50 protein-coding genes and 6 pseudogenes (1 of these 56 only partly in view) are annotated in these 55943 nt (G+C 70.1%); 31 read left to right on the plus strand and 25 right to left on the minus strand.

Annotation, left to right across the window (positions count from 1 at the left end; genetic code table 11):
- On the plus strand, positions 1-306 hold the 3' end of the coding sequence (locus KV205_RS15585; RefSeq protein WP_265864953.1) for a DUF3159 domain-containing protein. The gene continues 444 nt to the left of window position 1, outside the view; the window shows 306 of its 750 coding nt (coding positions 445-750); its start codon lies off the left edge, out of view; it ends in the stop codon at positions 304-306.
- Positions 307-399: 93 nt separating this feature from the next.
- Here KV205_RS15585 and KV205_RS15590 read toward each other — a convergent pair whose 3' ends face one another.
- Both KV205_RS15590 and KV205_RS15595 read right to left on the minus strand, forming a co-directional pair.
- Positions 400-1074 (minus strand): TrkA family potassium uptake protein, encoded by a 675-nt coding sequence (locus tag KV205_RS15590; protein ID WP_265864954.1) that lies wholly within the window; start codon positions 1072-1074, stop codon positions 400-402.
- Positions 1074-1742, minus strand: coding sequence for a TrkA family potassium uptake protein (locus tag KV205_RS15595; RefSeq protein ID WP_265864955.1), 669 nt, complete (start codon positions 1740-1742; stop codon positions 1074-1076). Before KV205_RS15595 ends, KV205_RS15590 begins: the two co-directional genes overlap by 1 nt.
- 317 nt (positions 1743-2059) lie before the next feature.
- On the opposite strand from KV205_RS15595, the gene KV205_RS15600 reads away from it, so the two are divergent.
- The 5 genes from KV205_RS15600 (at position 2060) to KV205_RS15625 (ending at position 9004) form a co-directional block, all read left to right on the plus strand.
- A complete protein-coding gene (locus tag KV205_RS15600; protein WP_265864956.1) occupies positions 2060-4111 on the plus strand; it encodes an APC family permease in 2052 nt (683 codons plus the stop codon).
- A 91-nt stretch (positions 4112-4202) separates the two neighbouring features.
- A complete protein-coding gene (locus tag KV205_RS15605) occupies positions 4203-5531 on the plus strand; it encodes a class I SAM-dependent RNA methyltransferase (protein ID WP_265864957.1) in 1329 nt (442 codons plus the stop codon).
- Between the two features lie 1040 nt (positions 5532-6571).
- Complete coding sequence (locus KV205_RS15610; protein ID WP_265864958.1) at positions 6572-7516, plus strand: YhjD/YihY/BrkB family envelope integrity protein; 945 nt, start codon at positions 6572-6574, stop codon at positions 7514-7516.
- 317 nt (positions 7517-7833) lie between these two features.
- Positions 7834-8475: a hypothetical protein gene (locus KV205_RS15620; RefSeq protein ID WP_265864959.1), complete on the plus strand. Its 642-nt coding sequence runs from the start codon at positions 7834-7836 to the stop codon at positions 8473-8475.
- Positions 8476-8500: 25 nt separating this feature from the next.
- Entirely contained in the window at positions 8501-9004 is a 504-nt protein-coding gene (locus tag KV205_RS15625) for a DUF1269 domain-containing protein (protein WP_265864960.1), read from the plus strand.
- Between the two features lie 314 nt (positions 9005-9318).
- Here the strand turns inward: KV205_RS15625 and KV205_RS15630 are convergent, their stop codons facing one another.
- From KV205_RS15630 to KV205_RS15640, 3 genes are all read right to left on the minus strand, one after another.
- Entirely contained in the window at positions 9319-10317 is a 999-nt protein-coding gene (locus KV205_RS15630; protein WP_265864961.1) for a helix-turn-helix domain-containing protein, read from the minus strand.
- Positions 10318-10352: 35 nt separating this feature from the next.
- Positions 10353-11321, minus strand: a complete 969-nt coding sequence (locus KV205_RS15635; protein WP_265864962.1) for an alpha/beta hydrolase — start codon at positions 11319-11321, stop codon at positions 10353-10355.
- 118 nt (positions 11322-11439) lie between these two features.
- The gene (locus KV205_RS15640) at positions 11440-12006 is read right to left on the minus strand and encodes a TetR/AcrR family transcriptional regulator (RefSeq protein WP_265864963.1); all 567 of its coding nucleotides are present in this window, start codon (positions 12004-12006) and stop codon (positions 11440-11442) included.
- A gap of 138 nt (positions 12007-12144) precedes the next feature.
- Between KV205_RS15640 and KV205_RS15645 the strand changes: the two genes are divergently transcribed.
- The 4 genes from KV205_RS15645 to KV205_RS15660 all read left to right on the plus strand — a co-directional run bounded on the left by KV205_RS15645 (position 12145) and on the right by KV205_RS15660 (position 17574).
- Positions 12145-13626 (plus strand): amidase, encoded by a 1482-nt coding sequence (locus KV205_RS15645; RefSeq protein ID WP_265864964.1) that lies wholly within the window; start codon positions 12145-12147, stop codon positions 13624-13626.
- A gap of 48 nt (positions 13627-13674) precedes the next feature.
- Entirely contained in the window at positions 13675-15210 is a 1536-nt protein-coding gene (locus KV205_RS15650) for a long-chain fatty acid--CoA ligase (RefSeq protein ID WP_265864965.1), read from the plus strand.
- Positions 15211-15307: 97 nt separating this feature from the next.
- On the plus strand, positions 15308-16336 hold the full coding sequence (locus tag KV205_RS15655; RefSeq protein WP_265864966.1) for a phosphotransferase family protein: 1029 nt from the start codon (positions 15308-15310) through the stop codon (positions 16334-16336).
- 2 nt (positions 16337-16338) lie between these two features.
- On the plus strand, positions 16339-17574 hold the full coding sequence (locus tag KV205_RS15660) for an acyl-CoA dehydrogenase family protein (RefSeq protein ID WP_265864967.1): 1236 nt from the start codon (positions 16339-16341) through the stop codon (positions 17572-17574).
- A 137-nt stretch (positions 17575-17711) separates the two neighbouring features.
- Here the strand turns inward: KV205_RS15660 and KV205_RS15665 are convergent, their stop codons facing one another.
- The 6 genes and pseudogenes from KV205_RS15665 to KV205_RS15690 form a co-directional block, all read right to left on the minus strand.
- Positions 17712-18110, minus strand: coding sequence for a PIN domain-containing protein (locus KV205_RS15665; protein ID WP_265864968.1), 399 nt, complete (start codon positions 18108-18110; stop codon positions 17712-17714).
- The gene (locus tag KV205_RS15670; protein WP_265864969.1) at positions 18107-18391 is read right to left on the minus strand and encodes a hypothetical protein; all 285 of its coding nucleotides are present in this window, start codon (positions 18389-18391) and stop codon (positions 18107-18109) included. The genes KV205_RS15665 and KV205_RS15670 overlap by 4 nt, the downstream gene beginning before the upstream one ends.
- Before the next feature lie 828 nt (positions 18392-19219).
- Positions 19220-19810, minus strand: coding sequence for a TetR/AcrR family transcriptional regulator (locus KV205_RS15675; RefSeq protein WP_265864970.1), 591 nt, complete (start codon positions 19808-19810; stop codon positions 19220-19222).
- 537 nt (positions 19811-20347) lie between these two features.
- A complete protein-coding gene (locus KV205_RS15680) occupies positions 20348-20959 on the minus strand; it encodes an MFS transporter (RefSeq protein WP_306806319.1) in 612 nt (203 codons plus the stop codon).
- Positions 20960-21182: 223 nt separating this feature from the next.
- Positions 21183-21740, minus strand: a pseudogene (locus tag KV205_RS36540) (MFS transporter); the annotation flags it as partial.
- A 279-nt stretch (positions 21741-22019) separates the two neighbouring features.
- Positions 22020-22565 carry an SRPBCC family protein gene (locus KV205_RS15690; RefSeq protein ID WP_265864972.1) on the minus strand — a complete coding sequence of 182 codons (546 nt, stop codon included), beginning with the start codon at positions 22563-22565 and terminating at the stop codon, positions 22020-22022.
- Between the two features lie 260 nt (positions 22566-22825).
- Between KV205_RS15690 and KV205_RS15695 the strand changes: the two are divergent.
- Positions 22826-23559: pseudogene (locus KV205_RS15695) on the plus strand (IS5 family transposase); the annotation flags it as partial.
- A 286-nt stretch (positions 23560-23845) separates the two neighbouring features.
- Here KV205_RS15695 and KV205_RS15700 read toward each other — a convergent pair.
- Positions 23846-24433 (minus strand): XRE family transcriptional regulator, encoded by a 588-nt coding sequence (locus tag KV205_RS15700; protein ID WP_265864973.1) that lies wholly within the window; start codon positions 24431-24433, stop codon positions 23846-23848.
- 140 nt (positions 24434-24573) lie between these two features.
- Here KV205_RS15700 and KV205_RS15705 point away from each other — a divergent pair, with 140 nt between their 5' ends.
- A complete protein-coding gene (locus KV205_RS15705) occupies positions 24574-26703 on the plus strand; it encodes an MFS transporter (RefSeq protein WP_265864974.1) in 2130 nt (709 codons plus the stop codon).
- 551 nt (positions 26704-27254) lie between these two features.
- Here the strand turns inward: KV205_RS15705 and KV205_RS15710 are convergent.
- Positions 27255-28220, minus strand: a complete 966-nt coding sequence (locus KV205_RS15710) for an alpha/beta hydrolase (protein ID WP_265864975.1) — start codon at positions 28218-28220, stop codon at positions 27255-27257.
- Between the two features lie 161 nt (positions 28221-28381).
- Here KV205_RS15710 and KV205_RS15715 point away from each other — a divergent pair, with 161 nt between their 5' ends.
- Complete coding sequence (locus KV205_RS15715) at positions 28382-28840, plus strand: MarR family winged helix-turn-helix transcriptional regulator (RefSeq protein ID WP_265864976.1); 459 nt, start codon at positions 28382-28384, stop codon at positions 28838-28840.
- A 261-nt stretch (positions 28841-29101) separates the two neighbouring features.
- Here KV205_RS15715 and KV205_RS15720 read toward each other — a convergent pair whose 3' ends face one another.
- The 3 genes from KV205_RS15720 to KV205_RS15730 all read right to left on the minus strand — a co-directional run bounded on the left by KV205_RS15720 (position 29102) and on the right by KV205_RS15730 (position 32202).
- Complete coding sequence (locus tag KV205_RS15720; RefSeq protein WP_265864977.1) at positions 29102-29887, minus strand: SDR family NAD(P)-dependent oxidoreductase; 786 nt, start codon at positions 29885-29887, stop codon at positions 29102-29104.
- Positions 29888-29968: 81 nt separating this feature from the next.
- The gene (locus KV205_RS15725; protein WP_374214675.1) at positions 29969-31342 is read right to left on the minus strand and encodes an MFS transporter; all 1374 of its coding nucleotides are present in this window, start codon (positions 31340-31342) and stop codon (positions 29969-29971) included.
- Between the two features lie 164 nt (positions 31343-31506).
- The gene (locus KV205_RS15730; RefSeq protein WP_265864978.1) at positions 31507-32202 is read right to left on the minus strand and encodes a type 1 glutamine amidotransferase domain-containing protein; all 696 of its coding nucleotides are present in this window, start codon (positions 32200-32202) and stop codon (positions 31507-31509) included.
- A 123-nt stretch (positions 32203-32325) separates the two neighbouring features.
- Here KV205_RS15730 and KV205_RS15735 point away from each other — a divergent pair, with 123 nt between their 5' ends.
- Entirely contained in the window at positions 32326-33282 is a 957-nt protein-coding gene (locus KV205_RS15735) for a LysR family transcriptional regulator (RefSeq protein ID WP_265864979.1), read from the plus strand.
- Between the two features lie 115 nt (positions 33283-33397).
- Here the strand turns inward: KV205_RS15735 and KV205_RS15740 are convergent, their stop codons facing one another.
- The 3 genes from KV205_RS15740 to KV205_RS15750 all read right to left on the minus strand — a co-directional run bounded on the left by KV205_RS15740 (position 33398) and on the right by KV205_RS15750 (position 35682).
- Entirely contained in the window at positions 33398-34147 is a 750-nt protein-coding gene (locus KV205_RS15740; RefSeq protein WP_265864980.1) for a glucose 1-dehydrogenase, read from the minus strand.
- Between the two features lie 93 nt (positions 34148-34240).
- A complete protein-coding gene (locus KV205_RS15745) occupies positions 34241-34633 on the minus strand; it encodes a nuclear transport factor 2 family protein (RefSeq protein WP_265864981.1) in 393 nt (130 codons plus the stop codon).
- Between the two features lie 38 nt (positions 34634-34671).
- Positions 34672-35682 (minus strand): NAD(P)-dependent alcohol dehydrogenase, encoded by a 1011-nt coding sequence (locus KV205_RS15750; RefSeq protein WP_265864982.1) that lies wholly within the window; start codon positions 35680-35682, stop codon positions 34672-34674.
- A 96-nt stretch (positions 35683-35778) separates the two neighbouring features.
- Between KV205_RS15750 and KV205_RS15755 the strand changes: the two genes are divergently transcribed.
- The 3 genes and pseudogenes from KV205_RS15755 to KV205_RS15765 all read left to right on the plus strand — a co-directional run.
- Positions 35779-36369 carry a TetR/AcrR family transcriptional regulator gene (locus tag KV205_RS15755; protein WP_265864983.1) on the plus strand — a complete coding sequence of 197 codons (591 nt, stop codon included), beginning with the start codon at positions 35779-35781 and terminating at the stop codon, positions 36367-36369.
- 10 nt (positions 36370-36379) lie between these two features.
- Complete coding sequence (locus KV205_RS15760; RefSeq protein WP_265864984.1) at positions 36380-37252, plus strand: LLM class F420-dependent oxidoreductase; 873 nt, start codon at positions 36380-36382, stop codon at positions 37250-37252.
- Positions 37253-37291: 39 nt separating this feature from the next.
- Positions 37292-37432 (plus strand): annotated as a pseudogene (locus tag KV205_RS15765) (MarR family transcriptional regulator); the annotation flags it as partial.
- Positions 37433-37482: 50 nt separating this feature from the next.
- Here the strand turns inward: KV205_RS15765 and KV205_RS15770 are convergent.
- Positions 37483-39018 carry an MFS transporter gene (locus KV205_RS15770; protein WP_265864985.1) on the minus strand — a complete coding sequence of 512 codons (1536 nt, stop codon included), beginning with the start codon at positions 39016-39018 and terminating at the stop codon, positions 37483-37485.
- Positions 39019-39145: 127 nt separating this feature from the next.
- On the opposite strand from KV205_RS15770, the pseudogene KV205_RS36545 reads away from it, so the two are divergent.
- Positions 39146-39349, plus strand: a pseudogene (locus tag KV205_RS36545) (AsnC family protein); the annotation flags it as partial.
- A 66-nt stretch (positions 39350-39415) separates the two neighbouring features.
- The gene (locus KV205_RS15775; RefSeq protein WP_265865098.1) at positions 39416-39718 is read left to right on the plus strand and encodes an Lrp/AsnC family transcriptional regulator; all 303 of its coding nucleotides are present in this window, start codon (positions 39416-39418) and stop codon (positions 39716-39718) included.
- Positions 39719-39740: 22 nt separating this feature from the next.
- Here the strand turns inward: KV205_RS15775 and KV205_RS15780 are convergent, their stop codons facing one another.
- The gene (locus KV205_RS15780; RefSeq protein WP_265864986.1) at positions 39741-41189 is read right to left on the minus strand and encodes an FAD-dependent monooxygenase; all 1449 of its coding nucleotides are present in this window, start codon (positions 41187-41189) and stop codon (positions 39741-39743) included.
- A gap of 101 nt (positions 41190-41290) precedes the next feature.
- Between KV205_RS15780 and KV205_RS15785 the strand changes: the two genes are divergently transcribed.
- From KV205_RS15785 to KV205_RS15820, 8 genes and pseudogenes are all read left to right on the plus strand, one after another.
- Positions 41291-41914, plus strand: coding sequence for a TetR family transcriptional regulator (locus KV205_RS15785; RefSeq protein WP_265864987.1), 624 nt, complete (start codon positions 41291-41293; stop codon positions 41912-41914).
- A 63-nt stretch (positions 41915-41977) separates the two neighbouring features.
- Entirely contained in the window at positions 41978-42280 is a 303-nt protein-coding gene (locus KV205_RS15790; protein ID WP_265864988.1) for a hypothetical protein, read from the plus strand.
- A 685-nt stretch (positions 42281-42965) separates the two neighbouring features.
- Positions 42966-43529 carry a TetR/AcrR family transcriptional regulator gene (locus KV205_RS15795; protein ID WP_265864989.1) on the plus strand — a complete coding sequence of 188 codons (564 nt, stop codon included), beginning with the start codon at positions 42966-42968 and terminating at the stop codon, positions 43527-43529.
- A 117-nt stretch (positions 43530-43646) separates the two neighbouring features.
- Complete coding sequence (locus tag KV205_RS15800; RefSeq protein ID WP_265864990.1) at positions 43647-45002, plus strand: carotenoid oxygenase family protein; 1356 nt, start codon at positions 43647-43649, stop codon at positions 45000-45002.
- Positions 45003-45070: 68 nt separating this feature from the next.
- Entirely contained in the window at positions 45071-46138 is a 1068-nt protein-coding gene (locus KV205_RS15805; RefSeq protein WP_265864991.1) for a medium chain dehydrogenase/reductase family protein, read from the plus strand.
- Positions 46139-46175: 37 nt separating this feature from the next.
- Positions 46176-46397 (plus strand): annotated as a pseudogene (locus KV205_RS15810) (hypothetical protein); the annotation flags it as partial.
- 121 nt (positions 46398-46518) lie between these two features.
- Positions 46519-47160, plus strand: a complete 642-nt coding sequence (locus tag KV205_RS15815) for an RNA polymerase sigma factor (protein ID WP_265864992.1) — start codon at positions 46519-46521, stop codon at positions 47158-47160.
- A 2-nt stretch (positions 47161-47162) separates the two neighbouring features.
- On the plus strand, positions 47163-48269 hold the full coding sequence (locus KV205_RS15820; RefSeq protein WP_265864993.1) for a CU044_5270 family protein: 1107 nt from the start codon (positions 47163-47165) through the stop codon (positions 48267-48269).
- A 233-nt stretch (positions 48270-48502) separates the two neighbouring features.
- On the opposite strand, the gene KV205_RS15825 is transcribed toward KV205_RS15820, so the two are convergent.
- From KV205_RS15825 to KV205_RS15840, 4 genes and pseudogenes are all read right to left on the minus strand, one after another.
- Positions 48503-48991: a VOC family protein gene (locus tag KV205_RS15825; RefSeq protein ID WP_265864994.1), complete on the minus strand. Its 489-nt coding sequence runs from the start codon at positions 48989-48991 to the stop codon at positions 48503-48505.
- 100 nt (positions 48992-49091) lie between these two features.
- Positions 49092-49796: a type 1 glutamine amidotransferase domain-containing protein gene (locus tag KV205_RS15830; RefSeq protein WP_265864995.1), complete on the minus strand. Its 705-nt coding sequence runs from the start codon at positions 49794-49796 to the stop codon at positions 49092-49094.
- 130 nt (positions 49797-49926) lie between these two features.
- Complete coding sequence (locus KV205_RS15835; RefSeq protein ID WP_265864996.1) at positions 49927-50721, minus strand: SDR family NAD(P)-dependent oxidoreductase; 795 nt, start codon at positions 50719-50721, stop codon at positions 49927-49929.
- A 264-nt stretch (positions 50722-50985) separates the two neighbouring features.
- Positions 50986-51387 (minus strand): annotated as a pseudogene (locus tag KV205_RS15840) (glucose-6-phosphate dehydrogenase); the annotation flags it as partial.
- A 522-nt stretch (positions 51388-51909) separates the two neighbouring features.
- Between KV205_RS15840 and KV205_RS15845 the strand changes: the two are divergent.
- From KV205_RS15845 to KV205_RS15860, 4 genes are all read left to right on the plus strand, one after another.
- Positions 51910-52518 (plus strand): hypothetical protein, encoded by a 609-nt coding sequence (locus KV205_RS15845; protein WP_265864997.1) that lies wholly within the window; start codon positions 51910-51912, stop codon positions 52516-52518.
- Between the two features lie 13 nt (positions 52519-52531).
- Positions 52532-53872 (plus strand): Dyp-type peroxidase, encoded by a 1341-nt coding sequence (locus KV205_RS15850; protein ID WP_265864998.1) that lies wholly within the window; start codon positions 52532-52534, stop codon positions 53870-53872.
- A 24-nt stretch (positions 53873-53896) separates the two neighbouring features.
- Complete coding sequence (locus tag KV205_RS15855) at positions 53897-54985, plus strand: catalase family protein (protein WP_265864999.1); 1089 nt, start codon at positions 53897-53899, stop codon at positions 54983-54985.
- A gap of 101 nt (positions 54986-55086) precedes the next feature.
- Complete coding sequence (locus tag KV205_RS15860; protein WP_265865000.1) at positions 55087-55734, plus strand: TetR family transcriptional regulator; 648 nt, start codon at positions 55087-55089, stop codon at positions 55732-55734.
- Positions 55735-55943: the final 209 nt, after the last annotated feature.

Below are 55943 nucleotides of genomic sequence, written 5' to 3' on the forward strand. Positions count from 1 at the left end.
CGCACCCGCAACCCGGGCCGCAAGAAGGCGTACGCGAAGGCCAGCTGGGCCTGGGGCCTGATCCTGCTCGCCAAGTGCGCGATCCTCTTCCCGCTCTACTGGTGGGCCGACACCACCCAGCTCGGCTGGGTCCTGGTCGCCCTGAAGATCCCGCCGTTCCTGCTCGCGGTCTATCTGACCTGGGTCTTCCTCGCCAAGGCACCGCCGCCGATCGACGTGTTCGCGGAGATGGAGGCCGAGGAGCAGGCCGAGAAGGAGGCCGAGAAGGCCCGCAAGGCCGCGGCTCAGGGCCGTACGGACGGCTAGCCCGCTGACGTGGACGTACGGGAAGGGGCCCGGGACCTGTCACAGGTCCCGGGCCCCTTCCCGTACGTCCACGCCAGCGCCGAGGCGGCTCGGCTACTCGGCGTCCTCGCGGCGGACCGAGAGCAGCTCCTCCAGCTGCTCCTCGCGGGCCTGGGTGGCCACGAACAGCAGCTCGTCGCCCGCCTCCAGGGTCTCCTCCGGGCTCGGGGTGAGCACCCGGGAGCCGCGGATGATGGTGACCAGGGAGGTGTCCTGCGGCCAGGCCACCTCGCCGACCTGGGTCCCCGCGATCGCCGACTCCGGCGGCAGGGTCAGCTCGACCAGGTTGGCGTCGCCGTGGCTGAAGCGCAGCAGCCGGACCAGGTCGCCGACGCTCACCGCCTCCTCGACCAGGGCCGACATCAGACGCGGCGTCGAGACGGCGACGTCCACGCCCCACGCCTCGTTGAACAGCCACTCGTTCTTCGGGTTGTTGACCCGGGCGACCACCCGCGGCACGCCGTACTCGGTCTTGGCGAGCAGCGAGACGACCAGGTTCACCTTGTCGTCGCCGGTCGCCGCGATCACGACGTTGCAGCGCTGCAGCGCCGCCTCGTCCAGCGAGGTGATCTCGCAGGCGTCGGCGAGCAGCCACTCCGCCTGCGGCACCCGCTCCACCGAGATGGCGGTCGGTGCCTTGTCGATGAGGAGGACCTCGTGGCCGTTCTCCAGGAGCTCGCCCGCGATGGAACGGCCCACCGCGCCGGCGCCGGCAATAGCGACACGCATCAGTGACCGCCCTCCTCGGGACCCTCGGCGAAGGCCGCCTCGACCTTGGCGATCTCGTCCGTCCGCATCATCACGTGCACGAGGTCGCCCTCCTGCAGCACCGTCTGCGAGGACGGGATGATCGCTTCGCCCAGCCGGGTGAGGAAGGCCACGCGCACGCCGGTCTCGTCCTGCAGCCGGCTGATCTTGTGCCCGATCCACGACGGCGAGGTGTGCACCTCGGCGAGCTGCACGCCGCCGCTCGGGTCACGCCACAGCGGCTCCGCGCCCGAGGGCAGCAGCCGGCGCAGCATCTGGTCGGCGGTCCAGCGGACCGTCGCGACCGTCGGGATGCCGAGGCGCTGGTAGACCTCGGCGCGCCGCGGGTCGTAGATCCGCGCGGCCACGTTCTCGATGCCGAACATCTCGCGGGCGACCCGCGCGGCGATGATGTTCGAGTTGTCGCCGCTGCTGACGGCGGCGAAGGCCCCGGCCTCCTCGATGCCCGCCTCGCGCAGCGTGTCCTGGTCGAAGCCCACGCCGGTCACCCGGCGGCCGCCGAACCCCGAGCCCAGGCGGCGGAACGCCGTCGGGTCCTGGTCCACGACCGCGACGGTGTGCCCCTGCTGTTCGAGGGTCTGCGCGAGAGCGGCTCCCACTCGCCCGCAGCCCATGATGACGATGTGCACGTCCCCTTACCCCGCACTCCTGATCGTCTTGCTGACCTGCGAAAACACCCTGCTCACAACTTTCCCGGCCGCGTCTGCGGCCACCTACCCGGCTTCACTCCGGTCCATGCTGTCCGTCCGAGCTTATGCGGCACCATCCACGGCGACCCATCCGAGGTCGCGCTGCGGCCGTTCGAGGTCACCACGCGGCCGTTCGACGTCACCACGCGGCCATCCAGGATCACCATGCGGCCATCCGAGGTGGCGACACAGGAGATTCCGTGCGGATCGGGGTGATGGTCGGCGTGGCCGGTTTCGAACGCTTACGATCCTCTGTTGTGTCCAAACTGACCGACGTGCCCAAACGGATCCTCATCGGACGGGCCCTGCGCAGCGACAAGCTCGGCGAGACCCTTCTTCCCAAGCGGATCGCCCTTCCCGTGTTCGCCTCCGACCCGCTGTCCTCGGTGGCGTACGCACCGGGTGAGGTGCTGCTCGTCCTCTCCGTCGCGGGCCTGTCGGCCTACCACTTCAGCCCGTGGATCGCGCTCGCGGTCGTGGTGCTGATGTTCACGGTCGTCGCCTCGTACCGGCAGAACGTGCACGCGTACCCCAGCGGCGGCGGCGACTACGAGGTCGCCACCACCAACCTCGGACCGAAGGCCGGACTGACCGTCGCGAGCGCCCTGCTCGTCGACTACGTCCTCACCGTCGCCGTCTCGATCTCCTCCGGCATCGAGAACCTCGGCTCCGCCGTCCCCTTCGTCGTCGAGCACAAGGTGGCCTCGGCCGTCGCGGTGATCATCCTGCTCACCCTGATGAACCTGCGCGGCGTGAAGGAGTCCGGCGGCCTCTTCGCCATCCCCACGTACATCTTCGTCTTCGGCGTCTTCGTCATGATCATCTGGGGTGCCTGGCGCGGCCTGGTCCTCGGCGACGACATGCAGGCCCCCACCGCCGGCTTCGAGATCAAGGCCGAGCACGGCGGACTCGCCGGCTTCGCGCTGGTCTTCCTGCTGCTGCGCGCCTTCTCCTCCGGCTGCGCCGCCCTCACCGGCGTCGAGGCCATCTCCAACGGCGTGCCCGCCTTCCGCAAGCCCAAGTCGAAGAACGCCGCCACCACCCTGGCCCTCATGGGCGGCCTCGCCGTCACCATGTTCTGCGGCATCATCTTCCTGGCCATGGCCACCGACGTCCGGATGGCCGAGAACCCGGGAGAGGACCTGCTGAACAACGGCGTCCCGCTCGGGGCGGGCTACGTCCAGGACCCGGTCATCTCGCAGGTCGCCGCCGCCGTGTTCGGCGACGGAACGTTCTTCTTCGTCCTGCTCGCCGCCGCCACCGCGCTCGTCCTCTTCCTGGCCGCCAACACCGCGTACAACGGCTTCCCGCTCCTCGGCTCGATCCTCGCCCAGGACCGCTACCTGCCGCGCCAGCTGCACACCCGCGGCGACCGCCTCGCCTTCTCCAACGGCATCGTGCTGCTCGCCGGCGCCGCCGCCCTCCTCGTCTGGATCTACGGCGCCGACTCGACGCGCCTGATCCAGCTGTACATCGTCGGCGTCTTCGTCTCCTTCACGCTCAGCCAGATCGGCATGGTCCGGCACTGGAACCGGCACCTGAAGACCGAGCGCGACACGGCCAAGCGCCGCCACATGATCCGCTCCCGCGCGATCAACGCCTTCGGCGCCTTCTTCACCGGCCTCGTCCTGGTCGTCGTCCTCGCCACCAAGTTCACCCACGGCGCCTGGGTCGCCCTGCTCGGCATGGTGATCTTCTACGTGACGATGACCGCGATCCGCCGCCACTACGACTCCGTGGCCGCCGAGATCGCCGCCGCCGAGGAGCGCCCCGACGAGTACGTGCGGCCCTCCCGGGTCCGCTCCGTCGTCCTCGTCTCCAAGCTGCACAAGCCCACCCTGCGCGCCCTCGCCTACGCCAAGCTCATGCACGCCGGCGAGCTGGAGGCGGTGAGCGTCAACGTCGACCCGGTGGAGACCAAGGCGCTGAAGGAGGAGTGGGAGCGGCGCGGCATCAACGTGCCGCTGAAGATCCTCGACTCGCCGTACCGCGAGATCACCCGGCCGGTCATCGAGTACGTGAAGACCCTGCGCCAGGAGAGCCCGCGCGACGCCGTCTCCGTCTACATCCCGGAGTACGTGGTCGGCCACTGGTACGAGCACCTGCTGCACAACCAGAGCGCGCTGCGCCTCAAGGGCCGGCTGCTGTTCACGCCAGGCGTGATGGTGACCTCGGTGCCGTACCAGCTCCAGTCCTCCGAGGCCGCGAAGAAGCGGGCCCGCAAGCGCTCGGAGTGGAACGCGCCGGGTTCGGTGCGCCGCGGCCCGGTGGAGAAGGTCCGCAAGGAACCGGCGGGAAAGAACAACTAGAAAAGAAGAACTAGACTGGTGGGCTGCTGTCGAGAACAGCAGCCCACTCTTCATCTCATTTCCTTTCCTTGCGCCCTGGGAGCCCCCGATCATGCAGAACACCCCTGTGAAGTCCCTGATCGGGGAGGAGTACGAGGTCGAGGTCGGCCCGGTCGCCCACGGCGGCCACTGCATCGCCCGCACCGAGGGCGGCCGCGTCCTCTTCGTGCGCCACGCGCTGCCCGGCGAGCGGGTCGTCGCCCGGGTCACCGAGGGCGAGGAGACCTCCCGCTTCCTGCGCGCCGACGCGGTCGAGATCCTGGACGCCTCCAAGGACCGCATCGAGGCGCCGTGCCCCTTCGCGGGCCCGGGCAAGTGCGGCGGCTGCGACTGGCAGCACGCCAAGCCGGGCGCGCAGCGCCGGCTCAAGGGCGAGGTGGTCGCCGAGCAGCTCAAGCGGCTCGCCGGGCTCACCCCGGAGGAGGCCGGCTGGGACGGCACGGTCGTGCCCGCCGAGGGCGACAAGCTCCCCGCCGGCCAGGTCCCGCAGTGGCGCACCCGCGTGCAGTACGCGATCGACGCCGACGGCCGGGTGGGCCTGCGCAAGCACCGCTCGCACGACGTTGAGGTGATCGACCACTGCATGATCGCCGCCGAGGGCGTCTCCGAGCTCGGCATCGAGAGCCGCACCTGGGAGGGCATGGCCTCGATCGAGGCCATCGCGGCGACCGGCTCCCAGGACCGCCAGGTCATCCTGACCCCGCGCCCGGGCGCCCGGCTCCCCATCGTCGAGCTCGACAAGCCCGTCTCCGTGATGCGCGTCGGCGAGAAGGACGGCGGCGTCCACCGCGTCCACGGCCGCCCCTTCGTCCGCGAACGCGCCGACGACCGCACCTACCGCGTGGGCAGCGGCGGCTTCTGGCAGGTCCACCCGAAGGCCGCGCAGACCCTGATGCTCGCCGTCATGCAGGGCCTGACCCCCCGCAAGGGCGAGACCGCCCTCGACCTCTACTGCGGCGTCGGCCTCTTCGCGGGCGCCCTCGCCGACCGCGTCGGCGACCAGGGCGCGGTCCTCGGCATCGAGTCCGGCAAGCGCGCGGTCGAGGACGCCCGCCACAACCTCGCCGACTTCCCCCGCGTCCGCATCGAACAGGGCAAGGTCGAGTCCGTCCTCCCGCGCACCGGCATCACCGACGTCGACCTCATCGTCCTCGACCCCCCGCGCGCCGGCGCCGGCAAGCAGACCGTCCACCACCTCGCCGCCCTCGGCGCCCGCCGCATCGCCTACGTCGCCTGCGACCCGGCCGCCCTCGCCCGCGACCTCGCCTACTTCCGCGAGGGCGGCTACCGAGTGCGGACGCTGCGGGTGTTCGACCTGTTCCCGATGACCCACCATGTCGAGTGCGTCGCGATCCTTGAGCCTGCCGATAAGGGTCGCTGACCTGCGGCTTTGCCGAGTGTGCGTCACGTGCGTTACGGGCGATATCTTGACGCATATCTGACGCACGTGACGCACGTTTGACGCATGAACGGCGCAGTCTCTGACGGGTCGTCACGTGCAATGGGTGACCGCCAGGCGCGCAGCGCTCACCCGTGTGCGGTGTGCTCCGCGAAGGGCAGGGAGAAAGGCAGCCGCGCCGTTAGCAGACTCCGCGCGTTCGCCTCTGGGTAGTGACTTTCCGTGACGCCGTGTGCCACTCGGAGTCCGTCATCCAGACGGCCACCACCCGCGCCACCAGGCTCGGCAAGCCCGTCACCCACTACCTGCAGACTCGCCGACCACGCTTCTCGGCTCGGCCGCAAGCCTGGCGCACCGGGACGAGCTGGCCGAGGAGATGCTCTGTGCCTTGGTGGCTTCGCCACAGTGGCGACGGTTCTCAGCGAGGTGGAGCAGCGGGACGTATGAGCCTGACTCGTCGCCTGCATCACACGAGAATCGCTGACGGGCCATCTCCGACGGTCTGTCCGTCGGCTTCAGTGTGCTGCCAGGTAGACCCGCCGGCGATCTCCTGGGATTCCACCGAGGCGGATCTCGATTGCTGGTATGTGGCGCCGCCTTGCCTGAACACGCCTCCGGTAGTGAGGCGCAGACTCGGAGTCTCGACCGGGTTGACTCCTTCGGCCCAGGGCCGCGTGGCGCGGCGGGCGCCCGGATGCGGTTGACGGCTTACTAGGGAAGGCCGCCGGGTCCGCCGTGACACGGCCGTGAATTCTGTCGGAGGCGTGAGCCGTGACGCAGAGCGAGACGACGTTCGATCCCATCCCCTCATGGACCCAGCTGGCGCGGGTGGAGGTCGCGGGCGCCCGATCTGGCGACGCTGCCGCACGGGACCGATGGCTTGTGGGCCCCGGCCTGGCGCCACCGCCTATCGGCGTGCTGACCACCGATCAGGTCATCGGCAGGTTCGGCGAGCCCGTAGTCGCCTTCTGCGTCGCCTTGCTGGTGGTCAGCAGTGCAATCGGAGACACCGGGGCTACGAGTTGACCACCACGCGGACCCGCCGCGAGCGCGCGGTGAGGACTCTGACCTTCTGGTTACGTCCGGCCTTCGTCCTGCGCGTCGTCAGCCGCTTCCAAAGGGTTGTGGGATTCGACCGCGCGATGTCCCTGGCGTCCAGCGCTCTGACCGCCTTGGTTCCGCTTGCCATCGTCTCCGGTTCGATCCTGTCCCACTTCCGGCACGCTGACACGGCGGAGCGGATCATCACACGCTACTCCCTCACCGGCGGTGGCGCAGACGCGGTCACGGCCATCTTCTCCGCGTCCGGGGAGACCGGCGTGGGAATCGTCGGAACCGTCTTCCTCACCGTCTCCTTGCTGAGCTTCACCCGCGCGGTGCAGCGGTTCTTCGAACAGACCTGGGAGCTCAAGCCACTCAGCGTGCGCAACACACTCAACGGCCTGCTGTGGATCCTGGTGCTGGCCGTGTACATGGCTGCCGCCGGCTGGGTCCGCGCCTCCACCGGACGCCCTCCACTGGAAGTCGGGGCCTCCCTTCTCACCGCCCCGCTCACAGCCGTGTTTCTGCTTGCCACCGGTCGGCTCCTGAGTGCTCGGCGACTCACCTGGAGAGACCTGCTTCCGTTCGCGGCCGCGGCCGCTGCCGCAGAAGCCGGCTTCGCCGTTGGCGCGACCGCCTACCTGCCCAGCTTCTTCAGTTCCTCCGCAACCCGGTACGGGCCGGTCGGGGCTGTCTTCGCGATGATCTCCACGCTCTTCGTCATCATGCTGATCATCGTCGCGTGCGGCGCCCTCGGCCGCGAAGTCGGAGTCGAACTCGACCGCATCCGCCGCGGCGAGCGACCTCCCGACAACGAGGTCCGCCAGGAGTGGGACATCGTTCTCGACCAGGTCCGGCTGCACTGGAACAGCAGGCGCACACGGCTGGGCAGACGTCAGGAGGATGAAACACCCGGTTCTTCCTGAGACCCGACCCGGTTCGGGGCACCCGCATGACTGGCGCACGCGAGCAGGACCGGCGAGGACGGTCGGATCCGGCTCCTGGCGGTCGAGGAACATCGCCGCGTCGTTGTACCCGTCTACGGCGATCACCCTGGAACCCGCGGACCTCCGATCTCGACTCGCGTGACGACTTCGTGGACGAGATCATCGAACAGGCCCTGGAGACCGGCGCCGAGGTCCGGTTCGTACCCGACGACACGCTGACCGGCCAGGAGCGGATCGCCGGAGTGCTGCGGTACTGAACACGGCCACGGCTACGGCCGCACCACAGGAAGGACACCGTGAACCCCACACCGGCACGCACACACCGGTCGGTCCGCGCGCGAGCGGCGACCGCGGCCGCCGCAGCCGTCGTCACCGCGCTCTCCATCACGACACTCGTGGCGTGCGGGTCCGACGGCGACGACACGGGCGGCCCAACCTTCAGCGAGCGCCCCACGGCACCGGACACCGGCTCCTTCTCCGGCGTCCCGCCCTCCTCGCTGGCCTCGTCCGCCGCCGAGGCCGTCGAATCCGCCCGCGCGTCCGCCTCGTCCGCCGCCGCCTCGGCGTCCGCGCGGGAAGCCTCGCGCAAGGCGTCGATCGGGGCCGAGATCGAGCGATCGCGCCAAGCGGCCGAGGCCGCCTTGAAGAACGTGGACGGCCGGGGGAACGCCCTGGCCGAGGTCGCGCTGACCGGCAAGCCCCGCGCCCAGACGGGCGGTCTGCTGACCGCCGTCGTGACCATCACCAACAAGACCGATGCCACGGCCTCCTACGCCGTCCAGGTCGACTTCTCGGACTCCGCCGGGAAGGTCGTCGAGACCCAGTTCGTCGGTGAGGAAGACCTTGCCCCCGGGGAGCGCCGGCAACCCCTGGTCATCAGCCGGCAACCGGCCGAGCCCGTACTCACGGCGCAACTCGCCAAGGCACAGCGGTACTGACCGCCACCCCTCAAGGAGAACCCGAATGTCCGAACTCATCGTCATCGGATACGAGGACCGCGCCGTCGCCGACAAGGCGTTCGCGGCGGTGCAGCGGCTCCGGGACGACCACGTCGTCGAACTGAACGGACTCGCCGTCGTCTCGGTGGACGAAGACGGCAAGACCCACGTGGACACGCCCGCCAAGAAGGAGGGGGAGGTAGCCCTCTCGGCCACGGCCGGCGCCCTGTGGGGCATGGTCTTCGGCATCATCATCCTCACCCCGGGGATCGGCGTGGTGGGCGCCGCCGTCGGGGGACTCATCGGCAAACTCAACCAGATGGGCGTCGACGGCAAGTTCCGCGGGAAGGTCCAAGAACTCCTCCGGCCTGGCTCGTCGGCGGTCGTGATCATGGCATCCAAGGTTACCGAGGACAGGTTCGCCGCGGTGATGGGCCCCTTTGGCGGAACCGTCCTCAAGACCTCTCTCCCGGAGGAGAGCGAGCGGGAGCTCGCGGAGCAGCTCGCCGGCCCCACTGCGGCCGGGTGACCTGGGGATCCGGCCGTCTCGTCGGGCGGTGTCGTCTCCTACGACGCGTCAGGATTGCCCGCTGTGGCCGCGGCGGCGTGCTCCCACCAGCGGCGACTCGGCTGACGGTGGCACCGGCCATCGTCACACAGGACGACATCGGCCAGTTCGAACAACACGTCCGGGGAATCCACCCAGCGTTCCCAGAATGGGGCGGTGAGTTCAGGGCCGATTCCATGAGTAGAGGCTGACGTGCGGCGAGGGGTCTTCTCCAAGCCCCGAATGGGACGAAGCGGGCTGGAAGGTACTGTCCGAGGCGCTGACGAGGCGGCGGATCAGTCCACGCGACGCAGCCGGTGCAGCGCGAGGGCGAGCTGGAGGCGCAGCCGGCCCTGCGGGGTGGTCAGCGGCCATCCCAGGAGGGACTGGGCGCGGTCGAGTCGGTCGCGCAGCGTCGAGTGGTGGACACGTAGTTTTCCGGCCGCGTCTCGCAGTCCGTGAGCGCAGGCCCAGGCGGCGAGCGTGGGCAGCAGGAGGGGTACGGAGGCCGCGGCCCGGTCGAGGGCGTTCAGGTCCGTCGGAGGGGCGTCGTCCGGGTACGCGCGGTCGGCGAGCAGTGCGAGAGCGCCGAGTTCATCTGCGTGGACGACGCGCGGGCCCGGGTCCTGTGGAGTGTCCTCGGACGTGAAGCGCAGCGCGGTGCGGGCCGCGGCGGCCGAGAGCGGCAGCCGTTCCACAGGGCCGTCGGGTCCCACGCCGATGCGCCCGGCAGGCAGTTCGGGAAAGGGGTGCTGTTGGAGGTGGAGGCGGCTCCCGGGCAGGGCCAGGGCGCGGACGGTGCCGGCCGGGTCGAGGCCGAGACGGCGTGCGGCGTACAGCCGGACCGCCTCAGGTGCGGAGGGGTCTGTAACCGTCTCGACCAGCGCGGGGTCATCGGGATCGGGGGCAGCGGGGGCGCGTCCGCGACTGCGGTCGAGGACGATCCCGATGGCGGCCGCGGCCCGCTCCAGAATCACGGCCTCCAGTACGGTTCCGGATCTCTCGCGCTCCAGCCAGACGGCCGGGCCGCTGCCGCGGGGCAGGGGGAGTGACGGCCAGTCGGCGCTCACCGGCCCGTCCTCGTCCCGCCGCCGTCCGTCGGGTTCCACGCGGATGCGGACCCGGCGGGGCGCGTCGACCAGGCGGGCGGGGCTGCCGGACAGCACCGCTGCTCCGCGTACGAGTGTTTCCAGTCCTGCCCGGCCTTCCACCAGTCGGTCGTAGTAGGCGATCACGCGTACTGCGGCCTCGGCGTCGGGGTCCAGGGCGCGCAGTCGTCCGGCCAGCTCTTCCATGCGTTCCTCGCTTCTTCCGCTCCGGTGACGGCCGGTCAGTCCCCGAGAAGTCGGCGGAGCCAGCGCAGCCGTGAGGTTCGGGCCTCCTGGGACAGGCCCGCATGGGGTGCGAAGGCGTCGAAGGCGTGGAAGCCTCCTGGCCACACGTGCAGTTCGGCTTCGCCGCCCGCCAGCCAGATTCCGGTGGCGTAGGCGATGTCCTCATCACGGAAAGTCTCCGCCGATCCGACGTCGATGAAGGCCGGCGGCAGTCCCGAAAGGTCGACCGACCGGGCAGGTGCGGCGTAGGGAGACACCTCGACGTCGGGGGCGAGTTCGCCGAGGAGTGCCCGCCATCCGGTCGCGTTGGAGGCGCGGTCCCACAGGCCGAGGCCGGCCATCTGGTGGGCAGAAGGGGTGTCATTGCGGTCGTCGAGCATCGGGCACATCAGGACCTGCCCGACCACGGCGGGGCCCTTGCGGTCGCGGGCGAGCAGCGCCACGGCGGCGGCGAGCCCGCCGCCGGCGCTCGTACCCGCGAGGACGACACGGCCGGGGTCCCCGCCGATCTCCGCGGCGTGTGCGGTCGTCCAGAGGAGGCCCGTGTAACAGTCCTCGACCGGGGCCGGGTGCGGGTGCTCGGGGGCGAGACGGTACTCCACCGACACCAGGACCGCGTCCAGTTCGAGGGCCCACTCCAGGGCGACGTCGAGCCCGTGCCGGTTGCTGCCCATGACCATCCCGCCGCCGTGCATGTAGTACACGACTGGCCTTGGACCGACCAGGCCGGGCGGCCTGCAGACCAGGAGCGGAATCTCCGGCACGCTGTCCGTGCCGGGAACGGTGAGCTCCTCGGTGTCGACCAGTCCGTGGGCCCGCAGTTCGTCGAGCGTCGAGGGCAGTGCGTCGGTGGCCGCGCGCTGCGCGGCGAGGGATTCGAGGGTGAGTCCGGTCGGGGCCGCGTCCGCGACGAGGGCCAGGGCCGCGGCGAGTTCGGGGTCGAACGGCGGGGGAGTGGGGGTCACGGTTCCTCCTTGTACCTGCCCGTTTGTCCGCGGGCAGGTCGATCCTTCCCGCCCCTCCTCCCGGCCGGACCCCGCCAGGAGACGGGAGTCTTCCGCTGTCCGGCGGGTGGTGAACGGTTCAGGAGGGAGCGGGGCCTTGGTCGTGCGGGTTCGGCCCACTCGTTCGCCGGTGGCCCTCCGCGTGCTCGGTCAGTCGCTCCTTCAGGCCCTTGATGAGGGAGGCAAGGCCGATCTCGAAGGCCAGCTCGGCCTGTTCGGGGTCGCGCGTCATGAGGTCGAGAGCCGAGCCGATCACGAAGTACTCGATGGACCGGACGACGGCCGGGATCTCGGCCTCCGGCCAGTGGGCTTCGCGCAACACCGCGTAGGCCCGCTCGTACGACTCCAGCGTCGCGGCCGACCCGACCGGCTGAGCGGTCAGCAGCGGCACCACACGGGGGTGCGCGGCGAAGACGGTGCGATAGGCCCGCGCCCAGCGTTCGGCCGCGACCGTCCACGGGCGCAGCTCGGCGTGCCCCGTGTCGATCTGGGCGACGAGCAGCTCACGGAGGCCCTCGACGAGCTCGTCCCGCCCCGAGATGTGGTTGTACATCGAGGGGCCTTTGACGCCGATTTCCGCCGCGATACGGCTGACGGACAGCGCCTCGGGGCCGTGCTCGTCGACGAGTCGCAGGGCCGTGCTCATGATGCGCTCGCGAGTGATCAGTCTCGTGCTGGGGCGTGCCATCGGATGCCTGTTCTTGTCCTGCTCTTGTTCTGGCCGTCGTGTCATGGCTAGCCTACCGTAAAACTACGCAGTCTAGTTTTAGGGTGGTGGATGCCCATGCGGTACTCGGAGTACCGGCGCTATGACGCGGTGGGGCTTGCCGATCTGGTCGCCCGGCGGGAGGTCTCGCCGGGGGAGCTGCTCGACGTCGCCGTGGAGCGGGCGGAGGCAGTGAACGGGCGTCTCAACGCCATCGTCACGCCCATGTACGACCTCGCGCGGGAGCGCGTCACCGGGGAGCTCGCCGGACCTCTCGCCGGTGTGCCGTTCCTGATCAAGGACCTGTTCCAGGACTACGCCGGCCTGCCGACCGGCAGCGGCTCGCGCGCCGCGAGGCGTTCTGTGCCGTCCCGGCACAGTGAGGTCGTCCGGCGGTGGCTGGACGCGGGGCTGGTCGTCCTCGGCAAGACCAACACGCCGGAGTTCGGCTGCAAGTCGATCACGGAACCCGAGGTCAACGGACCCACGCGCAACCCCTGGAACCTCGACCACACTCCTGGGGGTTCGTCGGGTGGCTCGGCCGCGGCTGTCGCGGCCGGGATCGTCCCCGTGGCGGGCGCCAACGACGGGGGCGGCTCGATCCGTATTCCCGCCGCCTGCTGCGGGCTGTTCGGCCTCAAGCCCGGACGGGGTGTCCTTCCGGCCGGGCCGTCCCACGCGGAACACCAGCAGGGGCTGGCCACCGAGGGTGTGGTCTCGCGCACCGTCCGCGACACAGCCGCGATGCTGGACGTCCTCACCTCGGGGGTCGACCTCGGGGGTCCCTACCTGCCGGGCCGCGCCGGCATCCCGTACGCACAGGCCGTGCGGCGACCACCCGGCAGACTGCGTATCGGCTTCACGACCCGCTCGCCCATCGGCACCCCTGTCGCCGCCGAAGCCATGGCGGCGGTTGAGGAGACCGTCGCGCTCCTGCAGCGGCTGGGCCACGACGTCGAACCGGCCGAGCCGACCATCGACGGACAACGCCTGGCGCTCGACTTCCTCACCGCCTGGTACACCAGCACCGCGGCCACCGTGGCCGAGCTGCGCCGCACGACCGGCGCGCGGTCCCGGGACTTCGAAGCGGACACCCTGCTGCTCGCGGCCGTCGGCCGGTCGATCGCGGCCCCCGAGTACTACGCCGCCCATGACCGACGGAACGCACACGCCCGTGCCCTGACCGACTTCCACGAGCGCTACGACCTGCTGCTCACCCCGACACTCGGCGGCCCGCCCGTCAGGATCGGCGAACTCGACACCCCGGCCTGGATGAAGGCCGCCGGCCGGCTGCTGACGCGCCTCGGACTCATGGGGCGGCTCGCCAGGACGGACCTGTGGAAGCAAGTCGTCCTCGCCAACCTCACCACGGCCCCCTTCACCCAACTCGCCAACATCACGGGCCGCCCCGCCATGTCGGTCCCGGGCCACCGCACGCCGCACGGCCTGCCCCTGGGCGTCCAGTTCGTCGGCCCGCTCGGCGGCGAAGGGCTGCTGTTCTCCCTCGCCGCCCAGCTGGAGGCCGAACGCCCCTGGGCCCAGGAGGAACCGCCGCTCTAGGCATCACCGGCACCCGCACCGCCGTCCATTCCCACCGTAGGAGCACCCATGACCTTCAACGCCGTGACCTCGCTACGCGAGTCCCGCCGTTCGCACCCCGACAAGCCCCTGCTCCACTTCGCCGATCACACCCTGACCTACGCCGACGTGGACACGATGTCCGGGCGCGTGGCCGGCGCCCTGCGTGGCCTCGGCTTGCCGCTCGGGGCCAAGGTGGCCGTCCAACTGCCCAACGTGCCGGAGTTTTTGTTCACGTACTACGGCATCCTCAAGGCCGGCCTGGTCATGGTCCCGCTGAACCCGCTTCTGAGCGAGGCGGAGACGGCGTTCCAGCTGACGGACTCCGGCGCCGGCCTGCTCGTCACCTTCGAGGGTTGCGCGACCCGGGCGATGGCCGGTGCGGCCCGTGCGGGTGTGGACGCCGTCTACGTGGTCAGCTTCCCGGACGCGGGGGTGGGTGAGCCGTGGCGCGCGGCGGGCGGCCGGGACTACGTGGAGCTGTGTGCCGCAGAGGACTCCGGAGAGATCGCGGCCACGAGCCCCGAGGACACGGCCGTCCTGCTCTACACCAGCGGGACCACCGGCCGACCCAAGGGAGCGGAGCTCACTCACTTCCAGCTCCACATGAACTGCACCGTGGCGGGCGAGGTGTTCGGCTTCCGGGCGGACGACGTGAGTCTCGCCGTACTGCCGCTCTTCCATGTCTTCGGCCTTTCGAGCGTGCTCAATATCGCGGTGCGCTTCGGCGGCACCGTCGTGCTGGTGCCGCGGTTCGAGACCACGGCGGTCCTCGATGCCGTCGAGCGTCACCGGTGCACCGTGTTCTCCGGTGTGCCGACGATGTACGTCGACTTGTCGCGCGCCGATGTAGCGGGCCGGGATCTGTCCTCGCTCCGGGTCGGCATCTCGGCCGGAGCGGCCATACCGGGCGAGGTGATCCAGGCCTTCGAGAAGAGAATCCCGACCGCGGTGGTGCTGGAGGGCTACGGTCTGTCCGAGACCGCCGGCACCGCGACCTTCAACGTCAGCGCCGAGCAGCGCAAGGTGCTCTCGATCGGCAAGCCGCTGTGGGGCGTGGAGACCCGGATCGTCGACCCGGCGGGCGTCGTGCTGCCGCCCGGTCCCGACCACATCGGCGAGATCACCATTCGCGGCCACAACGTCATGAAGGGCTACTACAAGCGGCCGGCGGAGACCGCCGAGACGCTGCGGGACGGCTGGCTCTACACCGGCGACCTGGGGTACCGCGACGACGACGGCTATCTGCATCTGGTCGACCGCAAGAAGGACCTCGTCATCCGGGGCGGGTACAACGTCTACCCGCGCGAGGTCGAAGAGGTCCTCTACGGCCATCCCGCCGTCGCCGAGGCCGCCGTCCTGGGACGGTCCGACGACCGGCTCGGAGAGGAAGTCGTCGCCTTCGTCAGTCTGGTTGCCGGAGCTGCCGCGGCCCCGGACGAGATCGTCGCCTACTGCCGGGACCGACTCGCCGCCTACAAGTACCCGCGCGAGGTCCGCGTCCTGGACGCCCTTCCGAAGGGGCCCACAGGAAAGATCCTCAAGAACGAGCTGCACATGCGTTGAGCGGCCGGGCGGCTCCGTCGCCGCTCGAATCACCCGCCTGATGATCACGATCGCCTCGTACTCACATACCCATGTACCGATGCACGGAAGGACCCTCATGACCACCACGTCCCAGAACCCGCCCGGGGTGGACCTCGCACAGCTGCGCGCCAGGCTCGACGCGGACCTGCCCGGCACCGTGAACGGCGCGTTGCGTGCCCGTCTCCTGGATGGGGGTAAGTCCAACCTCACCTACCTGGTCGACGACGGCAGCTCCCGGTGGGTGCTCCGTCGGCCTCCGCTCGGCCATGTCCTGGCCACGGCCCACGACATGAACCGCGAGTACCGTGTGATGGCGGCCCTGCGGCCGACCTGCGTCCCTGTGCCCGGGACGGTGACGCTCGTCGAGGACGACAGCGTCATCGGCGCACCCTTCTACCTGATGGAGTACGTGGAGGGCACCGTCCACCGAGACGCCGGCGTGCTTGCCGCACTGGGTACCGGACGGGTGCACGCGCTCGGCCTGCGTCTCGTGGACACCTTGGTCGACCTGCACGACGTCGCCCCGGACGCGGTCGGCCTCGGTGACTTCGGCCGTCCCGACGGCTTCCTCGAACGGCAGTTGCGTCGGTGGTCCGGGCAGTTGACGGCCTCCCACAGCCGGGACATTCCCGGCGTCGACGCCCTGCGTACCCAGTTGGAGCGAACTCTCCCGGAATCCCCGGCCCCCACCCTCGTCCACGGCGACTACCGCCTGGACAACGTGCTCGTCGACACCGACGACCGGATCGCGGCCGTCCTCGACTGGGAGCTGTCCACCCTCGGCGACCCCCTCACCGACCTCGGCCTCCTGGTGATGTACACCTCGTTGGCCCGCCGCCCCGACGTGGCCCTGCCGGGAACGGTGCTGGCCGAGGGGTTCCCGGAGGCGGACGAACTGGCCGCACGCTACGCCCAGGGATCCGGCCGCGACCTTTCACGCCTGAGCTGGTACGTCGGCCTGGCCGCCTTCAAGCTCGCCGTCGTCCTGGAGAGCATCCACTACCGCCACCAGCGTGGCGGCACCGTCGGCGACGGCTTCGACCGCGTCGGCGAACTCGTCGAGCCCTTCGTCCGGTTCGGCCTCGACGCGCTCAAGGAGGACTGATCGTGGACTTCTCGCATGACGCCCGCACCGAAGAGCTCCGGGAACAACTTCTGCTGTTCATGGACGAGTGCGTCCACCCTGCCGAGCCGGTACTGGAGGCCCAGCTCGCTGATCCCACACGACAGCCCTGGTCGATCCCGCCCATCGTGGCCGCCCTGCAGTCCGAAGCGAGGCGGCGCGGGCTGTGGAACCTCTTTCTCCCCGGAGAGCACGGCGCCGGCCTGACCAACCTCCAGTACGCTCCCCTCGCCGAGATCACGGGCCGATCCATCCAACTGGCCCCACCCGCCCTCAACTGCGCCGCTCCGGACACCGGCAACATGGAGCTGCTCGCCCAGTTCGGCAGCGAGGAGCAGCGCGAACGGTGGCTCAAGCCACTGCTCGCCGGCGAGGTTCGCTCGGCCTTCGCCATGACGGAGCCCGACGTGGCCTCGTCCGACGCCTCCAACATCACGACCCGGATCAACCGCGACGGCGACGAGTACGTCATCAACGGCCGCAAGTGGTACATCACGGGTGCGATGAACCCCGAGTGCCGCCTCCTCATCCTGATGGGCAAGACCGACCCGGCGGCCGCCCCACACCGTCAGCAGAGCATGCTCCTCGTGCCCCGGGACACCCCCGGTGTGACCGTGGTCCGCGGCATGAAGGTCTTCGGCTACGAGGACGACGACCACGGCGGCCACGCCGAGGTCCGCTTCGACGACGTGCGCGTGCCGACAGCCCAGCTCCTGGGCGAGGAAGGAGCCGGTTTCGCCATGGCCCAGGCCAGGCTCGGCCCGGGCCGTATCCACCACTGCATGCGCGCGATCGGCATCGCCGAACGCGCAGTGGAGCTGATGTGCCGCAGAGCGCTCGACCGTCATGCCTTCGGGGGGCCGCTCGCAGACCAAGAAGTGGTGCAGACCTGGATCGCAGACGCCCGCGTACGGATCGAACAGGCGCGACTTCTGGTGCTGAAGGCGGCCTGGCTCATGGACACCGTCGGAAACCGCGGCGCCCACACGGAGATCCAGGCCATCAAGATCGCCGTGCCGACCACCGTCCAGTGGATCCTCGACAAGGCCATCCAGACTCACGGCGCCGCCGGCGTGAGCCAGGACACCGTCCTGGCTTCCCTGTGGGCCGGCATACGGACCCTGCGCATGGCCGACGGCCCCGACGAGGTGCACAGGCGATCCCTGGCCCGACGCGAGCTGCGCCGTCACGAGGGCCTGCGCCGTCAGGATGCCGGATGACTTCCGACGTCCGGGCGTCCTCCCCGCCTGGCGGCGAGCTCGGCCGATCACCGAGGGCCGTCTCCGCGGCGGTTCGGTCACAAGAGGCAGAGACTGCCACGCGAGGCACTTGGGGTAGGCGGTAACGGCGGCGCGGATCAGATCTTCTCGGCCATCACACGTGGGTGGTCGCTGGTGAGCATGGTCATGTCCTCGACGTCGGACGTCAGGATGGTGACGCGGCCGGGGTGGGCGAGGGCGGTCGCGCAGAGCATGGCGTCGATGGCGTACTTGTGACCGTGCAGCCCGGCCGCGCGCAACAGGGTGGCGGCGGACTGGGCGAAGGCCTGGGTGGCCGGCTCGACCCGCAACCGGGACAGCGTCCATTTGAGGGCGGCGTCGTTCATCCGGGGGTGGATCACCTCGACGAGTACCGCGGCTGAGGTGATCACGGGCAGGTCGGCGTCGCGGGCGGCGGTGAGCCACTCGTGGACCTCGCGGTCGCGTTGCACGGCTTTGGCCAGGCCCTCGCTGTCCAGGATCAGGGCACCGCTCACGCGGCCGCACCGGCATCGGAGGAGGTGCCACCGGTGAGCTTCGCGCGCTTGGCGGCCACTGCCTCCGGATCGGCGGGGCCGTGGGTCTTGTCGAAGTCGGCGATCAGCTCGTCCAGGTTGTCGCGCTCGATCTGCCGCTGCGCGGCCTTCTCCAGATACGCGGAGACACCCCGCCTGCCGACCCGCTCACGGATCGCTTGCAAGGTGCCGGCCGTGAGGGAGACGGAGATACCGCTGGTGGGGCCGTCGCCGGGAGGGAAGTCGGTGTCTTCGTCAGCCATAACACGAGTATGGCATTCCGAATGCTATACAGCGAGATTCTCGGTGGTGCGGAGCCCTGAATGTTGCCCGGTCGCGCGTCAGGGATCGCACGTAACGCCCATCATGCACGTAACGCACATGATCTTGCGTCCGTTTTGCGTCGCGTGCCCCACCTGACCTGCGGTTTTCTTCAACCTGTTTTGGCTCTACATGTTTGCGATGACCCACCATGTCGAGTGCGTCGCGATCCTTGAGCCTGCCGATAAGGGTCGCTGACCTGCGGCTTTGCCGAGTGTGCATTATGTGCGTCACGTGCGTTACGGGCGTTACGGGCGATATCTTGACGCATATCTGACGCACGTGACGCACGTTTGACGCATGGACGGCGCGGATTCTGACGGGGCATCATGAAAGGTTCGGCGGGCTGCCAGGCGGAGCCTCGGCCGGATGACAGGGATCCCTCGAAGGGGCGGGATGCCGGCTGGCGAGGTGGCGGCCGGCCTCGCCCCGTCCCTCCCGGCTGTGACCGTCGGTGATGCGGGGGCGGGTGCCGGGCGGCTGCAGTCTCGGGCGCTGTAGGGGCTCCAGTGCCCGAGAAAGGGCCGGAGGTCGTCGGTCCGCGGTCGGCGGCTTGGCCCCGAAGCGTGCCCTCCTGCACGATCTCGGCGAGCTGGTCTTCGAGGGGGCGCGGCCTGGAGGTGTCGGCCCATTCGCTCGCCCGATCTGCCGCGTCAGAGGTTCGTCTCCCGCGATCTCCAACCTGTGCGTGCGGGACCGGAGCGCAGGACACCGTACCGGCGATGTCGCCGCGGGAAGGCGGTTCTTGCGTCGTCTGTGGCGGTGAAGGGCTAGAGAGCGGGGTCGGGGTGGGGCAGTCGTGATTCCAGAAGCTGCTCGGCTAGCTCGACCATGTGGTCGCCGGGGTCGGTGGTGCCCATGGCGGCTGCCAGGACTTGTGCACCGTCGAGGATGACCAGGAGCTTTGCAGCAGTGTCCTGGGGGTCGGCGTCACCGGCTTCACGTAGCTGCTCGCACAGCCACTCCTGCACTTCGGCCTTGTGCGTGACTGCTGCTGCGTGGGCGGGGTGGTCCTGCTCAGGGAACTCGCTGGTGATGTTGAGGGTGGCGCAGCCGCGGTAGCCGGGGAGGGCCATGTCCTGGCGGGTGAGGTCGAACAGCACCTTGATGCGTGCGCGGGCGTCGGGCGCGGCGGCGGCGGTCTCGCGCAGGTGCTGCCACCATTCCTTGTTCCGGGTGACGAGGTAGGCGGTGACCAGGTCGTCCTTGGTGGCGAACTGGCGGTAGAGGGTGGCGTTGGCCACCTTGGCGCTGCTGATCACCAGGTCCATGCCGACTGCGCGGACTCCGCGGGAGTAGAAGAGGTCACCTGCGACTTTCAGGATGTGCCGTCGCGTCTCCTCTGCGGGTCGTCGCGCCATGTGTCCTCCTCGGGTCGGGTCGTGAGACGAAGCCTCCTTCCAGTATGAGACAGAACGTTCTCTTCATCAAATGTCGATAGGAGGGCGGGTTCGTCGTGCGCGCGAATGACGGCGACGTCCATGGACGCCCTTGCGGTCCACCCCCGGTCGAACCTGTGCATGCGGCTGTTTGCGGCCGTGCCAGGGGATCGACGCGGATGCTCTGCCCAGGTGGGCGGCGATGTGGCAGTGGTCGAGGGTGCGGCCTCCCTTGCCGCGGAAGGGTACGGCGAGACGGACGGTGCTGCCCTGTGGGGACGTTGACGGTGTCGCGTCAGATCTCGGTAAGGGGGATGGGCCGTTCGATCAGTCCGGCATCGGTGGCGATGAGGCGGTCGGCGTTGAGGGTGCCGGTTCTCATCCGGGGCTTACCGGGGGCCGTGCGCTGGTCCAGTTCGGGTAGCTCGAGGAGTGGGGCCCGTCGGCGGGTGCTTCGGCGGAGGTGAGGGTGCCGCGGTGACCAGCGTTCAGCAGCGACGCGGCTTGAGCCGCGGTGTTTCAGGACCGGCTGGGCAGTGGTGTGGCCGCACGGCTGCGGCCGCGTAGCAGGTGGATGGCGCTTGCGGCGGCGGCGAGCAGGGCGATGAGGGCCGCTGCGACGAGGGCACGGCGGTAGCCGTGTGCCAGGGCGGCGAGTTCCGGGGCGGCCGGGGCTGCTAGGGGGGTGAGGACTGCGAGTCCGAGGGCGCCGCCGACCTGCCTGGAGGTGTTGATCAGCCCGCCTGCGATACCGGCGTGCCGGGGCTCGGCTCCGGCGACGCCCAGGGCGGTCAGGGGTACGAAGGCCAGGCCCAGGCCGGTGCCGATCAGCACTGAGGGGCCGAGCAGGTCGGGCAGGAACGCGCCGTCGACGGGGAGTCGGGCGAGCCAGAGCAGGCCGGCGGCGAGTACGAGCAGGCCGGGCAGGAGGGACTTCGACAGGCGTCCCGCGCCCCAGGAGGCGGCCATGAGAGCGGCCGCGAGAGGAAGTTGGGTCAGGCCTGCTTCGAGGGGCGAGTAGCCGAGCACCTTCTGCTGGTAGAGGGGGAGGAAGAAGAACGTGGCGACCCACACCGCCCCGAGCAGCAGCATCAGGATGTTGCCGGTGACGAGGGAACGGTTGCGCAGCAGTGCCGGGGGGGAGCAGGGGGTTCCTTGCGCGTCGCTCGATCGGCATGAGTGCCGAGAGCAGCAGCAGGCCGGCTGCCGGGAGGACGAAGTCGGGCAGCGGGGTCGCGCCCTTGGCGCCGAGTCCGTAGACGAGGAGGGTCAGGCCGGCGGTGACGGTGAGTGCGCCGGGCACGTCGAGTCCGGCCGTTCGCTTGCGCTCGCTGCGGGCCAGGAGGAAGGGAGTGGCCACGAGGCAGGGGAGGGCGGCGAGGGCGCTGACGGCGAAGATGGCCCACCACCCCAGGGTGCTGGTGAGCACCCCGCTGAGCAGGACTCCTGCGGCCCCGCCCGCTGCCGAGGACGCCCCCCAGATGCCCAGGGCCTTGCCGCGGCCGGGGCCCGGCGGCCGGTGGGCCAGCAGGATGGCCAGGCCCGCAGGAGAAAGCAGGGCCGCGCCGATTCCCTGGACCGCCCGGGCGGTGATGAGCGGCCCGGCGCCCGAGGGAATGCTCGCGGCCAGGGAGCCGATGGCGAAGACGAGGAGGCCGGACAGGAAGGCCGTGCGGTGTCCGAGGAGGTCGGTGAGGCGGCCGCCCAGGGGCAGCAGGGCTCCGAAGGCGATGAGGTAGGCGTTGACGACCCAGGCCAGACCGGCCGGCGTGAGGTTCAGGTCCTGGCCTATGTCGGGCAGGGCGACGTTCACGATGGAGGTGTTGAGCACGACGAGGAACTGCGCGCCGGCCAGGAGGGAGAGGAGGAGCCCTGGGCGGTGCGGGCGTGATGGGGAGACGGGGAAGGACATGATTGCCTTTCGCGATGCTGTCCGGGGCTGTTGCGGTCGCGCTGGAAGGCGGGCGATGTCCCGGTGTCGGCAGCAGGGTTGTCGCTGCGGTGAGCAGACAGCGCGCCGTGCCGAGGCTCGCCGCTGCGGGCTGCGGAGGGCTGGTCGGTTTCCGGGTTCGGGCGACCGGCGGCCGGGGTGGTGCGATGCGCGCTCCCTGCCGTTGCCGGCGCCTTCACCGGCGGCGGGGCACGGTAGCCGGCGGGGACTTGAAGCCGGACCTGTTGCTGCGGATGCCGTTCAGGAGCGCCGGTCGTTCGGCGTTCCGGGCGGGTTGCTCAGCTCGGACTGCTGCTTGAGGTTGTGCAGCCAGTGGTCCAGCGAGGCGTCCAGGGCTCCCTGGAGGTATTCGGTGTTGGCGTTGACGGGCTCGCCTGTCCAGGATTCCTCGGTGTGGACGTGGACTCCGTCCTCGACCTGGGTGAAGGTCCACACGTGGACGGCGGTGATGCCCTGGGCCGGTCCGCCCCAGACGATGCGGTGCTTGGGCTGCACCTGCTTCACCGTTGAGGTGATGTTCTCCAGCCCTTCGGTGGACCAGACCCACGAGGAACCCGGTCGCAGCTTTCCGGGGGTCTGCTTGATCGAGGAGCTGACGTTCGGCTGCCAGGCTGGCCAGTTCTCGACGTCGGTCTGGACGTGCCAGACCCGCTCCAGCGGGGCGTGGATGACGATGTCGTCCCGGGTGATGACCGGGGCCGCCTCATCGATGCCGATCGGTGCGGACCCTGCGTTTCCGATGGCCAGGGGCAGCGCGGCAAGGAGTGCGGTGACGGTGGTGAGCATGGCTTTTTCCTTTGGGTGATCTGGAGGATGGCCCCGACGAAAGTCGTGAGTGTGGTTATTCACTCACTAGCTGCGCAAGTGGTCGCACTTCAGTGGATGAGCGTGGGCTTCCTGTATGAAGAAGCTGGTTAGCGAGGAGCTTTGACTCCCTGTTGCCTCTCGATGATGTGAGTAGTCAACCACTCCTCTTCGTGGGCGTCAACTGCCTTGCCTAGGGGGTGTCTTCGAAATGATCACCGCTGGTGGATCATGGCGTGGTGATACGTCGCCATGAACTGTCGGATGCCGAGTGGGAGTTCGTCCGGCCATTGCTGCCCGAGTCGCTGCGGGGGCGGAAGCGGCTGGACGACCGCAGGGTCAGGTGGGCGGCGGACGGGACGTTCGACCGGATGCTGCGGACCGCGCAGGCGAAGGCGGACGCGGCGGGCGACATCGAGTGGCTGGTGTCGGTCGACTCCACGATCGTCCGCGCCCACCAGCACGCGGCCGGGGTTCGACAAAGGGGGCTCCGGGACCCGGCCCTCGGCCGGTCCAGAGGCGGCCTGACCAGCAAGATTCGCCTGGCCTGTGATGGGCGGGCCGTCCGCTCGCCTTCGCCCTGACGGGCGGCAACGCCAACGACTGCACCCGGTTCACCGCTGTGATGGAAGCGATCCGAGTGCCCCGGATCGGACCCGGGCGACCCCGGGTCCGGCCCGATCACGTCCTGGGTGACAAGGGCTACAGCTCGAAAGCGATCCGCGTCTGGCTCCGTCGCCACGGGATCTCGCACACGATTCCCGAGCGGGCCGACCAGGTCCGCAACCGGGCCCGGCGAGGCAGCCGAGGCGGCCGCCCGCCGGCCTTCGACCGCGAGGTCTACAAACACCGCAACGTCGTGGAACGCAGCTTCAACCGCTTGAAGCAGCGGCGGGGCATTGCCACCCGGTACGACAGGACCGCCCAGTCCTTCCTGCACATCGACGGCGAAGACCGGCTGGCGGGCGTCCGGCTGGCCTCCGGCAAATCTTGTCCCGGTGCGCAACCTGGTGGTCGCCCCTCGGTTCGTGGCGCGCGCCGGCTTCCTCGGCGGGCTGGGGCTCAGCGTTGTCGAGCATCCCTCGGGTACGGGTGAGCAGGTCCAGGCCGATCCCTCAGGGTTCACCGGCGTCGAAGGGGTGTGGGCCGCGGGCAATGTCTCGGATGTGTTCGCCGGTGTGCCGGTGGCTGCGGCAGCGGGTGCACGGTCCCGACGCCGGCGCGGGCGCCTGAAGCGTCCGTCAGCAGGTTGTGCGGGGCGGTCAGGTGGTGCGGACCTTGAGGTGGGCCCGCTCTCCCTGGTGTCCGAACAGCACGAGCAGTTCCACGGTCTGGTCGCCGTCCGCGCCGAGCCAGTGCGGCACATGCGTGTCGAATTCGGCCGCTTCCCCGGCTTTGAGGACCAGGGACTGATCGCCCAGGATCAGGCGTAGCCGCCCGGCCAGGACGTACAGCCACTCGAAGCCACCATGGGTGCGCAGCTCCGGCTCGCGTTCCGGCTCGCGTTCCGGCTTCGGCGGGATCAGCAGTTTGTGGGCCTGGACTCCACCGGGGTGGCTCAGCGGGACATACGTCATGCCGTTGCGGTTCACCGGGCGCAGGTGGATGCGTGGGTCGCCGGTACGTGGTGCGCCGACGAGCTGGTCCAGGGGGACGTCGTAGAGCTCGGCGAGCGGGAGCAGTAGTTCCAGGGTCGGCTTGCGCGACCCGCTCTCCAGGCGCGAGAGCGTGCTCTCGTTGACCCCGGTCTGTTCCGCCAGGTCGGCCAGCGTCAGGGATCTGCGGCGGCGCAGTTCCCGCAGCCGGGGTCCTACTGCTGACAGCACGTCGCGTCGTCTCTGCTCGTCCACGTATCCAGGTTGCCAAAACAGCATCCAGTTTTGCAACTGCAGCATGCTCAAGTGCATCGTCGTGGACACCGGACCGCACACGGAGCGGCCCCTGCCTCCCAACAACCACAGCCCAGCTCAGGGCCTTGAATTGGACAGTGATGACTGCATCGACCGATACGGCGGGCCGAAGCCCGGCGCTCGACCCGCGGCGCTGGCTGGCCCTGACGGTGATCTCGGTGGCGACGCTGACGGTGGTGCTCGATGCCTCCGTCATCAACATCGCCCTACCGAAGGCCCAGGCCGAGCTGGGCATCAGCGACGCGAACCGGCAGTGGGCGGTCACCGCCTACGCGCTGGCGTTCGGCGGTCTGCTGTTGCTGGGCGGGCGAGTCGTCGACTTCGTGGGCCGCAAGCGCAGCTTCATGATCGGTTTGGTCGGCTTCGCCGTCGCCTCCATGGTGGCCGGTGTCGCACCCGACGGCGCCACGCTGTTCGCGGGGCGCGCGCTCCAGGGCGTCTTCGCCGCGCTCCTCGCGCCGGCCGCCCTGTCGTTGATCGCGGTCACCTTCACCGACGGCCGCGAGCGGGCCAAGGCGTTCGGCGTCTACGGTGCGCTGCAGGGTGCGGGCGGTGCTGTCGGCCTGATTGCCGGCGGCGTGCTGACCGAGTACACGAACTGGCGGTGGTGCCTGTTCGTCAACGCCCCCATCGCCCTGGCCGCAGCCCTGGCCGCTATCCCGACCGTCCGCGAAAGCCGGGCGGAAGGCGAACGCCGCTATGACATTCCCGGGGCGGTGCTGGTCACTACCGGGCTGGTCGCTCTGGTCTGGGGTTTCACCCACGCCGCCGAAGAGGGCTGGTCCAGCGCACTGACCTGGATCCTGCTGGCCGCTGGCCTGATTCTTCTTGTTGCGTTCGTTGCCGTAGAGCGCCGTACCAGCCACCCGCTGCTTCCCCTGCGCGTCGTACTGGACCGTGACCGCGGCGGCGCGTTCTTGGCTTCCCTGCTCATCGGGGCGGGCATGTTCGGGCTCATGCTGTTCCTGACCTACTACCTGCAGGTCAACCTCGGCTACCGACCACTCCACGCCGGACTGGCCTTCCTCCCTTTCAGTGCCGGCATCATCGCCGCCGCCACGTTCGGCGCTCCCCTGGTGCCCAAGATCGGCCCCAAGCGGCTGATGGCGTCCGGCACCGCGGTCGCTCTGATCGGCACGCTGTGGCTGGTGATGGTCAAGGCCACCGGAGGTTACCTGCCGGTCGTGCTGCCCGGGATGATCCTCACCGGCCTCGGTCTGGGCGTCTTCTTCGTCGCCCTGCCGAACATTGCGCTGGCGGGCATCAACCCCTCCGACACCGGGGTGGCCAGCGCCACGATCAGTACCACCCAGCAGATCGGCGGCGCCATTGGTCCCGCACTGCTCAACACCCTCTACGTCTCCGCCCTCGCCGGCTTCTTCGCGGACCACGTGAAGCCCGTCCCCTGGGCAGTCCAACTGCATGGGTACGTGCACGGCTACCGCGTGGCGTTCATAGCCAGCGCTGTCGCGTTCGCTCTCGCGCTCGCCGCGATCACCCTGCTGATCAAGAAGCACGGCAGCAGCGATGTCCCCACCGACGCCCCTGTCCACGCCCCCTCCGAAAGAGAGTCCCTCATGATTGTCGGCAGTGACTCCGCAGCCTTCTGGGAGAACCACTACGTTCGCCTGTCCAACCAGTGGGGCACCCAGCCCAACGCTGTCCTCGAAGAACTCGTCACGACCCTCGCGCCCGCACCTGGAACCGCGCTGGACCTGGGCTGCGGACATGGGGGCGACGCCATCTGGCTCGCCACCCGAGGCTTCGACGTCACCGCCGTCGACGTCTCACCCACCGCCCTGCAGCGCGTGACCACCGGAGCCCGCGCTCGCGGCGTGGCCGAACGCGTGCACCCCGCCCGCCACGACCTTGCCCACGACTTTCCCGAAGGCCACTTCGACTTGGTCAACGCCAGCTACTTCCACACCCCCCTCGACATCGACCGCGGCAAGGTACTGCGCCGCGCCGCGGCGGCCGTCGCCCCCGGCGGACTACTGATCATCGTGGAGCACGCCTCCATCGCCCCCTGGTCCTGGCAAGCCGGCAAGGACGTGCACTTCCCCGGCCCGGAGGAGGTACGGGCCTCACTGGAGCTGGACGATTCCTGGACGGCCGAGCGCTGCCACGCTCCTGAACGCACCGCCACCGGACCAGGCGGACAGCAGGCCACCGTCACTGAAAACGTCATCGCTCTGCGCCGCGCATCCTGATGCGACAGCAGGCCCTGGTGGCGCCGCAACCAGCGGCGCCACCCAGGGCCTGCTCTCGTACGTTCGAAAAGCCCAGGCCCGGAGCGACCCGCCATCCCGGCTGAACAATCCCAGCACCTCGGCGACTTCGCCCGTGCCGCTCACCAGGCGATGAGGCATCCGCGTGTCGAACTCGGCGGCCTCACCGACGCCAAGGGCTGCCACGTCTCCTCGCCCACTGCCGGCCGCTCGACGGCACCCTGGCCATCCCGACACAGCGCAAGGCCCGCCGCGAGTACGAGAACCGCGTCAGCGCCCTCGGCCAGTGACCCGGCCGCCAACCCCCGCGGCGGCTGCCCTGATTCACTCTCTGAGCTGAGCTGAGCTGAGCTGAACTGAACCGCAGCCGCTTAGCGTTGGTTTTTCGGCGAGAACTGCGGGGACCCCTATCAGGCGTCCATCCCGCTCGCGCAGGCGTGGGGCGGCTCTGAAGCGGGCCCTGCTGCGCCGGCAGGGGATTCTGCGGCCCGGGCAGCTGTACCGCCCGGGCCGCTGACTGGGGGATGGCTGGGTTACGCGGTGCCGAGGGCCTTGCGCAAGGTGGCGACGGCCAGGTTGATGGCGGCTTCGGCGGCGTGGGTGTCGCGCAGGGCGTTGAGCATGACGAAGTCGTGGATGATGCCCTGGTAGCGCACGGCGGTGACCGGGACACCGGCCTGACGGAGCTTGTTCGCGTATGCCTCGCCCTCGTCGCGCAGCACGTCGGCCTCGCCGGTGATGACCAGAGCCGGGGGCAGGCCCCGCAGCTGGTCGGTGGTGGCGCGCAGCGGTGAGGCGGTGATCTCGGCTCGCTGGTTCTCGTCGGTGGTGTACTGGTCCCAGAACCACTGCATGGCGTCGCGGCGCAGGAAGTACCCCTCCGCGAACTGACGGTAGGACGGGGTGTCGAAGGCCGCGTCAGTGACCGGGTAGAACAGCACCTGCTGTACCAGCGGTACGTCGCCGCGCTCCTTGGCCATCAGGGTCAGCGCGGCTGACATGTTGCCGCCGACGGAGTCGCCGGCCACCGCGATCCGGGTGGCGTCCAGGCCGTTGGCCGCGCCCTCTCGGACGATCCACTGGGCGACGGCGTAGTTCTGCTCGATAGCGACCGGGTAGCGGGCCTCGGGGGACAGGTCGTACTCGGGGAAGACGACGGCCGCCCGGGCGCCGACGGCCAGTTCGCGCACCAGCCGGTCGTGTGTGTGGGCGTTGCCGAAGACCCAGCCGGCGCCGTGGATGTAGACGATCACCGGAAGCGTCCCTTCGGCGTCGGCAGGCCGGATGATGCGGGCCCGGACCGATCCGGTGGGGCCGCCCTGGACGGTCACCCACTCCTCGGCGATCTCCGGCTTGCTGATCTCACCGGACTGCACCTCGTCGACGGTCTTGCGGCCCTCGGCCGGACCGAGGTCGAAGAGGTACGGCGGGTTCGCAGTGGCCTCGGCGAAGGCGGCGGCGGCCGGCTCCAGCACCGGGCTGATGGTGGTCTCGGACATGGGGGACTCCTCGTGGGGCGTGTCGGCCGGTCGTCCGGCGGGTGATACGACAGAAAGGTAGCGCACGATTAAGTCGTGCACAACTTAATCGAGCCCAAAATGGTCGCGCGCGCCCAGAATGGTAGGGTGGAGTTCCGCTCATTCGACGTTAGGACCCGGGCATGGACCAGGCTGCGCGCCGCGCCGCAGAACAGGGCTCGCTGCTGCTCCAGGACCAGCTGTGCTTCGCCCTGTACGCCGCCACGCGGTCGGTCACCATGCGCTACCGGCCGCTGCTGGAGGAGCTGGGACTGACCTACCCGCAGTACCTGGTCATGCTGGCGCTGTGGGATCACGACTCGGTCTCCGTCCGCGAGCTGGGCACCGCGCTCCAGTTGGAGTCCAGCACCCTCTCCCCTCTGCTCAAGCGTCTGGAAGCCGGCGGCCTGATCTGCCGTGAGCGGCGCTCCGACGACGAACGCTCCATCGCGATAAGCCTCACCCAGGCCGGTGCGGATCTCCGCGAGAAGGCCCGCACCGTCCCTGTGGCCATCGGCGAGGCCATGGGCCTGACCCCCGAGCAGGACACCACTGCCAAACACCTGCTCCGCCTGCTCACCGCGAACGTCAACGGCAACTGACCCACTGGTCGCGGTGGCGTCGCGCTCTCCGTCCCCAGACCTGAGTCGCGATCTGATCGCCTGTCGGCCCGTAGGGGATCAGCGTCACGGCTTCACGGCCCAGCACGTCATCGCGGATGCCGACGGTGACGCCCGGTATCTCCACGAGCTGTTCGGTTGCCGTGAGACCGTACCCGCGCCGGTCGGCATGTACCGCGTGTTCCGAGCGCGGCCGGTTTCTTCCATGCCGCCGTCTTCGTCAGTGGGTCCGGTCCACGCCCGTCAGAGCAGCGGCTCGGTGATCGCGGCCAGGCGGCGCCGGTATTCGGCGTCGTAAGCCTCGGCTGCCGCCCGGGCTTCCTGAAGGCCGTCGAAGTACCGCCCGGTCACTCCGGCCAGCTCGGGAGCGTCGACCAGGCGCCGGGTAGCGGCCACCCCTTGCTCGAGTGAGTCGACGAAGTCCATGCCGGAGTTCTGGGACATGGTGGTCGGCATGAACGCCGCGGGGTGCAGGCTGTTGACGGTGACGCCGCTTCCGGAGAGTTCCTGGGCGAGGTCCAGGCTGTGGCAGATCAGCGCCAGCTTGGAACGGCAGTAGGCAGCGACGTCTGTGTAATCGCGAGTGAGTTGGAGATCGTCGAGGTCCACCGGCTGCTGTCCCATGGAGGCGACGTTGACGATGCGCGAGGGTGCGGCGCGGCGCAGCAGCGGCAGGAGTGCCCGGGAGAGTGCCACCGGGGCCAGGTAGTTGACGGCCAGGCGCAGTTCGTGGCCGTCCTTGGAGGTCAGCCGTTCGGTGCCCTCGACGTGGAAGCCGACGCCGGCGTTGTTGACGAGCACATCCAGCCGGTCGTGCGCAGCGGCGACCTCGGAGGCGAGGCGCCGGACTTCGTCCAGCGACGAGAAGTCCGCCTGGTAGGCCACGCCACCGGTGGCCTCCGCGACGCCGGCGAGCCGGGCCTTGTTGCGGCCGTGCAGCAGCAGCGTGTGCCGGCCGTCGGCGGCCAAGTCCTCCGCCAGGGCACGGCCGAGCCCGTCGGAGGCGCCAGTGATCAGGATCGTTGCCATGTGATTCACCTTTCGGGCGTGGGCGGCAGCCTGTGCCGCCCGCGCATGAGGGGATGGGGAGTAGGGGGCCTAGCGGGCCGTTCAGGTCGGGCAGGCACCCGGCTCGCTCGCGGCTTCGGGAGCGCCCGCCTGTCTGTGGTCGCCAGGGGGCGCGGCCATGCCGAAGCGTGCGAAGAGAGCGATCAAAGCGAACGCGGCGCCGGCGACGGTGAAGCACGTCGTGAAGCGGGAGTCGGCGGGCAGATGGCCCCGACCTGCCGTTGCGACGAGTGTGGCCACCAGGGCGCTGGCCACCGCGCTGCCCACCGAGCGGGCCACGGAATTGACACTGTTGGCCACTGCGGTCTGCTCCGGCGGCACCGCGGCCAGCAGGACAGCCGGCACCGCGGCGAAGCCGAACGCGATCGCGACGCCGACGAGCATGCCGGAGCCGAGGACCGCCGCACTGCTGCTGTGCCAGACCGCGAGCAACGCGAACCCGACGACACCCGTGACCGCACCCAGGGCGAGGGTTCGTCGCGGCCCGGTGCGACGCATCAGGGTGCCGGCCAGTTGTGCGGCCACCAAGGAGACCAGCGAGGACGGCAGCAGATACTGGAGTGAGGCGCCGAGGGCGGAGGCACCGAAGCCGTAGCCGGCGGACGGCGGGACCTGCACCAGTGCCGACACGAGGATGAACTGCGAGAACATCGCGAAACCCAGCAGCAGCCCCGCGAGGTTGGCGAAGAACACCGGCCTGCGGACGAGTACGCGCATGTCGACCAGGGGAGCCGGCACGGACTGCTCCACCCGTACCCAGATGGTTGCGGCTGCACCGCTTGCGGCCAGGCACCCCAGCGTCCAGCCGGAGGTCCAGCCCCACACGGTGCCCCGTGATATCGGGAGCAGCAGCAGGACGAGCGTGACGGTCAGTGCCGCGGCACCTCGCCAGTCCGTGTGTCCGCCGCTCGCCGCACTGGAGGCGGGAACGAATACCGCGATCGCCACCAGGCTCAGCACGGAAACGGCCGTCGCCAGCCACAAGACGCGGTGGTAGTCGGGTGCGTCCCCCCGGGTGAGGAGGCCCGCGCCTACCAGCGCCAGGCCGGTTCCGAATGCGAGGGTGCCGCTGACCGTCCCCATGGCCGCGGGGAGGTGTCGGGCGGGCAGTTGCTCGCGCAGCACCGCTTGCGCGAGCGGGAAGACGGCCGTTGACGCCCCCTGCAGGACCCGTCCCGCGATCAGCAGGGGCAGGCTGTCAGCGAGGGCGGCCAGCGCGGATCCCGCAACGGTGACGGACAGCACGCCGAGCAGGACGGGCCGCCTGCCGTATTGGTCTCCCATCCTGCCGAGCAGCGGTGTACAGACGGCGGCGGACAGCAGGGTGGCGGTGGTCAGCCAGCTGACGTCGGCTGCCGAGGCGTGCAGGTCCCGTTGGATGATGCCGAGGATCGGTACCAGCAGCGTCTGCATCATCGATACGACCATGGCGCCCAGCCCCAGGGCCGGGACGAGCCCCCGGCCGCCGCGCGGGCGCCGGCGGGGCGGGGAGTGACCGGGCCCGGGGTTCAGCCCATGATCTTGGAGCGGCGCTGTCATGAAGAGGCTTTTCTGTGTTGGGGAGTGCCCGGGCCGGCGGTTCAGCCGATGGTCTTGAGCAGAGCGTGGGCCAGCGATGCGGAGGAAGCGGGGTTCTGCCCGGTGTGCAGGCTGCGGTCCACGACCACGTACGGTGCCCAGGGCTCGGCCGCGGAATAGTCGGCGCCCAGGGCCACCACACGGTTCTGCAGCAGCCAGGGCAGCCCGTCGGCGAGACCGGTCTGCTGCTCCTCGGCCGCGCTGAAGCCGGTGAGCCGGTAGCCGGTGAAGGGCCAGGCACCGTCCTCCTCTTCGGTGGCGAGCAGTGCCGCGACACCGTGGCACACCAGGCCGAGCGGCGTGCCCGCGTCCAGCGTGGTGCGCAGCAGCCGGGCGGAGTCGGCGTTCTGCGCAAGGTCCTGCATCGGGCCGTGTCCGCCCACGTAGAAGACCGCCGCGTAACGGGAGGGATCGATGTCGGCCAGGTCGAGCGGTCGGCGAAGTTCGGCGGCGGCGTCCAGCGCGACCGCGACCGCGGCGGCACCCTCTGGGCCGCCATTGACCTCGGGCCGGATGCTGGCGGGGTCGACGGTGGGAGCGGCGCCGCCCGGCGTGGCGACAGACACCCGGTACCCGGCCTCGGTGAAGGCGCGGTAGGGCGCCAGGAATTCCTCGGCCCAGTAGCCGGTGGGGTGCTTGGTGCCGTCGGCCATCGTCAGATGGTCGGCGCCGGTGATCACCATGAGGATCTCAGACATGTCACATGTGCTTTCTCGAGGTCCCGGAGTGCCCGGGTGGGGAACGGGCCGCCGGTGGACCGGCGGCGGGACGTCAACGACACTAGGTCGCAGATCCATCAGAAAACCAATAGGGAAGCCGATATGACCCAACAGAAGTTCGATGGCTCCGAGGCTGGTCCCAACCCCCGCCCGACCGGCAAAGGGTCCCTGGACCTGGGACTGTTGCGGACCTTCTTGGCCGTGCACCGGGCCGGCTCGTTGACCACCGCAGCCCGGGAGCTGGGCATCTCGCAGCCCACCGTGAGCGCGCAGGTACAGGCCCTGGAGGCGCAACTGGGCCGCCAGCTCTTCGAGCGCCTGCCCAGGGGTGTGGCCCCGACAACGGTGGCCGATGCGCTGGCCGGAGAGATCGCCGCCCCGCTCGACGCGCTGGCCGCTGTCGCAGACCGGGGACGGCCTGGTGCGCAGGCGTTTTCCGAACCGGTGCATCTGGCCGGTCCCGCCGAGATGCTGGCGGTACGGGCACTGCCCGCCCTCGCCCCGCTGACGGTGGGCGGCATCCAGCTCCGTGTCACCACCGGCCTGGCCGACGAACTCCTCGACGGCCTTCAGGCCGGGCGTTTCGACCTGGTCCTGTCCGCCATACGCCCCCGGGGCCGCACCATGGCCGCGGTCCCGCTCATGGACGAGGAGTTCGTCCTCGTCGCGGCACCGGCCTGGGCCGGACGGATCGGACCGCTCACCTGCGACGACCCGGGGCCGCTCCGGGACGTCCCGCTCGTCGCGTACGCCGAGGACCTGCCGCTGCTGCGCCGGTACTGGCGCCACGTCTTCCGGGCGCGCCTGTCCGCGCGACCCGCCGTCGTCGTCCCGGACCTGCGCGGGGTGCGGTCTTCTGTCGCCGCCGGTTCGGGCGTGACGGTCCTGCCGCGCTACCTGTGCGAGGACGACCTCGCCTCGGGGGCGCTCGTCACACTGCTGTCCCCCGAGGACCCGCCCATCAACACCGGCTTCCTGGTCCAGCGGACAGGCGCCCTGCTCCGCCCTCCGGTCACGGCCGTACGGGAATGCCTCCTGCGCGCCGCGCAGTCATGGTGACCGCAGCCGGTTTCCACTCCCGCCATCGCGACCCTGACGACCCGCCCACTCGCCGGCCCAAGGCGACGTCTCCCAGCAAGAGCAGGCCCTGCGCGCGGTTTCCTGACTCAGGACACTAGTACTGGCCGCCGGTGGCGAAGAGCGTGTCGCCGGTGATCCACCGGGCGTCTTCGGACGCCAGGAAGGCTGCGACGGGGCCGATGTCCTCGGGAACGCCGATGCGGCCCAGAGGAATCTGGGCGACGAGCGCGCGTTCGGCGTCGGTGCCGATCAGACCGGTGGCCCGGACGCCTTCGGTGTCGGCGAGGCCTGCGGCGATGGCGTTGACGCGGATGCGCCGTGGTGCGAGTTCGACGCTCAGGGTGCGAGTGATGCCGAGCAGGGACGTCTTGGTCGCGGTGTACAGGGAGGCGTTGGGCTGGGCGAAGGACACGCCGACACTGGTGATGTTGATGACGCTGCCGCCGTCGGCCTCGCGCTGCCCGGCGAACTCCCGGGTCGCGAGCAGCGTGCCCAGGACATTGGTGTCGAAGTGGCGGTGGAACTCGGCCACGGTGATGGACTCCAGCGGTCCGAAGCGGAAGACCCCCGCGTTGTTGACGAGGATGTCGACGGGGCCGAACGCGTCACGGGTGGTGGCGAAAAGGGCGGAGACATCGTCAGGTCGGGCGACGTCCGCCTGGACGGCGATGGCACGGCCACCGGCCTTGCGGATCTTGTCGACGACGGCGTCGGCGGCTGCGGCGTCGTGGGCGTAGTTGACCGCCACTGCCGCTCCGGCGGCCGCCAGCCCGGCCGCGATGCCCGCACCGATGCCCTTGCCGGCTCCGGTAACGATGGCGACTCTTCCGTTGAGCTTGGTCATGTCTGACGCTCCTGTAGTCGGATGCGGTGTTGAACTGCCCTGGAGCGGCGGGTGGCAGCCGTTCTCGTGGACGGCTGCCACCCACCGCGTGGATCAGGCGGGGTTGCTGTAGACGCGCGCCCCGGCCAGCCGACCGTGCTCGTCGCGGTCGATCCAGACCGTGGAGGCCACGGTGGTGCTCGTGCCGTCAGCGAAGGTGAAGGTGTTGGTGGCCTCGTGCACGAAGTGGTGATCGGTGCCGTAGAGGTTCAGTTCGTCGTGGACGATGCCGGTGAGCTGTTGCCACCCCTGCGCGAGAGCCGTGCGCACGGCGTCGTGGCCCTCAAGGGTGACGGTGCCGTTGTCCAGGACGAGGCGTACGTCCGGCGCCATCAGGGCGACGTACGCATTGGCGTCCAGGGTCTCGATGACCCGCAGCACCTCGGCGAACCAGGCGAGTCCCTGGTCGCTGAGCTGGTTGATGCGCACCTTGTCGAAGTTGGCCATGAAAGGCTTCCGTTCTGCCGCGCCGGTATGGGGCCGGCTCAGCCGAGTTCGATGACGACCTTGCCGAACAGTCCGGCGGAGGTCTGAGTGGTGTAGGCAGCCGGGGCGTCGAGGAAGTCGATCCGCCGGTCGATCACCGGGTGGATGTCGTGGGTCTCGACGAAGTGCACGAGGTCGTCGTGCATGGCTCGGCTGCCGACCGCGACACCACGGATGCGCGCCTGCTTGCCGAGCAGGGCGTACCCGTCAAGCGGCTGGCCCGCCACGTCGAACAGTCCGAGGGTGGCGACCTCGCCGCCGGGCGCGAGCGCGGCCAGGGCCTGGGACATGATCGATACGCCGACGATGTCGACCACCTTGTCCACGCCGCCGGACAGCTCGAACACCGCCTGGCCCCACTGGGGTTCGCTGGCGTTGTTCACGAAGCCGTCGACACCGAGCCGGACCAGGGCCTCGCCCGTCGCGTCCTCCCGGACGGCCGCGTACACGCGGGCGCCGGCGGCGCGGGCGAGCTGCAGGGCGAACAGCGACACGCCGCCGCTGCCGATGATCAGGGCGGTGCTGCCCGCGGTGACCGGATGGTCGCCGAAGAGGGCGTTCCAGGCGGTCAGCGCGGCCACGGGCAGGGTTGCGGCCTCCGCGTGGTCGAGGTGCGCCGGCGCCTTCATGACGCGCTCGGCGGGCAGGACGACGTACTCGGCGAGCACTCCGTCCTCCTCCAGCGCGCCCAGACCCAGGCCCATCGCGGCAGGCGGACGGCCGTCGCTCCAGTCGAGCACGTGCAGGTTGGTGACCCGGTCGCCGACACGCCACTGCTCGACCTGCGGGCCGACGGCATCGATCTCACCGGCGACGTCCGAGAGCGGGACCAGGTCACGGCCCGGCAGCCGCCCGAACGGCCCCTTCAGAATCAGCTGGTCGCGGTAGTTCATCGAGATCGCCCGGACGCGAATGCGCACCTCGCCGGGCCCCGGCACCGGCACCGGCACCTCCTCGAGCACCAGCTTCGCCGCATCGGTCACGTCTGCCGGGAGTATCCAGCGCTTCATCGGTTCTTCCTTCCATAGGTAACTAACTGGGTAGTTACTAGCAGACACCCGATCGCCGAGATTGTCAATAACTGGTTAGTTACTTAAGGTGGGGTCATGTCACGAGACGCCGCTGCCACGCGCAGGAAGATCCTTGACGCCGCTGTGGAGGAGTTCTCCGCACGAGGCTTCGCAGGGGCCCGCATCGACCGGATCTCCGAAGTCGCCGCGGCGAACAAGCGGATGATCTATGTCTACTTCGGCAACAAGGAGGGCCTGTTCAGTGCCGTCCTCCACCATGTGATCGGAACGCTGATCGCCGAGGTCCCGGTCACCGAGGACGACCTGCCCGGCTACGCCGGCCGGATGTTCGATCATCTGCTGACCCACCCCGAGGCGCTGCGGCTGAGCCTGTGGCGCCAGCTGGAACGCCCCGCCATCGGACCGGACGCGGCCGACGTCTACACCTCGAAGGTGCAGGCCATGGCCGGGCAGCACGGCTCCGCGCACCCGAGCGGCCTGCCGGCGACCGACCTGCTCGTTCTCGTCCAGGGCATGGCGGCCAGCTGGCTGATCAGCCCGGTCGACCTCTTGGCCGCCGACGGCGCCGACCCCACCTCGGCCGACCGCCTGGCCACCCACCGGGCCGCCCTGGTCGAAGCCGTCCGCAGAGTCATCACCCCCGACTCACACCCGACCGGGAAGTGACCCGAGGAATATGGATATTGCGCTGCATCTGCCCAGGTTCGACGTCCCCGGCGGCCCCCAGGCGCTGCCTTCCGTACTGAGCGCCACCGCCCGCGCCGCCGACGAGGCGGGCTTCTCGGCGCTGACGCTGATGGACCACTGGTTCCAGATGGAACAACCCGGAACCACCGCCTTCGACCCCATGCTCGAGGGCTACACCACCCTCGGCTTCCTCGCCGCCCAGACCCAGCACCTGTCCCTGGGGCTGCTGGTCACCGGCGTCACCTACCGCCACCCCGGCCTGCTGGCCAAGACCGTCGCCACCCTGGACGTACTCTCCGGCGGCCGCGCGATGCTGGGCATCGGAGCCGCCTGGTACGAACGCGAGCACCGCGGCCTCGGCGTCCCCTTCCCACCCGTACCCGAACGCTTTGAGCGCCTGGAAGAAACCCTGCAGATCTGCCGGCAGATGTGGGGCGACGACACCGGCCCGTACACCGGGCTCCACTACCGGCTCGCTGAAACGATCTGCTCACCGGCCCCTGTCCAGCAGGCGGGACCGCCCATCGTGATCGGGGGCATGGGCGAGAAGAAGACGCTGCGCCTGGTCGCACGCTACGCGGACGCCTGCAACCTGTTCGCCTTCGACCCTGGCGAGGTCGCCCACAAGCTCGACGTCCTCGCCCGCCACTGCGACACCGAGGGTCGGGACCCCGCCGAGATCAAGAAGACCATCATCGGGCACTTCGACCCCCTCGCCGACATCGACGCCTTCCTGGCCGCCATGCGGGAGTACGCCGAACTCGGCGTCCAACAGGTCTGGGTCAACCCCTCCGGCCCCGCCCCCGCCGACTGGACAGCCCGCGTCGGAGAGCAGGTCCTGCCCAAGCTCCGCGATCTGTGAACCGTCTCCCGGCACGTGTCATCGCTCTGGTGGAGGTCGGGGATGCTGTCGGTCGTGCGGCAGGCGCTCTTCGACCGGCTCAGCCCCGAACAGCAGAAGTCCCTCGGCGAGATCACGAAGATCGTCGCCGAGGGACTTCAGCCGTGCGAGGCGGGTGCGGATCTGCCCTGGTTGCGCTGAGTCGCTACAGGGCCCTCCGGGCAGATCCATCCGGTGCGTGGTGACGCGGGTCAGTGCGCCATGACCGGGATGTCGACCGCGTCGTCGGCGCCCTTGCCGTCACCGGAGGCGACGGCCGTGGAAGTGCCCGGCGCACCGGTGTTGATGAAGGTCAGCGCGATGCCCGCGGCGAGCACCAGGATGCCGACCGCCCACCAGGTGGCGGTGGAGTAGCCGTCCACCTGCGCCTGTAGCGCGAGCAGCTTCTGCGCGGCCGGGGTGGTCGCGTCGGCGGCGTGCGCGGTCAGGTAAGCCGTCGTGGCCGAGGCCGCGATGGTGTTCAGGAGAGCGGTGCCGATGGCGCCGCCGACCTGCTGCGAGGTGTTGACCATCGCGGAGGCGACACCGGCGTCACGCGGCTCGACACCGTGCGTGGCCAGGGAAATGGCGGGCATGAAGGCCGTACCCAGACCGAGACCGAGCAGCATCAGCGCCGGCAGGACCAGCGTCGCGTACGAGGAGCCGGTCTCCATCTGGGTCAGGAGCAGCATGCCGACCGAGGCGACCAGGAAGCCCGGGCCCATCAGGAGGCGCGGGGCGACCCGGGTCATGAGGCGGGCGCCGATCTGCGTGGAGCCCACGATCATGCCCGCGATCATCGGCACGAAGGCGAAGCCGGTCTTGACCGGCGAGTAGTCGTGGACGACCTGCAGGTAGTAGGTGAGGAACAGGAACGTGCCGAACATCGCGATGGTGGCAAGACCCAGCGAGAGGTAGACACCGCCGCGGTTGCGCTCGGTCGGGACGCGCAGCGGGAGCAGCGGGGCCTTGACCTTGGACTCGACGAGCAGGAACGAGGCGAGCAGCACGGCCGAGGCGACGAACATGCCGATCGTCAGGCCGTCGGACCAGCCGGCGGACTCGGCGCGGGTGAAGCCGTACACCAGGGCGACGAGACCCGTGGTGGACAGGAGCACACCGGGGATGTCGAGCGAGGAACGGTTGCGGCCCTTGGCCGGCTCACGGATGACGAAGTACGCACCGGCGGCGGCGATGATCGCGAACGGGACGTTCACGAAGAAGGTCCAGCGCCAGTCCATGTACTCGGTGAGCAGACCGCCGAGGATGAAGCCCACGGCGCCACCACCACTGGCGATCGCACCGTAGATGCCGAAGGCCTTGGCGCGCTCCTTGCCGTCGGTGAACGTCACCGCGAGCAGGGACAGCGCGGCCGGCGCGAGCAGTGCGCCGAAGACACCCTGCAGGGCGCGGGCGCCGAGCATCATGGCCTCGCCGTTGGCCGCGCCGCCCAGGACGGAGGCGGCGGCGAAGCCGATCAGACCGGTCACGAAGGTGCGCTTGCGTCCCCACAGGTCGGCGATGCGTCCGCCGAAGAGGAGCAGACCGCCGAAGGCCAGCGCGTAGGCCGTGACGACCCACTGGCGGTTGCCGTCGGAGATGCCCAGGTCGGCCTGGGCGGAGGGCAGTGCGATGTTCACGATCGTCGCGTCGAGCACGACCATGAGCTGTGCAAGGGCGATGAAGACCAGGGCCTTCCAGCGCTTGGGGTCGAGCCCGGTATCGGGCTTGAGAGCTGTTTCGGACATGGGAGTACCCACCTCGGTATTTCTTGAAATTTCGCGCGCGCACGACAGCGCACGATGAAGGGAAGTCCTTGGGCGCCCACTGCGGTCGGTATGGCGCTGGAACGGCGTGAGCTGACCGCTCGCCGTCGTGTGGACGAGCTTCGGGAGGAGGCCGGCCGTATCCAGGCCGAGCTGGTGGTGGCCGAGCAGGAGTGGAACGAGTGGATCATCACCCGTTCACGCGTCGACGAGGTGCTGCCCCCGGAAGAGGGAGGCGCCCCCGACCATCCACGAGCTCCAGGCCGACGGCCGGCTCTCCGACCAGGACCTGGCCGACCGGGTCCCGCTCTCGCCTTCGCCCTGCCTGCGGCGGGTCCGGCGGCTGGAGCAGGCCGGCCTCATCCGCGGCTACACCGCCATGGTCGACCAGGTCGCGTACGGCCGCCCGATCACCGTGTTCGTCCGGACACGGCTGGAACGCCACACGGCGGACGCGGTCCGGGTGTTCGAGGAGCACGTCGGGGTGATCGAGCACATCCAGGACTGCTACCTGATGGCTGGCAGCAGCGACTACCTGCTCCGGGTGGTGATCGAGAGCCTGGAGGCGTGCGCGGCCCTGGTCCGCAAGCGGATCCACGCCATCCCCGGCATCGCCTCGATCGAGTCGAGCTTCGCCTTCGGCAGCGTGAAGCAGTCGAGGATCTGCCCGACTCCGGCGTGACGCAGGGCCCCGCGGGCCGGCCTCAGGCGCGCAGCGGCCAGCAGGGGTCGCCGGTGAGCGTGGCCAGGTCGGCGTCGCCCTCGGAGTCGGCCGCCCAGGCGATGTAGCCGTCCGGGCGGACGAGGAGGGCGCCGGGCAGTCCGGCCGCCGGCTCGGCGCGGACGGCGCCGAGGCCGGTCGGCAGGATCCCGGCCGTGTCGAGCAGGACGGGCCGGCCGTCGTGGAACAGCGAGGGGTCGAGCCCGGGGGCGCGGTGGCCGGCCAGCGGGTGGCCGCCCGGCAGCTCGTAGGAGTGCGCGAGCCCCGACATCTGCCCGGCCAGGTGCCGGTTGGCCTCGGGGAGCCGGAGCAGGTCCGTGAAGACCTTGCGCAGTTCGACGACGTCCTCGGCCGGGCGGGGGTCGGCGAAGACCCGCTGCGCCTGGGTGATGTGCACGACCCAGGCGCCCGCCGGGTGCCGCTCGGCGTGGTACGTGTCCAGAAGCTCCGCCGGGGCGCGGCCGCGCAGGACGGCGGCGGCCTTCCAGCCGAGGTTGAAGGCGTCCTGCACGCCGAGGTTCAGGCCCTGGCCGCCGAACGGCGGGTGGATGTGCGCGGCGTCGCCGGCGAAGAAGACGTTGCCGACCCGGTAGCTCTCGATCTGTCGGGTGGCGTCGCCGAACCGCGAGGCGTGCGCCACCTCGGCCAGTACGGTCTCCTCGCCGTACACGGTGCGCAGTTGGGCGGCGATCTCCTCGAAGGTCACGGGCCGGTCCTTGGCCGCGTCCGTGCCGTCCGTCCTGCCGCTGGTGAACCGGTAGCGGTCGCCGCCCGCCGGGACCAGCATCACCCAGTCCTCGCCGACGTAGCGGGTGAGCGTGCTGGCGTGCCCGATGGCCGTGGGCACGTGCTCGGAGGCCGACTTCAGGCGCACGTCGGCGAGGACCGCCGTGTACGTGCCCGGCCGGCCGGGGAACGGTACGTCGAGCAGTTTGCGGACCGTGCTGTGCCCGCCGTCGCAGGCCATCAGGTAGCGGGCCTCGAACCGCCGACCGCCGGCCGTGACCACCACGCCTTCGTCGGACTGCGCTACGGCCGTCACCGGGGTGTCGCGCAGCACCGTGACGCCGAGGGAGAGGGCTCGCTCCTCCAGCACCGCCTCGACGTCCCCCTGGGGGATGGCGAGCGGGTGGGGGTGGGCCGTGTCCCACGCGGTGTAGTCCAGCGGCACGGGGAGCAACGCGAAGTGGCCGCCGCCGCCCGGCTCGCGGGTCAGTGCCCGCTCCTTCATCGGTTCCAGCAGGCCGCGCAGCTCGAAGAGCTCCTGAGTGCGGGGCTGGAGGGAGCCGCCCTTCATCTGCGCGACCCGCTCGGGCAGGCGCTCGATCACCAGGGTCCGCACGCCCGCGAGCGCCAGCTCGCAGGCCAGCGTCAGGCCGGTGGGTCCGGCGCCCGCCACGATCACTTCGGCCGTTTCGGCTCGCTCGCTCATCGTTCCTCCAAAAGTCGCCTAGGTGCAAAACTAAACCGTGAGGTAAATGTAAACCAGGTGCAGAAATTTTCCAAGTGCAGGTTTCTTGGTAGCGTGCGGGCATGACTGGGCTGCGGGAACGGAAGCGGGCACGGACCCATGCCGCGATCTCCGAGGCGGCGATCGCGCTCTTCCTCGAGTACGGGTTCGACCAGGTGTCGGTGGCGCAGGTGGCCGAGGCGGCCGAGGTGTCCAAACGGACCCTCTTCGCCTACTTCCCCACCAAAGAGGACCTCGTCATCCACCGCTTCGCCGACCACGAGGACGAGGCGGCCCGGGTGGTACGGGGCCGCCCGCCGGAGGTCGGGCCGCTGGCGGCCCTGCGGGACCACTTCCTCGCAGGGCTGCGGGACCGCGATCCGATCACCGGCCTCAACGACCTGCCGCAGCTGCTGGCCTTCAACCGGCTGGTCCAGGAGACGCCGGCGCTGGCCGTGCGGGCGGTGGGTTTCTTGGAGAACTCCCGCCGCGCGCTGGCCCTGGCCCTTCAGGAGACCGCGGACGTCCCCGCACTGACGGCACGACTGGCCGCCTCCCACGTGGTCGGCACGCACTGGCTGCTGTCCCGTGACAACGTCGACGCCCTGTCGGCCGGCGCCTCGGCGGACGACCGCTACCCCGAGGCGGTAGCGGACGCCGAACACGCCTTCGCCCTCCTGGCCGAGGGGCTGGACGGGCGCCTCTGAACAAAGCCCCCGATCGGCGCGGGGCCGCCCGGCGGGACGGGGCGGCCCCGCGCCATGGACGCCATGAGCAGCCGCGACCCCGACGTGCCCGACCCACGCCATCGCCGACGGACCGGCCCGCCCGTCCCTCCGCCCCGGCCGGTCCGCGGGCCGCGCGGCCTGCCGCCGCTGGGGAACCTGCCCGCCTTCCAGCGGGACCCGCCGGGGTTCCTGTCCCGCCTGCGCGACGAGTTCGGGGACGCCGTCACCTGGTCGCTCGGGCCGCGGCGCAGCCTTTTCGTCTCCCATCCCCGGCGCATCGCGGAGCTGCTGGCCGCCCGGGAGGGCACGTACGAGATCCTGGAGATCGGCAGGGTCCCGGGGTGACTCCCGGTCCTTACCTGTCGCGCGAAGGAAGGCGGGGTGCCCTTGAACGGTCGCCATCTCTCCGTCGCCGACGCGGTGGCCCGCGAAGGCGGCCGCGATCCCAGGCCGGCGGGCATCACCCTGCGGGCGGGCGGCGCGCGCGACGGCAGGACCAAGGAGTGCCCATCACCATGCGGCCTGCCGGCAGAGAAGGCCCTCACCGTCAGGGGCGTACCGACGTTCCTCGATCCGTTCAGCCGCCCGAATCCGTCCGGAGCCAGGGGAGCGGGGTCAGTAACATCGCCGAGGCCGGCAGCTGGCGTCAGCCGCAGACGGGACCGGCAAGGCCCCCGGCCGGCTCCGTGACGGTTAGGCGTCGGCGCCTGAAGCGCTGGGCGGTATGAATGCGACCAGCGCCGGGCGGGGCGCCGCCGACCTGGCCTCCTCTGTGCCGCCGCGGTGGAGCTGCTAGCGGGCGCGGCTGTGGAACTTGTCGCGGGCGCGCAGACCCTCTCTGAAGACCTACCTGCACCTCAAGTCTGCGCACGGTCACGGAGCAGGAGGGGGTGCCCAGGGGAGTCGTAGGGGCCTCCGGTCCGTCCCGCGCCGGGTGACAGGGCGCGTTCGAACGCGGTGTCGCCCCGTGTCCAGGTCGCCCGGGCGGCAGAGGCTTGACTCCGGCAAGTGTGAGTGGTTAAGTACTCACATGAAGACGGAGCGACGCCAACTATCTACAGCCGACGAGCGCCGGGAGACGGTGCTGCGCACCGCCATCGGAGCCTTCGCGGCCCGGGGGTACTTCGGGACCACCACCACGGAGGTGGCCAAGGCCGCCGGCATCTCTCAGGCCTACGTCTACCGTCTCTTCCCGAACAAGGAAGCCCTGTTCACCGCGGTCGTCGAGCACTGCTTCACCCGGGTCCGTGCCGCTCTCGAAGTCGGTGCGGCAAAGGCCGAGAGCAGCTCGCCCGAGGCGGTGCTCGCCTCGATGGGTGATGCCTATGCCCGCCTGATCAGTGACAACGATCTGATGCTGGTCCAGCTGCACGCCCAGGCGGCGGCGGTGTCCGAGCCGGCCGTCCGTGAGGCGGTCCGGGCGGGGTACGCCCGCAGCGTCGAGTATGTCCGCAGCGCCTCGGGGGGCAGTGAGCAGCAGGTGCAGGAGTTCTTCGCCGTCGGCATGCTCTGTCACCTCCTGGTGTCCATCGACGCAGAGGCGATCTCCGCGCCCTGGACTCGCACTCTGACGGCGGGGATCACGCACTACTGACACGCCCTCGACAGGCGGCCGCACGTGTCCGCGGGCCGGCGGCCGCTTCTTCTGTACCTAAAAAGTGAGTGTTCGACCACTCACTATCCATCGATCTTTCTCCCAGATTCGAGGTTCATGATGACGAGCAAGCCCTACCTGACCGGTCATTACGCCCCCGTCGCCGATGAGATCACCGCGACCCAGCTGACCGTGGAGGGGACCGTGCCGACCGAACTGACCGGCCGGCTGATCCGCAACAGCCACAACCCCAAGCCCGGCATCACGCCCTCCCACTGGTTCAAGGGCAGCGGCATGGTGCACGGCATCCGGCTGAACCAGGGCCGCGCCGAGTGGTACCGCAACCGGTGGGTCCACACCCCCGCCCTCGACGGCGCGCCCTATATGACCGACCGGGGACCGGACCTGACGGTCAGCACGGCCGGCACACACGTCATCGAACACGGCGGACGGCTGCTGGCTCTGTCGGAGGCGGCACTGCCCTTCGAGCTGACGGCTGATCTGGAGACGGTGGGCGCCTACGACTTCGGCGGCAAGCTCACCTCCGCCATGACCGCCCACCCCAAGGGGGACCCGGCCACCGGTGAACTGCACTTCTTCGCCTCCTCCCCGTTCCCGCCATTCCTGATCCACCACGTCGCCTCCGCCGACGGCCAGGTGCTGGACAGCCAGGAAGTGCCTGGCGCGAGTGCTGCGCTGAAGCACGACTTCGCGATCACCGAGAACTACGTGATCTTCCTGGAGGGCTCGGTGACCTTCGATCCCGCCGAACACTCCGGAATCCCGTACAGCTGGAGCGACGCGCAGGCCACACGGATCGGCGTCATGCCGCGCGGAGCCGGCGGCGCCCGGCGGATCCGCTGGTTCGAGATCGCCCAGGGGTACGGCATGCACTTCGCCAACGCCTACGAGGACGCCTCCGGACGGATCGTCGTCGAGGGCCCCACGGTGGGCCGCGAGGGCTGGCAGCGCTCCTGGAACTGGTGGGTCGGCGCCGAGGACCGAGGTGCCGAACCGAACTCCGGTTCCCGAAGCCGTCGTTGGACCGTGGACCTGGCCGCCGGGACCGTCCGCGAACAGCAGACCGACGACCTGACCGTGGAGTTCCCCACGATCAACGACAACTTCACCGGCAGTGAGCACCGCTACCAGTACGCGCTGTCGTTCCCCGACGACCTCGGAATCGGCAATCACACCCTGGTGAAGTACGACCGCACCACCGGTGGCCGCCAACTGCTGCCGTTCGGCACCGGCCAACTCCCCAGCGAGGCGGTCTTCGTCCAGGCGGACGGCACCACCGGCGAGGACGAGGGATACCTCCTCACCATCGTCAGCGACCTCAACGCCGACGCGTCGAAGCTACTCGTCCTCGACGCCTCCGACCTCTCCGTGCCCCCGATCGCCACGATCCATCTCCCGCGGCGGGTGCCCGCGATGATCCACGGCTCGTGGATCCCCGACACCGCCCTCTGACAGGCGTCCACACCTCCGGCGTCCGCCCCCGCATACGCCCCGCCTCGCCCGTGACAAGGAGCCTTCCCATGCACAACTCCCACGCCCACGCCCACACCCACACACCCACCTTCACCGCCACCGTCACCGAAGCGGTGCTCCCCGGCGTGGTCGACCCGGATGGCATCCAGGTGCGTACCCGGCCCGCCGGCCCGGCCGGCCCCGGGCAGGTCGTCCTGGCGATGGAGGCCGCCGGAGTCTCCTTCGCCGAGCAGCAGATGCGCCGCGGCAAGTACTACGACCAGCCGCCCTTCCCCTTCGTCCCCGGCTACGACCTCGTCGGACGGGCCGTCGACGTGGGCGAGGGCGTACGCGGCGAGCTGCTGGGGAGACGCTTCGCCGCACTGACCAAGACCGGGGGCTGGGCCAGTCACGTCACCGTCGACGCGGGCGACCTGACCGAGGTGCCCGAGTCCGTCGACTCCGCCGAAGCGGAGACCTTCGTGGTCAACGGCATCACCGCCTGGCAGATGCTCCACCGCCTCGCCAGGGTTCAGCCCGGCCAGATCGTCCTGGTGCACGGCGCGAACGGCGGCGTCGGCTCCACCCTCGTCCAGCTCGCCCGCATCGCCGGCGCCCGGGTCGTCGGCACCGCATCGGCCACACACCACGACGCCGTCCGGGCTCTGAGTGCCATTCCCGTCGACTACCGGGCCCCCGATCTGGAGGACCAGTTGCGCGGCCACGCCCCGCAGGGTTACGACGCGGTGTTCGACCACGTCGGCGGCGAGGGCATCCTCGCCTCTTACCGCCTGCTGGCCGCCAAGGGCACCCTCGTCTCCTACGGCACCGCCTCGACCCGCGACGTCCAGGGCTCGTCCAAAGCCCCGGTCCTCAAGCTGTTCACCCGCCTGATGCTGTGGAACGCCCTCCCCAACGGCAAGGGCGCCCACTTCTACAACATCTGGGCCGGGCGGCGCCGGCTCGACACCTTCCGTACCAAGTTGCGCGCCGACCTTGCCCAGGTCCTAGCCCTGCTTGCCGACGGTGCACTCGTCCCCCAGGTCGCCGCCCGCGTCCCGCTCACCGAGGTCGGCGAAGCGGTTCGGCTGGCGGAATCCGGCACCGTGGTCGGCAAGGTCGTCCTGGTGCCATAGCAATACGACACCCGAGGCCCACGCCCCCGACCCTGCGATCCCGCGGGGGAGGGGGCCGTCGCCGCTCGGCCCAGTCCAGCGGGTCACCGAGCTCACCTCCGGCCTGAACGTCCTGCCTTCGAAGACGAAGCGGGCAAGGCGGAACTGGTTGAACAGATCCTCGGCGAGCCGCTACCGCCGAGTGCCACGATCTACCCGCCCTTCCTCAACGGACCATGGCCTGAACCTCGACCTCGCCGAACGCGTCGTCGCGCGCCAAACCTGACAAATATATCCAGGTGGGCGATCAGCCCGACGTCCAACGAGACCTTGCACCGACATGACGTAGGTCTCGGGAACTCCGCCCTGCGGATCGACAGCTGACTGAGGTGACCACAACCATGCGCGCGCGCATTCGAGCGGGGGATCCGCAGGCCTTCGCGGAACTCTTCGACGAGTACGCCAAAACTGTCTACAACCATGCCTACCGGCTGACGGCCGACTGGGGGTCGGCTGAGGACATCGTGTCGGCGACGTTCATGGAGGCCTGGCGTGGCCGCCTGCGCCTCGACGCGGAGGGCGGCAGTGTGCGCCCGTGGTTGCTCGGCATCGCCACCAACCTCGTTCGCGCCCAATCACGGAGCAACCGCCGCTACAAAGCCGCTGCCGCCGCAGCCGCCGCCCATGCCGCCGGTCTCGAAGGAGAGACGGCTGTGGCCGATCACGCAGACGAAGTCGCGGGTCGCCTGGACGACCGTAAGCGCTTGGCCGCCACCGCGCAGGCGCTCGCGGCGCTGCGGCGCACCGAACGGGAAGTGCTGAGCCTGTGCCTGTGGCAGGGCCTGGACTACGCCGCGGCCGCGCAGGTCCTGGGCGTCCCGGTCGGCACGGTGCGCTCCCGGCTCTCCCGGGCCCGTAAGAAGCTGAAAAAGCTCGCCGACGCACAACTCCAGACCGAAATTCGGGAACCCCGGGCGACAAAACAGCAGATAAGGGGAGACCGCACGATCGCGGCCCGGTCCGCACAGGAAGGAACCCGGTGAACATGCGCCAGCCACGTCCGAGCAAATCCCGCCGCACGCCTGACGAATGGCACGAGGGCGAGCACCTGCTCTCCCTCGAGGAAGCCGACCTCCCCGCAGGCCGCCATGCCTTTCACAAGGAAGAACTCATGACTTTCATCCAGCAGGAGACTCAGGGCGCTTCGGCCACCACGCCTGCTCCTCCTGTCCCCGCGCCCGCCCGCCGCCGGGTCCTGCGTCCCTTGTCCGTCCTGCCCGCCGCCGCGTGCTCGCTCGCCGTCCTCGCCGCGGGCGTCCTCACCCTCACCGGCAAGGGCGGCACCGGCGACGAAGCGGTGGCGGGGCCGCCGCTCACCGCGACGGTCGGCACCGGGACCAGCTCGGGTGTCACGCAGCTCCTGGACCGGATATCCCTGGCCTCGAACAAGGCGCCGCAGGTGAAGGTCGGCGCGGGCCAGTACGTGTACGTCGAGAGCCGGGTCGGCACCACCTACGAGAAGACGGTCGACAACAAGACGACCCTGGCCAGCGACGGGATCCACCGCCGGCAGATCTGGAACTCCACCGACGGCACCGAGGGCTGGCTCATCGACCCGGCCGTCACCCCGCCGGGTGGTGAGAAGCTCGACCGCACCAACGAGAACGGCACGAACGAGCCCGCGTACCTCAACGCGCCCACCTACGACTACCTCGCCACCCTGCCGACCGACCCCGAGACTCTCCTGAAGGAGATCTACAAGGAGACGAAGGGCAAGGGCAACAACCCCGACCAGGAGGCCTTCACCACCATCGGCGACCTGCTGAACGAGTCCCTGCCGCCCGCCGAGCTGAACACCGCTCTGTTCAAGGCAGTCGGCCAGATCCCCGGTGTCGTCCAGGTCAAGAACGCCGTCGATGCCGTCGGCCGTCAGGGGATCGCCGTCGCCCGACTGGACGAGACCTCCGGCGCCCGCACGGAATGGGTCTTCGACCCCAAGACGTATGCCTACCTGGGCGAGCGCACCATCCAGGTCCGGCCCAACGGGGGCGACTCCGGCCTCATCGAGCCCGGCACCGTTCTGTACACCGAAGCCGTCATCGTCCGCCAGGCGGTCCACGCGCTGAAGGAGGTTCCCTCCTCCGGGGTGTGACGCCCAAGGACGCCCTGTGAGCCCTTTGGGCGTCACGGGGCATCTCGGCGACACGAGTCTTTCGGGGAACAGGATTCGGCCGCTGCATGAGGCGGCGCACAGGGGAGTTGAACGCGTGCGGGGCAGCCGCGGCCTGTGCCCCGGCGCAGGGAGGGGTGAGGCCTCCGCGAAGGCGGACGGCATCACCCGACGGAGTCACGACAGCCTGAGGACGAGGCCGCCGGACGCTGCGGTCACAGGACCGCGTCGCCGCCCACAGTGGCGTTGGGCCGGTTGATGAGTTCGATGACCTCGTCGTTGGGCCCGAAGATGAAGGCGGCCTGGAAGGTCATCGGAGTGTCGCCGCGGGTGCGGACGGAGAACGGGCCGCCCATAGGACGGGCGCCGGCCTGCACGGCCTGCTCGTACAGGGCGGGCACGTTACGGGTACGCACCGCGAGGTGGACCACCGCGGCGTTCTCCGCCCGAGCGGCGTCGCTGGGACGGCGATGCGCATCCAACGGATAGGGCGAACCGCCCGGAGGGGTGTCGGCGGGGCTGAAAAGCTCGATCAGCCTGTCGTCACCGGCGTCGAGGAAGGCCGCCCGATGCACTCCGCCTGCGCTCCACTCCTGCACGAAGCGGAAACCCAGGCCCCTGGTGTAAAACTCCACGGAGGCGTCGAGGTCGTACACGCGGATCGCGATGTGGTCAAGTCCCTGGTTCAGGCTCTGGTCGGCCATGGCTCTCTCTTGGGGCGAGGTCCGGATAGATCCGGGCGAAGCGGGTGGAGGAAGCGGTGGACCGGGTGCGGGATCCCCTGAGCTTGCCGCACCCGGCCGGTCACCTGGCGCCGAGGGCGTCGAGGACGGCCTGGGCGGTGGACACGCTGGACTGGGGGTTCTGGCCGGTGATGAGGTTGCCGTCGTGCACCACGGTGTCGCTCCAGGCGGCGCCGGTCTGCAGGATCGCGCCGCGCTCACGCAGACGGCTCTCCACGAGGTACGGGGAGTTGTCGCCGAGGCCGCCCTGGCGCTCCTCCTCGTCGGTGAAGGAGGTCAGCCTCCGGTCGGCGAAGGTGAACGTGCCGTCCTCGCCGGTGGCGCTCAGCAGCGCCGCGACCCCGTGGCACAGCGCCGCGACGACCTTGCCCTGGGCCTGCGCGTCGTTGAGCAGGCGCCCGAGGTCGGGGTCGCTGTCCAGGTCGGCCATCGGAGCGTGGCCGCCGGGGAGGTACACCGCGTCGTACTCGCCGGCCTGCGCCCGGGCGATCGGCAGCGGGTGCGCGAGCTGGTCGGCGAGGTTGTCGAGGTAGGCGCGGAACTCCTTCGCGTCCTCGGCCGAGACACCGCCGCGCTCGTCGAGGCTGAGCTCGTCGACAGTCGGCCGCACGCCGCCCGGCGTCGCGAAGACCACGTTCACACCGGCGTTGGCGAGAGTCCGGTGCGAGGCGGCGACCTCTTCGGCCCAGTAGCCGGTGGGGTGGGAGGAACCGTCAGCCAGGGTCAGCGTGTCCGCGCCGGAGACGACCATCAGGATCTTCGACATGTTGAGAACTCCTTGTTGATGATGCGTGGATGAGACGTGGGCGTGCGGGCGGTCCACCGACAGGACCGCCGCTGATGCCGGAGGGGCGGGCGACCGGGGCATGGTGCCGCCGGCTCTCCCCTGCCGGATCTCAGGGGGTGAGGGAGTTGAGGGTGCCGCCTTCGACCTTGAGGGCCGCGCCGGTGGTGGCGGAAGCCTGGGCGGAGCTGGCGAAGACGATGAGGTCGGCGACCTCGGAGGGGCGGATGAGACGCTGGAGGAGGGAGGTGGGGCGGAAGTCGGCGATGAACTGGCGCTGGGCCTGGTCGAAGGTCTCCGCGTCGGGGATGAGGGCGGTGATGTACTCCTCGATGCCCTCGGTGTGGGTGGGGCCGGGCAGGACGGAGTTGACGGTGACGCCCGTACCGGCGGCGGCCTTGGCGAGGCCTGCGGCGACGGCGAGGAGGGCGGTCTTGGTGACGCCGTAGTGGACCATGTCCAGGGGGGTGTCGACGGCGGTCTCGCTGGAGACGAAGACGACGCGTCCGAAGCCGCGTTCCATCATGCCGGGCATGTACTGGCGGGCCAGGCGGACGCCGCTGAGGACGTTGACGTCGAAGAAGTGCCGCCATTCGTCGTCCTGGATCTCCAGGACGGGGGTGGAGGCGAAGATGCCCGTGTTGTTGACCAGGACGTCGACCTGGGGGACGGATTCCAGGAGGGCCTGGGCGCCTTCCGGGGTGGTGACGTCGGCGGCGACGGTGACGAGGTCGGCGCCGGGAACACGCTCGCGGATGGTGTCGGCGGCGGCCTTCAGGCGGCCCTCGTCGCGGCCGTTGAGGACAGTGCGGGCGCCGGCCCGGGCGAACGCCTCGGCGGTGGCGAGGCCGATACCCATCGTGGAGCCGGTGACCAGGGCGGTCCGGCCGGTGAAGTCGATCTGCATGATCATCCCTTGATCTCGTGGCGGGCGGGCGCCCGTCGTTCCGTCTCGTTGGAGCCCCTTGAGACGGATCGTTCTCACTCATAATGAGACGGAGCGTTCTCTCTGTCAATCTCGCAGGAAAGAACGGTCCGTCTCGAAGTCGGCAAGGCCGACGCCACCCCCGCGTCGGCCGTTGATGAGGAGAGGTCAGGAGGGGTGGTCCGCGTGTCCCGACGTTCCACGGCAGACGCCGGCGGCACATCCTGTCGACCGCCTGCGTCCTCTTCTCCTCGCGATGGCGTTCTGCCCGTGCTCCTCGGTGGCCGTGTGGCGAAGAGGGAGTGCGGGGTGCACTGGAAGGCGACCGAGATCTCGGTGACGCGGCGGCCCGGGCGTTGCCGGTCTACAGGTAGAACGACACGCTCGCCCATTGGCGGTTGCCGACCTCCAGCTTGATCGCCGTGTCGGTGTCGGTGTCGGTGTCGGTGTCGGTCCGGGAGGGCGGGGCGAGGCCTCCTCCAGGTAGTCGACTACCTTGGCGCCGCCCTGCCGGCCCGCCGTGTACTGGGCGGGTTCGGCGGCGGCTTTCAGGCCGAAGGGCTGCTGCACTGCGCCTGGGACCTTGGTCTTCTCGGTGGCCAGGGTGATGGCGTCGAAGGAGGCGGGCTCCTCTATCGCGATCAGCGCCCCTGGATGTTGCGCGGTCGTGCGTCAGAGGCCGCACGTAGCGCCCATCGTGCACGTAATGCACATTGATCTTGCGTCCGTTTTGCGTCTCACGCGCCGCTGACCTGCTGTTTCTCCGAGTGTGCGTGATGGGCGTCACGTGCGTTGGGTGCGAAATCTCGACGCATGTTCGACGCACGTGACGCACGTTTGACGTACGGGCGGGGCGGTTTCTGGCGGGACGTCATGCGTGATGGGTGACCGCCGGGCGGAGCCCTCGGCTGGGTGGCTGATCCCGATCCGGTGGCCGCGGTGGACGGCGCCAAGGCGCCGTCGCCGGTGGAGATGCGGCGGCATGCGTCCGATCGGGTTTCGCGCGTTGACAGGCAGGATCGGCTATCTGATGCTTTAATCAGTTCTGTCGATGTGGTCAGTAGGTGTAGGTGGTCACCTTCAGGTGCCGCCATGTCATCCCTTACCTGGCCTCATGGGAAAGTCGGCGCCGGCTGACGGCATGGGCGCCTGATCCCGAGGAGAAGTGCCATGAGTGAGAAGGATCTGCAGGCCAGGTTCCAGAAGCTGCCTGAGGCCGTCCGGGAGAAGGTCGACTCGGCGCTGGCGGACGCGAAGATCGCGCTGAAGGTGCGTATCGCCGAGCTTCTGGCCGACAAGGAGGAGATGGCCGAGCACGCCGTCACCACTGCCGGCCGGATCGGCGCCAAGAGCGGCGAGGTGTCCGAGCTGACGACCATCCTGCCGCTGAAGCCGGACGGCGCGAAGCAGCTGCGGAAGTTCTTCAAGCTGGTCGGTGGGAACCTGGCGGGCGCAGGTCAGGTCGGCACGCTGCACAACATGCGGTTCGTGTTCCTGGAGAACGACACGAAGCTGCTGTTCGCGACCGCCTTCGACGGCGAGTGGGACCCCTACATCGACGACTTCGCCACCAAGATCCCCGACTTCATGGACTACCTGTTCAGCAACGTCGAGGGATGGCCCGGTATCACCTCGCCGGACGTGAAGGAGTTCATCGTCAAGCACCAGCTCCCGGCGGAGGCGTGGTACGTCGCGCACCCCGAGCTCACCGTCGCGGAGGCCGGTCGGCTCAAGCGGCAGGAGGCCGCCGTACAGCGGTTCCTGTCCGATCTCAACTGACGGCAGGCGCGCCATGCCTTCTCCGCTGTTCCGGCGTCTGCGCCGTTCGCCCACGCTGGACCTCGACGACATCCAGGCGACCCTGCTGCGGGCCCGGCCCGAGCCCTACTTCGGTACCCACGCGATCCTGGAGATCACCGAGGCCGCAGGGGGCAGGGAGCTGCTGCGCCGGCTGGCCCCGCGGGTGACCTCGGCGGCCCGCTGGGACGAACCGCAGCCGTCCTGGCTGGCCCTCGCCCTCAGCTACCAGGGGCTGGTGGCGCTCGGCGTGCCGCAGGAGTCACTGGCCTCCTTCCCTGCCAACTTCCGTGCCGGGATGGCCGCCCGCGCCGAGCGGCTGCGGGACACCGGAGCGAACGCCCCGGATCGCTGGGAGTTCCCGTTCGGCACCCCGCGCGTGCACGTCGCCGTCACGGTCTACGCCGCGAGCGAGGACGACTGGCGGGCAGAGGTCGCCGCCTACGAGAAGGAGTTGGGTGAGGTCCCGGGGGTACGGCTGCTGTCGCACCAGGACTTCGCGGCCGACGGGTTCAACGTCTTCGGATACCGGGACGGCTTCAGCCAGCCGGTGGTCGAGGGCAGCGGCGCCGAACCGCTGCCCGGCGACGGTCGCCCGATCAAGGCGGGCGAGTTCGTGCTCGGCTACCCGAGCGAGACAGGTGTACCGCTGCCCGTGCCGGCCCCGGACGTCCTGGGCCGCAACGGCACGTACGTCGTCTTCCGCAAATACCACTCCCACGTCGCCGCCTTCAACAAGTGGCTGTACGACAACGCCGGCACCGAGGCCGAACGCGAACTGCTGGCCGCCAAGCTCGTCGGGCGCTGGCGCAGCGGCGCACCGCTGGCCCTGGCCCCGGAGCGCGACGACCCGGCCATCGGTGAGGATCCGAACCGGATCAACGACTTCGACTACTCCGGCGATCCGCGCGGTCTGCGGACCCCCCTCGGCTCCCACATCCGCCGGATGAACCCGCGCGACACGAAACTGACGGTCCTCACCGACGTCAACATCCGCCGGATCGTCCGGCGGGGCACCTCCTACGGCACCCCGCTTCCCCCGGACCGGCTGAAGGACGACGGCAAGCCGCGCGGCCTGGACTTCATCGCCCTCGGCGCCCGCGCGATCGACAACGTCGAGTTCCTGCAGAGCGAATGGGTCGGCTCCGGCAACTTCATGGGCCTGGGCAAGGAGAAGGACCCGATGATCTCGCTCCAGGACAAGGGCGCCTACTTCACGGTGCCCGGCACCCCGCCCCGCCGGGTGCGGAGCATTCAGTCCTTCAACACCCTGCTCGGCGGCGAGTACTTCTTCATGCCCGGCCTCTCCGCCATCCGCTGGCTCAGCGGCATCTGACCCGAACCCTTCGCGGAGGCACCCATGACCTCGTACGTCTCCTACCGGCCCGACCTGGAACAGCCGTTTCCGAACGAGGAGGAACTGATCCGCCAGGTCGTCGAGGCCATGGGCAAGGCCAACCAGCAGGTCGCCGACAAACACCGGCACGGCCTGCGCGACGCCCATGCCAAGAGCCACGGCGTCCTCGCCGGCGAACTGCGCGTCCAGCCCGACCTGCCCGCCCACCTCGCTCAGGGCCTCTTCGCCGAACCGGCCACCTACCCGGTGATCGTCCGCTTCTCCTCCGCCCCCGGCGACCTGCGCTCCGACCAGGTCCCCGTGCAGCGCGGCCTCGCGATCAAGGTGATCGGCGCACCCGGCCCCCGCGCCCTCGACGACGGCTTCACCACCCAGGACTTCCTCCTGGTCAACCACCCCACGCTGCCCTTCGGCGACATCGCCGAGTACGCCAAGCTCCAGGACCTGCTGGAGAAGCAGCCCCGCCAGAGCGACCAGCAGCTCCAGCTCACCGGCGCGGCCGCCCGCGTGGCCACCAAGATCCTCACCCGGGCCGGACGCCCGCTCCCACCGGCCGTCGAGACCCTGGCCGCCGCCAACGACCACATCCTCGGCGAGACCTTCCACTCCATGGCCGCGCTGCGCTACGGCGACCATGTCGCGAAGATCTCCGCCGCGCCCCGCTCGGCGAACGCGAGAGCCCTCACCGGCAGCCGCGTCGACAGGAAGGCCGGTGAGTCGGCGCTGCGCGACCTCGTCGTCGACTTCTTCGCGCACGGCAGCGCCGAGTACGACATCCGCGCCCAGCTGTGCACGGACGTCGAACGGATGCCTGTGGAGGACGCGTCGGTCCTGTGGCCCGAGGAACTGTCCCCGCACGAGACCGTGGCGGTGCTGCACCTGCCGGCGCAGGACGCCTACAGCGACGCTCGCCGCCGCTACGCCGACGACGCCCTGTCCTTCAGTCCCTGGCACGCCCTGGAGGCCCACCGTCCCCTGGGTTCCATCATGCGGTCGCGCCGCGCCGCCTATCCCGCCTCCAGCGACTTCCGCCACCGTCTCAACGGCATCGAGCCCGAGGAGCCGTCCGACATCAAGGAGCTTCCCGCCTGATCAGGCAGGCCGGTTCGTGGATGCGGCTGCGGATCGTGCAGCGGCTCGCGTGCCAGAATGGTGGTGCCCGTCTTCCGTCCGGTCTCATCGAGGTTCCTTCCGTGCCCCAGCCCGTCGGCCGCGTGCCGCAGCGACGCAACGCACGGTCCAACCGGGCGCGCATCCTGGCCACCGCCCGCCAGGAACTCGGGCGAAACCCCGACACCACCCTGGAGGAGCTGGCGCGCGCCTCCGGTGTCGTCAGGCGAACGCTCTTCGGGCACTTCCCCGGACGTGCGGCGCTCCTGGAGGCGCTGGCCGAGGAGGCCGCCGAGGCCCTTCAGGGCGCCGTGGCAGGCGCGGCGGAGGCGGCGGAGCCGGCCGAGCGGGCGCTCGCGCGCTTCTCGTTGGCGATGTGGCCGGTGGGAGACCGGTACCGGATGCTCCTGGCGCTCGCCCAGCGGGATCTCGGCGTCGCAAGGGTCGCCGAGATCCTCGAACCCGCCCGTGTCAGGGCGACGGCCGTCGTGGAGCGGGGCCAGCGGGACGGCGTCTTCCACTCCCATCTGCCGCCCGCGGTGCTCAGCGCCGCTCTGGAGGCGATGACGGTCGCCCTGCTGGAAGAGGTCAACACCGGGGCTCTCGAGGACGACGGCACCCGGGTCGCCGTCACCACGCTCATCGCGGCCGGCGTGCCGGAGGAGCGGGCGCGCGTTGTTGTGGAAGAGGTGGCGGCCTCGGCCGCCCCGGAGGCCGGCGGCGACGGCTGAGCCGCGGCCCGGCCGCCGGCGCGGAAGTTCGAGCGGACCCGGTGCCAAGGCGCTGCCCCCGGGCGCGTTCCTGCCCGGCGCACCCTCTCCGTCGCACCGGGAAGTCCCCAGCCGGGGGGCCACTCGGTTCTTCCCGGCCGAACACCCTGGACGCACGCAGCAAGAGGACGGTGCCGGCTGTCCCTTCCGACACCGTCCGGGGCCGTGCA

This window comes from Streptomyces sp. SKN60, assembly GCF_026236535.1.
In the GTDB taxonomy this organism is placed as follows: domain Bacteria; phylum Actinomycetota; class Actinomycetes; order Streptomycetales; family Streptomycetaceae; genus Streptomyces.

Excerpts from the sequence above, each read along its gene's own strand:
- KV205_RS15590 (WP_265864954.1), bottom strand. The coding sequence starts at position 1,074 with ATGCGTGTCGCTATTGCCGGCGCCGGCGCGGTGGGCCGTTCCATCGCG.
- KV205_RS15605 (WP_265864957.1), top strand. The coding sequence starts at position 4,203 with ATGCAGAACACCCCTGTGAAGTCCCTGATCGGGGAGGAGTACGAGGTC.
- KV205_RS15625 (WP_265864960.1), top strand. The coding sequence starts at position 8,501 with ATGTCCGAACTCATCGTCATCGGATACGAGGACCGCGCCGTCGCCGAC.
- KV205_RS15630 (WP_265864961.1), bottom strand. The coding sequence starts at position 10,317 with ATGGAAGAGCTGGCCGGACGACTGCGCGCCCTGGACCCCGACGCCGAG.
- KV205_RS15640 (WP_265864963.1), bottom strand. The coding sequence starts at position 12,006 with ATGAGCACGGCCCTGCGACTCGTCGACGAGCACGGCCCCGAGGCGCTG.
- KV205_RS15645 (WP_265864964.1), top strand. The coding sequence starts at position 12,145 with ATGCGGTACTCGGAGTACCGGCGCTATGACGCGGTGGGGCTTGCCGAT.
- KV205_RS15650 (WP_265864965.1), top strand. The coding sequence starts at position 13,675 with ATGACCTTCAACGCCGTGACCTCGCTACGCGAGTCCCGCCGTTCGCAC.
- KV205_RS15655 (WP_265864966.1), top strand. The coding sequence starts at position 15,308 with ATGACCACCACGTCCCAGAACCCGCCCGGGGTGGACCTCGCACAGCTG.
- KV205_RS15670 (WP_265864969.1), bottom strand. The coding sequence starts at position 18,391 with ATGGCTGACGAAGACACCGACTTCCCTCCCGGCGACGGCCCCACCAGC.
- KV205_RS15675 (WP_265864970.1), bottom strand. The coding sequence starts at position 19,810 with ATGGCGCGACGACCCGCAGAGGAGACGCGACGGCACATCCTGAAAGTC.
- KV205_RS15690 (WP_265864972.1), bottom strand. The coding sequence starts at position 22,565 with ATGCTCACCACCGTCACCGCACTCCTTGCCGCGCTGCCCCTGGCCATC.
- KV205_RS15705 (WP_265864974.1), top strand. The coding sequence starts at position 24,574 with ATGACTGCATCGACCGATACGGCGGGCCGAAGCCCGGCGCTCGACCCG.
- KV205_RS15710 (WP_265864975.1), bottom strand. The coding sequence starts at position 28,220 with ATGTCCGAGACCACCATCAGCCCGGTGCTGGAGCCGGCCGCCGCCGCC.
- KV205_RS15715 (WP_265864976.1), top strand. The coding sequence starts at position 28,382 with ATGGACCAGGCTGCGCGCCGCGCCGCAGAACAGGGCTCGCTGCTGCTC.
- KV205_RS15720 (WP_265864977.1), bottom strand. The coding sequence starts at position 29,887 with ATGGCAACGATCCTGATCACTGGCGCCTCCGACGGGCTCGGCCGTGCC.
- KV205_RS15725 (WP_374214675.1), bottom strand. The coding sequence starts at position 31,342 with ATGATGCAGACGCTGCTGGTACCGATCCTCGGCATCATCCAACGGGAC.
- KV205_RS15730 (WP_265864978.1), bottom strand. The coding sequence starts at position 32,202 with ATGTCTGAGATCCTCATGGTGATCACCGGCGCCGACCATCTGACGATG.
- KV205_RS15735 (WP_265864979.1), top strand. The coding sequence starts at position 32,326 with ATGACCCAACAGAAGTTCGATGGCTCCGAGGCTGGTCCCAACCCCCGC.
- KV205_RS15740 (WP_265864980.1), bottom strand. The coding sequence starts at position 34,147 with ATGACCAAGCTCAACGGAAGAGTCGCCATCGTTACCGGAGCCGGCAAG.
- KV205_RS15745 (WP_265864981.1), bottom strand. The coding sequence starts at position 34,633 with ATGGCCAACTTCGACAAGGTGCGCATCAACCAGCTCAGCGACCAGGGA.
- KV205_RS15750 (WP_265864982.1), bottom strand. The coding sequence starts at position 35,682 with ATGAAGCGCTGGATACTCCCGGCAGACGTGACCGATGCGGCGAAGCTG.
- KV205_RS15755 (WP_265864983.1), top strand. The coding sequence starts at position 35,779 with ATGTCACGAGACGCCGCTGCCACGCGCAGGAAGATCCTTGACGCCGCT.
- KV205_RS15760 (WP_265864984.1), top strand. The coding sequence starts at position 36,380 with ATGGATATTGCGCTGCATCTGCCCAGGTTCGACGTCCCCGGCGGCCCC.
- KV205_RS15770 (WP_265864985.1), bottom strand. The coding sequence starts at position 39,018 with ATGTCCGAAACAGCTCTCAAGCCCGATACCGGGCTCGACCCCAAGCGC.
- KV205_RS15775 (WP_265865098.1), top strand. The coding sequence starts at position 39,416 with ATGGTCGACCAGGTCGCGTACGGCCGCCCGATCACCGTGTTCGTCCGG.
- KV205_RS15780 (WP_265864986.1), bottom strand. The coding sequence starts at position 41,189 with ATGAGCGAGCGAGCCGAAACGGCCGAAGTGATCGTGGCGGGCGCCGGA.
- KV205_RS15785 (WP_265864987.1), top strand. The coding sequence starts at position 41,291 with ATGACTGGGCTGCGGGAACGGAAGCGGGCACGGACCCATGCCGCGATC.
- KV205_RS15790 (WP_265864988.1), top strand. The coding sequence starts at position 41,978 with ATGAGCAGCCGCGACCCCGACGTGCCCGACCCACGCCATCGCCGACGG.
- KV205_RS15795 (WP_265864989.1), top strand. The coding sequence starts at position 42,966 with ATGAAGACGGAGCGACGCCAACTATCTACAGCCGACGAGCGCCGGGAG.
- KV205_RS15800 (WP_265864990.1), top strand. The coding sequence starts at position 43,647 with ATGATGACGAGCAAGCCCTACCTGACCGGTCATTACGCCCCCGTCGCC.
- KV205_RS15805 (WP_265864991.1), top strand. The coding sequence starts at position 45,071 with ATGCACAACTCCCACGCCCACGCCCACACCCACACACCCACCTTCACC.
- KV205_RS15815 (WP_265864992.1), top strand. The coding sequence starts at position 46,519 with ATGCGCGCGCGCATTCGAGCGGGGGATCCGCAGGCCTTCGCGGAACTC.
- KV205_RS15820 (WP_265864993.1), top strand. The coding sequence starts at position 47,163 with ATGCGCCAGCCACGTCCGAGCAAATCCCGCCGCACGCCTGACGAATGG.
- KV205_RS15825 (WP_265864994.1), bottom strand. The coding sequence starts at position 48,991 with ATGGCCGACCAGAGCCTGAACCAGGGACTTGACCACATCGCGATCCGC.
- KV205_RS15830 (WP_265864995.1), bottom strand. The coding sequence starts at position 49,796 with ATGTCGAAGATCCTGATGGTCGTCTCCGGCGCGGACACGCTGACCCTG.
- KV205_RS15835 (WP_265864996.1), bottom strand. The coding sequence starts at position 50,721 with ATGCAGATCGACTTCACCGGCCGGACCGCCCTGGTCACCGGCTCCACG.
- KV205_RS15845 (WP_265864997.1), top strand. The coding sequence starts at position 51,910 with ATGAGTGAGAAGGATCTGCAGGCCAGGTTCCAGAAGCTGCCTGAGGCC.
- KV205_RS15850 (WP_265864998.1), top strand. The coding sequence starts at position 52,532 with ATGCCTTCTCCGCTGTTCCGGCGTCTGCGCCGTTCGCCCACGCTGGAC.
- KV205_RS15855 (WP_265864999.1), top strand. The coding sequence starts at position 53,897 with ATGACCTCGTACGTCTCCTACCGGCCCGACCTGGAACAGCCGTTTCCG.